The following is a 57,671-nucleotide window of genomic DNA, read 5'->3' as shown; positions in this document are numbered from 1 at the left end:
GATCGGAGTCGGGGCGGCATTCGCCTTTTTGATCATGATGTTTAACGTGCCGGTGCCTGGCGGGACGACTGCCCATGCCGTCGGGGCGGTGTTGCTGGCGATATTGCTGGGGCCGTGGGCGGCGACGCTGTCGATATCGATAGCGCTACTGCTACAGGCGTTCATCTTCGGTGACGGTGGTATCTTGGCTTATGGCGCCAACGTGTTCAACATGGGCTTCATCATGCCGTTTGTCGGCTATTCGGTCTTCATGCTGGGCAAGAAATTCCACCATCCCCAAATCGGCGCCTTCTTCGGGGGCTGGGCTGGCATCACGATGGCAAGCCTTGGTGCCGGCATCGAGCTGGGCATCCAGCCGCTGATCGCCCACACCGCCAGCGGCGCGCCGCTGTATTCACCGTACCCGCTGAGCGTCAGCGTGCCGGCGATGGTTGGCACGCACGCGCTGGTGATCGGCTGGATTGAGGCGGTCGTCACGGTGCTGGTTTACCGTTTCGTCGCCAGCCACGCGCCGGAAGAACTCTACGACGTGCCGGCAGAGCCGACCCGTATTGGTAAAATGTGGCTGCCATTACTCGGCGTGTTGGCGTTCTTGTCACCGCTGGGGCTCTTGGCTTCTGGTACAGCCTGGGGTGAGTGGAACAACGCCGGCGTGGTCGCGCAGATGAAAGCCCAGCATCTCGGCAGCAAACTGCCAAGCGGGATGGCACACGGCGTCAACTTCCACGCTTTGTTGGCCGATTATGGCTTGAACGGGATTCCGGCACCGGTGGGTTATATCCTTTCTGCGGTGACGGCGCTGATCGTCATCGCGCTGGTCGTTAAGATTTTGGAGGCGCGTCGTGCCTAAATATCCAGATTGGTTGGCGACAACCACCACGCCCCAACCGCCGCGGCGTGCCAGCCGCTTTTTGACCCGCAATCTGGCCAATCTGGCACACCTGCTGGCACATTTTAACCATTCTCACCATATCGCCGAAACCCACGGCAGTGCCTGGGTGGAACTGCTTAGCCTGTTAGTCACAGTCATGTTGACCGTCACCTGTCGCAACGCCGTGTTGTTGTGGGTGTTGGTGCTGGTGCAGCTGGTCGTGTTGTTGCGGCTGCCGGGTGAAATGCTTGGGGGCTTGTTGCTGGCGACGTTGCGCGGGTGCATCTTTTCTGCCATCGTCGTGCTGCCCAGCCTCTTGTTTACCACTTGGCTGGCGGCGGGCTGGTGGCTGGCTAAGCTGGCCTTGGTCATGCTTGAAGTCCAACTTTTCCGCCACCGGGTTTCTTGGCGGGCGCTGTTGCTGGCGCTGCGCCAGCTTCACGTGCCTAGCTTGTTCATCTTGACGCTGGACATCACGGTCAAGTACAGCCACGTCTTGGGCAACAGCCTGCAAAGCTCACTGGAAGCCGTGTGGTTGCGCAGTTGTGGCCAACTCGACCATCCCTTACAATTAGCGACGAACCTGATCGGCCGGCTGTATCTGCAAAGCCGCCACAACGCCACGGAGCTATACCAGGCCATGTGGCTACGCGGCTACACCGCCACGCCGGAAGTCGGAACCTTGAGTCTCCGGCGCCAAGACTGGCCGGTGCTGGCAGCAGATTTGGTATTAGTAGGATTAGCCGTAGTTTTGTGATCAGAGTGAAATTAGGCGGTACAAGAGACCTAGAAGCCAATTGTCAATCAACGCGAACAAGGGGAAATCATGTTTACTTTCGATCAGATCACTTATCGCTACGCGGATACCGTCGGCCTCGATGACATCAACTTCACCATCAAACCCGGTGAAGCCGTGGCGTTGATGGGTCCCAACGGCTCCGGCAAGTCGACGATGTTCAAGCTGTTGTGCGGGCTGTTGCAGCCGACCGGCGGTACCTATACTTATGATGGCGCCAAGCCCGACTTCGAGCAGTTGCGGCAGGTGTTGGGATTCGTTTTCCAAAACAGCGACGTGCAATTGTTCAACGATACCGTCGAAGCGGAGCTGGCGTTCGGGCCCACGCAGCTGGGCTTGCCGCAGGCCGTCGTCAAAGAGCGCGTCGCAGACATCATGGGGTTACTTGGCATCGAACGCCTGGCCGACCGTGTGCCTTACCAGTTGTCAGGCGGGGAGAAAAAGTTGGTCGCGCTGGGTAGCGTGTTAACGATGAATCCACAAACGATCATCTTAGACGAGCCGTTCAACGGGCTGGCGATCAGCTATCAAGACCAGTTGATGGCGCTACTTCAGCAGCTACATGACCACGGCAAGACCTTGATCGTCTCCAGCCATGACTACAACAAGACCAAGCCGCTTATCCAGCGGGTCATCACGCTCAACGAAGACCATCAGATCGCTTTTGATGAAGCCATCACCGAGCTTTCGGCCGAGCAGGTGGCCTTGTTGCAACGACTGTAGGTGGCAGGACTTGTCTACAAGGTGTAGACTGTTCAGCATCAATATTTTTAGGAAGTGGATTGCATGTATCAATTTTGTCCGACCTGCGGCACTAAGCTGGTGCCCAAGGCCGCCGGCGATGACGGAAAAGTTCCGTATTGCCCCAGCTGCGAGCGGTTTTGGTTTCCAACGTTTCCCGATTGTGTGATCGTGTTGGTCGCCAACGCTGACCAAGAGATCGTTTTGGCCAAGATGCCTTACCTCTCGGAGAAATACGAGTCGCTGATCTCAGGGTACATCAAGCCTGGCGAAAATGCGGAACAAGCCGCCAAGCGTGAGGTCCAAGAAGAACTGGGCTTGCGCCTGTCGCGCATCGATTACGCCGGGACTTACTGGCTGCCCAAGCACAAGATGATGATGCATGGCTTCATCACCTTCACTGACCAGCGCGCCTTTGAGCTTTCTCAAGAGCTCGGTACGGCCGAGTGGGTGCCGGTAGCAGATGCCCCAGCGCGGATGTGGCCGGCCAGCCCCGAGAACTCGGCGCTGAATATCATTCAACAATATGTGGATCAACAAAAAGCGGTCTAGCGTAAGCTAGATCGTTTTTTATTGTGGGAAAAAATTAGTTTGTGGTAATAGATTTTTGCTAGCGGATGATTGAAAAGCTATTGCCCTGTTGGTGCATTATGCCTTTTCCGAGTAATAACAAGTAATATGGATATCTTGGGCATAATTACCAAAAGTCTTTCCAAAAATGGTCAGTCCGCCTTGCACTCGAGAATCTGGATCGACGCCAATGCGGAATCGTAAATTGTCGGTTTGGTCTAGCGCAAGATCAAAAACTGTATGATTTGAAATTGTAATACCGTCCATGGCCGTATCAGAAGTTAAAATCCGCAGATGCTTCAACAAGCCATATTGACTACAGTTGGATGCCCACCAAGTTGGTGTGAGTCGACCACGTACGTCAGAATAATTTCCAGGAACTGTCCAGGTGCCAACCTTAATATCGTTCATCCAAAAGGCAATATCACTTGGCCAGTTATTATTCGATGCCGGAAATTCTGATGATATTTCCATCGATACCTCGATTAGTTCGGGTCTCCGTCCCTCCTTGAAAGGGTTAGGAATGATATATTCGACTTCACCCCGAGAAAACCACATGAGGTCTGCGGTTGAGCGCTCTGCGGATAAAAATACATCTGGATTGTCCATATCACCAATAACTTTCTCTTCATTTGCAAGGCCACATGTTGGTGTGATGCCGGTGTATGAAAAGTAATTTCCAAGTGGAATATCATAATCTGTGTGATGGTAATTAGGATAGATCTTTTCGGGAAGATTTATCAGGATGTTATCAGAGTGTACGGAGAACTTCTTTCGGCGACGGTCTTCCGTGTCTTCAGCATCTTCAAAAACAAGTTTTGCCATTTTCAGAAGCTGAATATGTTTAGAAATAATCGCTTTGCTGTAGTGGAGTTCATTCGCAAGTTCGGTAACGGTCATACTGTTGTGAGCGAGGAGATTGATGATATCAATTCGAGTCGAAGAATCTAAAGCGTGAATGACTGGCAACGTGTCACGTATGAGTTCGATTTCCATAAGGCACCTCGTTTCTGTTAATTGTTAACCATACGGGTAACGGTCAACGGAGATTTTTTTAGAAATTACTAGATTGTTCGAAAAACAAGGAATGCGCTTCCTTTTGGTTGACTACGGCAATTATAGCATTTATAGTGATGAATGAAAGCGCTTGATATTTAATTTTTTTGTTTCTTGGGGGCACAATTGGTAAACCAAAATGTTTATCGAATGGAGGAAATATTATGAAGCTACACAAGGTGCTAATAGCAGCTACGGCCGCAACCTCGTTTTTAATGCTAGCTGCTTGTGGTAAGTCATCATCGTCTTCATCTTCAGGGGCAGACTCTAAGACCATCACGTTTTGGAACCCGATGACCGGCGGGGACTTAAAGAATGTTCAAGCAATGGTCAATGAATATAATAAAACCAAACCGGCATATAAAGTCAAGAATGTCTCCATGCAAGAAGCTGATATGTATACCAAAATTCCAACTGTCGTCAATTCGGGTAAGAATATTCCCGATTTAACCATTGTCCACGCCGAACGAATTCAGTTGTATAAAGACGACGGTATGTTGACCTCGTATGATAAGCAATTGAAGACTTATCCTGAAATTAAGGGATCAAATTATGTTTCTGAAGCTTGGAACATGGGACAAGTCGACGGTAAAACGTATGGGGTGCCATTGGATATCCATACGGCTGTCATGTATTACAACAAAGATTTGGTTAAAAAATATGCACCACATGCCTTGGATGATAATGTTGTAACTTATGACGAAGTTAAGGCTGCTGGTGCAGCTGCTAAAAAGGATGGTATCCAAGCAATTGGGGTTACCTGGCAGAAACCGTTGTTCATGGCCTTGATGTCACAATATGGTGGCTCAATCAGTAAGGACGGTAAGAACCCATCTGTTAATTCTGATGCTGCTAAGAAGGCCCTGTCAACTTGGAGCAACATGCGCAAAGACGGGATTACGACTAAAGATGGTCAAGACCCGTTACAGCAATTCACCCGTGGCAAGCTGATTTTCTATCCAGAAGGTATCTGGGTTCAAAACCAAGTCAAGAAGGCTAACTTTGAATGGGGAATGACTAACGAACCTCAGCTCTCGCCGGACATTAACAAAGCGGTCAACTGGTCGTCTTCTCACCAATTCGTTATGTTTAAGAGCAAAGACCGGAACGCTGCTAAGGAAAAGGCAACGGTTAAATTCGTCAACTGGGTACGGACACATTCTCAAGAATGGGCAAAGTCGGGCCAAAACCCAGCCAGCTTAGCAATCAAGAGCGACAAGGCTTATCAGAAGATGCCACAATCAATGTTCTTGACCAATCCTCAAGAGTTAAAGACATTGAAGATCTTCAAGTATAAGTATAATGGCTTCGTCTCCGACGCGATTGATAAGTACATTTTAGATGGGGTCTTCGGAAAGACTTCGGTCAACGATACTGTCAATAAGATTCAAGACGAGGCTCAAGCGAAGGTTGATCAAGATCGTGCCAACGCGAAACAATAATTGAAGTTGGTAAGGCGCCCATTGGCTCAATGTATGGGCGCCTTATTTATTCACTGGCGTAATCTATTGTGTCGGCGCACGGTTAAATATGATTGCTAGGAGGGATTTTTATGCAAACATCTGCCGGAACAGCAACGGTCAGCAAGCCGAAGAAAAAGCGGCGTAATCACGCCTTGCCTTGGTTGTTTGTTGCCCCACATTTAGTGATTTTCACCATATTCTTTTTAATTCCAATTTTCTTTGGACTATATATTTCATTTACTAGTTGGAATTTAGTCGGCGATCCGCACTGGGTAGGATTAGCAAACTATAAAGAAATCTTGTTTAACAGTAAGTCTGTCTTTTATACCCAATTGCATAATGGGTTAAAGAATACGTTGATCTTTGTCGTACTATCTGTTCCTTTCTGTATTGCGGTGCCGCTGTTGCTAGCGATGGCTTTGAATGCGAAGCCAAAGTTTATGAAATTCTTCCAAGCGTTGTTTTACATGCCATCGTTGTTTGCTATTTCGGCGGTCGTGATTGTTTGGAATCTAATTTTCAACGTCACCTATGGCCCGTTAAACCACTATTTAAATCTTCACACTGTGTGGACCGGTTCGCAGCCGTATGCCTGGATTGTTATTGTTGTCGTCACGGTCTGGTGGACCATCGGGGGTAATATGATTATCTACCAAGCGGCGCTGAATGGCATTCCCAAAGATTACTATGAAGTTGCATCATTGGATGGCGCGTCATCATTCCAACAGTTCATCCACATTACGTTACCTGGAATCAGAGGCCAGATTCTCTATACAGTTGTCATCACGACGATTGCTCAGTTTAATATTTACGGGCAACCATTAATGCTGACCAAAGGGGGACCAAACAGTTCAACTTCAGTTTTACTGATGTATATCCAGCAAAATGCGTTTGGCTCTGGTCAATCGATTGCTGGGATTGCTAGTGCGATGGCGATCGTCTTGGGCTTCTGCATTATGATCGTCAGTGCAATTCAGTTCTTCTTCCTGCGGGACAAATAAGATGGAGGTGACATCAGATGAAACAAGTTAGTCGTACCAGCAGATGGATTGCCTTTATCTTCCTGCTCTTGATGGCCGCAATTTGGATTGTTCCATTACTGTGGGGCGTGTTTACTTCCTTTAAGAGTGAAGCTGAGCTACAAATGGGCGGTTTTGGTATGTTGCCCGCCCACTGGGTGTTGGATAACTATAAAGATCTGTTGTTGAACGATGCCAGCACGCCTATCTTTACATGGTTTATCAACTCATTAGTGATTGCTATTGGTAATACAGTATTAGTGCTAGTGGTAGATTCTCTGGCGGCATTCGCCTACGATCGCTTGCAGTTTACAGGTAAGAACGTTCTGTTTGCTTTCTTGTTGGCGACCATGATGTTTCCTGCAGTTGTGAACATTATTCCACTGTACAAAATCGTTGACATGTTTGGTTGGGTCAACACTAAGTGGGCGATGATTGTTCCCGGAGCGGCTGGCGTGTTCAACATTTTCTTGATTCGTCAGTTTATGCACAACATTCCTACATCTTTCGATGAAGCAGCACGGATGGATGGGGCCAGTGATTTAACCATCTTTTGGAGAGTAATTCTCCCATTGTCCAAACCGGTCCTATACGTAGTTGCATTGTTTACCTTTACGGGTTCATGGAATGATTTCCTGTGGCCTTCAATTGTCTTTAACGATGTTTCTTCGATGCCAATCACCCCAGGGCTGCAACTACTACAAGGGATGCATGCTGGGTCGCCAACGTTACTGATTGCTGGGGCATTGGTTGCCATTGTACCAACATTCATTTTGTATCTATTTGCCCAGAAGTACTTCCTGCAGTCTATGTCGTTGTCTGCTGGGGTCAAAGGCTAGTTAGGAGTGTGTGCAATGTCGAGAAAATTAGAGCGGCGTCTCGTATGGGCGCTGGGAATTTGGCAGTTGATTGACGGCATGATTACGATCATTGGGTTTGGCACATATATTAAATTAACCGGAGCCAAGGGTGGTCATGTGTTGAATTATCAGAGTGCTAAAGCACTGAACTCCCTTTTTGGTAGCTTGTATATGTTCCTTGTGATTTTCGGCGTTGCGCTCATTGGATTGGGCTTGCTAAGCATTTATTTTGCTAAGTGTTGTATGCAAGATGATAAGGTGCTTAAAGGCGTAGTCTGGTATCTATTTGCGGTTGCAATTGCTGCCTATCTCTGCATGGATGTCTTAAGCGTAGGCTTAGCTATCATCAGTGCAGTCGTTGCGCTGGCAAAAAACAAAGCAATTAAGACACAGCAACGGGAACATACCTGTTATGAAGTTCGATTGGAGGAGAATAAATGACGATGACGCATCCTTTACCACAATTTCGACGTGATCAGTGGGTGGATCTGAACGGAACTTGGAAATTCTGCTTTGATGACGATGCCGCGGGAGTTGCAAATGACTGGATCAACGGTCTGCCAGACGCGAAGCGCATCAATGTGCCATTCACTTATGAAACTAAAGCCAGCGGGATTAACGATCAGACCCAACACCAGTGTATCTGGTACGAGAAAACACTTAGTCTAACGGCTGAACAATTATCCCAACATGTATATCTTAACTTTGGCGGCGTTGATTATCACTGTGCTGTATATCTTAATGGTGTTTTAGTTGGCACTCATTCCGGTGGATACACGCACTTTAACTTTGATATCACGGATGCTGTTACAGTTGGCGATAATCAACTTGTCGTGCGAGTGACTGACTCCAAGTCGGTCAGTCAGCCGCGGGGAAAGCAGCGCTGGCGTGATGAAAATTTTGAGTGCTGGTACGAACAAACTACTGGTATCTGGAAGCCAGTTTGGTTAGAATTCACCAACCAAGTCCACATCACGCATCTGAAGTTAACGCCGACACCGTCCACAGAGTCGCTTACGGTGGTCGCAACGACGAATTTGGTAGACGAAGTCGGAGATGCCTATACGTTGCAAGCAACTATCACACGAGATGGACAGCCTTTACGTCAAGCCACCACAACGCTTACTGGAAGTACCGCAACATTAACGATGAATGCAGAAACCGCCAACGAGCCGGCTCCTTGGAGTTTACAACGCTGGTCTCCGGAAACACCGACGCTTTATGACCTTGATATCACGCTGAGTCATGATGGTGTGGTTTGTGACCTTGTGCATAGTTATTTTGGGATGCGCGACATTCGTATCCAAGGACACCAGGTATTACTCAACGGGCACCAATTGTATCAGCGGCTGGTTCTGGATCAGAATTACTGGCCGGACAGTGGCTTGACGCCGAAAACAACAGATGAGATGGCTAAGGACATCGAATTGATTAAAGGGTTCGGATACAACGGTGTCCGTATGCATATGACTGTCGCAGATCCGCGTTTTCTCGCTTTATGTGATCAAATGGGACTGTTGGTTTGGTCTGAAATGCCCGCAACGTTCACTTTTAACGACCAAGCCGTGACGACGTTCACCGAAGAATGGCTGACGGTGGTTCAGCAGAATTACAACCATCCTGCTATCATCACCTGGGTCCCGTTCAACGAGTCTTGGGGGGTCGCGGATATTGCCACCGACGCCAAGCAACAGGCCTTCACGGAAGGGATCTACTACCTGACCAAGGCTTATGACCCGATGCGGCCTGTCGTGACCAACGATGGCTGGGAGCACACCTGCTCGGATATCATCACCTTGCACGATTATGAAGCCGACGGCGAAAAACTTTATGCCCGCTATCACGATCAAGCGGCATTGATGTCTGGTGAGTATCAACACAACGGCGATAAGTATCCGATGGCGTCGGGCTTCGCCTATCATGGCCAGCCGGTGATTATTTCCGAGTTTGGCGGCATCGCCTTCAACGACGGCCGTGGCTGGGGATACGGCGAGCAGGTCGCTTCTGACGAAGATTTCTTGACGCGGTTTGATAAGTTGCATCAAGCCATCCAAGATATCCCGTTTATCAGCGGCTATTGCTACACGCAGTTGACCGATGTGTCACAAGAGGTCAACGGGTTGTTAACGATGGATCGCAAGCCTAAGCTACCTGTCGAACGAATCAAGGCGGTTAATGAGCGGCGGCGCTGATCAGCGTTAACAGACGTTTCAAGTCGTGACGGCAAGCACCGTCACGACTTTTTGTTAGGCACAGGCATAAGGAGGAAACAATGGTCAGAGAAGAGTATCCCCGCCCGCAGTTTGAACGGCACGGGAATTGGCAGAGCCTCAATGGCGACTGGGCGTTTGCTTTCGATGATGCGCAAAGCGGTGTGGCGGCTGGCTGGCCTAAACAACTACCGGCTGCGCGCACGATCACGGTGCCGTTTGTCTACCAAGCCACCGCCAGCGGCATCGGCGAAACGGCCGTGCACGACACGGTGTGGTATCAGCGCACGGTGTCGTTATCACAACTCGCCGAGTCGCAACGGGCGTGGCTGCATTTTGGCGCGGTGGATTACTTCGCCGATATTTATGTGAACGGGCAGTTCGTCGGCCATCATGAAGGCGGGGATGCCAGCTTCGGCTTCGACATCACGCAAGCGCTGGTGGCCGGAGACAAGCAGGTCATCACGGTGCGGGCACAAGACCGTACCTATGACGAGACGCTGCCGCGCGGCAAACAGTCTTGGACAGGCAAGTCGGAAGGCATTTGGTACACCAACTCGACCGGCATCTGGCAGCCGGTGTGGTTAGAAGTCGTGGATGTCATGCGGCTGATAGACGTGCAGATGACGCCAGATCTGGATGCTACCGCCGTTGATCTCGGATTCGACCTCAGCGACGCGGCGGTTGGGGAAAGTTTGCAATACGAGATCAGTTTTGGCGATACCTTGGTGGCAGAAGATCGCCTGCGGATCACTGCCAATCACGTGCAACGGCGGGTCGAGCTGCTGCAACGGCACATTTTCCGGACGGCGTTTCACAGCGACGGCTGGACGTGGACGCCAGAACATCCGAACTTGTTTGATATCACGATCCGCGTTTTGGCTGACACGGAGGTGCGCGACGAGGTGCAATCTTACTTTGGCTTGCGCAAGGTCAGTACCGAAGACGGCATGATCATGCTCAACAACAAGCCGTATTATCAACGGTTGGTGCTTGATCAAGGATACTGGCCAGAGGGATTGTTGACGGCGCCAAGCGATGATGCTTTCAAGCGCGACATCGCGCTGGCCAAGCAGATGGGTTTCAACGGCTGCCGCAAGCACCAAAAAATTGAAGATCCCCGCTTCTTATATTGGGCAGACCATCTGGGCTATCTCGTGTGGGAAGAAATTGCTTCGGTGCCGTATTACACCAGCACCGCCGCAACGCGGGTGGTCGATGCCTGGCAGGCGGCGGTCAAGCGCGACTACAACCATCCATCGATCATCATGTGGGTGCCGCTCAATGAGTCGTGGGGCGTCGATCAGATCCACCACAACGCTAAGCAGCAACATTTTGCCACCAGTCTGTATCACTTGCTCCACGCGCTAGACGACACCCGGTTGGTGCAGTCTAATGATGGCTGGGATGTCACCGTTGGGGATGTGGTGGCGATTCATAACTATAGCCACGGAACGAGTGCGACCGATCCGCTTTACGCGCGGTATCAAGAGACACTGGCTACCGCAGACAAGCTGGTCAGCCAAGCGCCGGGCAACTGGGCGATTTTTGCGCAAGGCTACCACTATGCTGGCCAGCCGCTGGTGCTCAGCGAGTACGGTGGCATCAGCTACGCCGCAGAGCGAGCAGATGGTTGGGGCTACACCACGGCGTCGTCGCAAGACGAGTTTTTGGCTGAGTTGCAACGACTCAACCAGGCGATCGCCCACTCACAAGCGCTATGGGGCTATTGCTACACGCAACTGACAGATGTCGAGCAAGAAGAAAACGGCCTGTTGACGACAGCTCGCAAACCCAAGGCACCGCTAGCTGCATTGCATGACTGTTTTGCATTTCCAGTCAGCGGCCGGCTGCAACGCCGACCGCAGGGTAAGGAGGATTAAAATGACGACGTTAACGATCGATCCTGGTGCGACGATTGGTGAAGTTGATCCGCGAATCTACAGCGGCTTCTTGGAGCACATGGGGCGAGCTGTTTATACCGGTGTGTACGAACCCACCCATCCGCAAGCAGACGCCGCAGGATTGCGGCAAGACGTGCTCGACTTGGTGCGGCCGTTACGCATGCCGCTGGTGCGCTATCCAGGCGGGAATTTTGTCTCTGGGTTCAACTGGGAAGACAGTGTGGGACCAAAAACGCAGCGGCCGACAAGATTAGAGCTGGCCTGGCAGGCAATCGAGTCGAACCAGTTTGGCCTGCACGAGTTCATGGATTGGTGTGCCAAAGCCGACACGGCGCCGCTGATGGCGGTCAACCTGGGTACCCGCGGCGTCGACGCCGCGCGCAACCTGGTCGAATATTGCAACTATCCAAGCGGCACCCAATACAGTGACTGGCGGCGGGCGAACGGGGCAGAGGCGCCTTTTGCCATCAAGACTTGGTGCCTGGGCAACGAGATGGACGGGCCGTGGCAGATCGGCCACAAGTCAGCGGCTGAGTATGGGCACCTGGCGGCAGAAGCCAGCAAGGCGATGAAGCTGGTCGACCCGACGATCGAAACCGTCGCCTGTGGCAGCTCTGGGTTAACGATGCCGACATTTGGTAGCTGGGAAGACACGGTGCTCGACTTGGCGTATGACACAGCAGATTACGTTTCGCTGCACCGCTACTACACCCGCGCTGACTTTGATCTAGAAGATTATCTCGCCCAGTCACTGGACTTTGATGCCTTCATCGACGGGGTCGTAGCCACTTGTGACGCGGTCAAGGCGCGCAAGCACAGCCACAAGACGATCAACTTGTCTTTTGATGAGTGGAACGTCATTCACATGCCGGCTAACGAGCCCGACACTGATGGGTTCAACACTGAAAAACCGCTGGCGGAATCGGCTTATGATCAACAAGACGCCGTATTGTTTGGCGCGTTATTGATCAGTTTGCTCAAGCACGCCGATCGCGTCAAGATCGCTTGTTTTGCTCAGCTGGTCAACGTGTTGGCGCCGATTATGACCGAGGCCAACGGCAAGGCATGGGTGCAGACGATCTATTGGCCATTGCTGCAGGCCAGCCAAAACGGCCGCGGTACGGTTTTCACCCCGCAACTGAGCGGTGAAACATATGCCAGCAAACATTTTGACGCGGTTCCTTATGTCGATGCCATCGCGGTGCAAAACGGTCAGCAGGTGACGGTGTTTGCAATCAACCGCGATCTCAAAGGGACCCGGCCGTTGACCCTGAAGCTGCTGCAAACCGTCAGTGCCGCCACGGCGACAACGATGACCAACGGTGAAGCGCCGGTGGGCAACGCTGATGTGACGAACACAACTTCTGGCGTGACGGTCGATCTGCCAGCTAGCTCATGGAACATGGTGCAGTTAACCCTTGAAGTGTAAGGAGGCATTGGATGAATACAGTCGAAAATTTTGGAGGCTATCGCGGCCAGCCAGTGTATCGCTACACAGTCACGAATGACCATGGGGCGACCATTAGTTGCCTGTCGTTGGGCGCAGTGTGGCAACAATGGGCGGTGCCGGTCGCCGGACGTATGCGCGATTTGATCTTGCGCTCGCCGGAGGCTGATGATTATGTCGATGACTTCAGCCATCACGGCCAAGCGATTGGGCGCATGGCTGGCCGCATTCCGACGACCTTTAGCTTAGGCGGCCAGTTGGTGTCTGTGGCAGCCAACGATGGACCAATCAACCTCCATGGCGGCGCCAATGGCTTTTATGCGCTGAACTGGGAAGGTCGTATCGACGGCGATAGCATTTTATTCACGCGTCTGGTGACCCCGGAAGATGATGATTTTCCGGGTAACATGCAGGTGACGATCCGCTACACGCTGACCGAAGCAGACGACGTCGTGATCGACTATTCTGCCACCAGTGACGCCGTGTCGTTGTTCAACCCGATGAACCACGCCTACTTCAACCTCAACGCCACCGATGCGCCGGTGCGCAACCACACGCTGTGGCTAAACAGCAACGCGCGCTTTGCCTTGGAAGCTTCTAAGCTGCCGCGTGCAGAGCTGGTGCCGACGGCCGGGACGCCGTATGATTTTAGTCAGCCCAAGCCGATCGGTACGGCCATTGACGGTTTGCAAAATATCCCAGAACACGGCATCGACGACGTTTATTATGCGCCAGAGGCCACCCTGCAAAAACCGGTGGCGACGCTTTGCGTCTCAGATCTGGCCGTCGATTTCTACAGCGATCGCAACGCCGTCGTGGTCTATTCCGCCAACAACTGGGGCACTTTGCCACGTCTAAGCGACCGCACCACCCAAGACCAAGCGGGAATTGCCATCGAGTTGCAAACTGCACCCAGTGCGCTGCGAGATGACCGTTTTGGCGACCTGACCATCAAGCCTGATCAGCCGCGACATTACCAAAGCCAGTATCGGCTGCGGCGATAAAAAATAAAGCCACAAGTCAATGACGCGATTGTGCGCAGGGACTTGTGGCTTTATTTGTCGATGTCCGCCGCTGCCACCCATTTGGAACACAGGCTGGGACTGGAGATATTGTATTTGATGGAAAGCTTGCGCAAGGAAGTGCCTCCCCGCCGGTATTCTGCCACGACTTGGGCTTTGAGCGCCGGCGAATAGCGGCGAGTGTGCCGGTAGTTGTGAAGTGCCGTTTCACCGCCGTGTTCATAGGCGGTGCGCCAGCTTGCCACCAGGTGGTGATCGATGCCGGTTTCGCGCTCGATGGCGCGGGCGGATGTGCCAGCGGCCAAAGCCGCCAGGACGGCTTGCTTATCTGCGATCGTATAGTGCGACCATTGCCTCATCACGACCACTCCTTTCTATTTTCTAAGTTACTTCGATTTTCACATCTGTAACGCGTTACAGGTCAAGCCTAAATTTCGGCTGGCCTTGTGACTTGACTGGGCTGCGTGCGTTTGGTTATGCTTGAATTAAGTTAAGACATCGGTTGGGCGCAAGCTTCAAGAATTGGTTTTCCCGGGGAGGAAGACATTCTTGAGGCTTGCGCTTTTTTGTCAGAGTGGGACGGGTGCGGCGTAAGCCGTGCGTGACTGAGACAACTTCCACGCCATGTCGGTGTCGCCGCTTTGTAGCCCAGCCAAGACCCCGTCCTGATTTCAAGAAGGAGGCCAAGATCATGCAAGACCCACACCTACTACCTAAACAAGTCGTCCTCGAGGAACTGGAAACAGATCGCCGCGTCGGCCTGACGACACAAACCGCGCAGCAGCGATTGCTGAAAATCGGCCCCAACGCCTTGGCCCAGCCGCCGCGGCTGTCGCTTTGGCAACAGTTGGCGGCCAGCTTCAAGGAGCCGCTGGTCATCATCTTGCTAATCGCGGTGGTGCTCGCCTGGGGAAGCGCAGGGTATGATTTTTTCGTCCGCCACGACCCGCAACACGGGATGGCGGCGATCTATGAATCCGTCGCGATCATGTTCTTGATCGGGATCAACGTTGCCTTGGCGTTGTGGCAGACGCGGGCGGCAGAGAAGTCGATGGCGGCCCTGCAGCAAAAAGCCGCACGCCACGCCACCGTTTTGCGGGATAGTGATTGGCAACAGGTACCGGCCGCGCAGCTGGTGCCTGGGGACATCATCAAGGTGCAGACTGGGGACTTCATCGAGGCCGACGTGCGCTGGCTCCATGTCGCGGAGCTGCAGACCAATGAAGCCCATCTCACCGGCGAAGCGGAGCCCGTCAGCAAGCAGACGCACACGATCGCAGAAGCCGAACTGGGTGATCGCACCAACCTGGGCTTTTCCGGCGCGACCGTCACTCATGGCAACGGGATCGGGGTGGTGGTGGCAACAGGGATGAACAGCCAGCTGGGCGAGATCGCGACGATGCTGAATCAAACCCCGACGAGCAAAACACCGATCGAGCGCACCATCAACCAGTTGTCTAAGCGCCTGATGATGGTAGCACTGGTCGTGGTGGCGGCGACACTTGCGCTGGAGCTGTTCAAGGCGTATCAGGCCACCCAGACGCTATCGGTAGCGGCGGTGGCAGAATCGCTGTCTACCGCGATCGCCTTGGCAGTGGCCGCGATTCCCGATGCCTTGCCGGCGGTGCTGGCAATCGTGTTGACGATCGGGGCGACACAGCTGTACCGCCACCGCGGGTTGATCCGTTCGCTGAACGCCGTTGAGACGCTGGGGGCGACCAGCTTCATCGCGTCGGACAAAACCGGTACGCTGACGCAAAATCAGATGACCGTGACTCGTTTTTGGGCCAACGGCGCGTTTTTCAGCGTGGAAGGCACCGGCTTCGACCCTGCCGGTGAAATTTTGGCAGACGGTGAGGCTACAGATTACAGCGAATTCATCGACGCGGCGATCTTGAATAACGAAGCGGAAGTGCGTGAAGACGAAGACGGCCGTTTCGTGCCGTTCGGGAATCCGACCGACGTGGCGTTGGTGGTCATGGGGCACAAAGCCGGGCGTGACCGCGATGCGCTTTTGGCCGGTGGCATCGAGATCGTGCGGGTGCTGCCGTTTGATTCCACCCGCAAAATGATGTCGGTGGTGGTCAAACACAACGGGCAATACCGCGTGTTGACCAAAGGCGCGCCAGATGTCGTCATGCAACGCGTCGACGCTGAGGTTGCCGCGCAAGTCGAGAAGGTGGTGCTGACGTTTGCGAGCGAGGCTTTGCGGACGCTGGCGGTGGCCGCGCGGGATATCGAAGAAGACTTGGCGTTGCACGGCGATGTTCTCGCCCTCGAGCAACATCTGACGTTGCTGGGAGTGGCCGGGATCATCGACCCGCCGCGGCCGGAAGTCCGGCAGTCGGTGGCGACGCTCCATCAAGCTGGCATCGCGGTGGTGATGATTACCGGCGACCACGCCGCCACCGCCAAGGCGATCGCGTTGCGGTTGGGCATCATCGATTCCGCCGCGGCCCGGGTGGTCGAAGGCCGCGAGCTTGAGACGTTAGATGACGAAGCGCTGTTTACGCTGGTGCCCGATGTCCGGGTGTATGCCCGGGTGTCGCCTGCGCACAAGCAACGGATCGTGGCCGCCTTGCAACGGCACCAAGAAGTCGTCGCGATGACCGGCGACGGCATCAACGACGCGCCGGCGTTGCAGGCGGCAGATATTGGTGTCGCCATGGGGATCAATGGCACCGAGGTGACCAAGGAAGCGGCAGACTTGATCTTGTTGGACGACAAGTTCACGACGATCGAAGCGTCGGTGGCGGCGGGGCGGACGATTTTTGCCAACATCAAAAACTTCATGCGCCACGAGCTGACCACCAACGTCGCCGAAGTCCTCGCCTTGTTGCTGGGAGTCGTGTTGATGACGCGCCCGATCGGCCAAGTCACCGCCACGACGCCGGTGCTGACGGCGCTGATGGTGTTGTGGGTGAACATGGTGTCTGACGCGCTACCGAGTTTTGCCTTGGGCTACGATGTGCCGGAAGCAGATCTGATGAAGCAGCCACCGCGCGACGTTCACCAATCGGTGCTCAAGGGGATGCTCGGCCGGATTTTCCTGCGCGGGATCGTGATGGGCACGCTGGTTTATCTCGCCTTCATCTGGGCGGCCAGCGCGGGGATGGCACCGGAAAAAGCCCAGACGGTCGCTTTCTTGACGCTGGTTTTCGGGCAGCTGTGGCATGTGTTTGACGCGCGCAGCACCCGGACGCTGTTTCATCGCAATCCGTTTGCCAACGGGAAGTTGTTGATCGCCGTGGCGTTTGCGGCGGTGGCGTCGCTTCTGGTGACCCTGATGCCGTTTTTCAACACCGTCATGGGCACCACGCCGCTTTCCGCGCCGTTGTATCTGGCCGTGATCTTCTTGCCCGCACTGCCGACGCTGATCTTGTCGGGCATCGTCGCGCTTATCAAGCGGGGATAGACGTTATCGCTGTCCGGCAGCGTAAGCATTTTGCGTTGGGTAGACCAGTAAACTGTCGGGCGCGGGCAAAAGCGACTCCAGCAGGTTTCAATCTGTCGTGGAGAGGGTGCTCGGCGGAGCTAACTTCGTCTGCGACGAAGTGGATCTCCACCTGCGCCTTGCTGTAAGCGACAAGTCGCTAACAGCAATCTCACCACGTCAGATTGACCTGCTTCCGTCACTTTCGCCCACACCCTGGATTCTGCGTATCAGGATAGTTTGATGTATCGGACAAGGGCGATTCATTCAATCGTGAATAGACCACTCGCAACTAATACGCTGGTCGCTATTCAATTTCTCCAGTCTTGAAAACGACCACTTTGAATTTTTAGGACGCAAATGTAAGGACGGGGTGCGCGGAAGACAGATATGGCTCAGGCGCGACATTGTTGTTGGCGGTTTACCGCCTACAACAACGGCGTCGAGGGAGATCCACTCGTAGCGTAGCGGAGAGTTAGCTCCCGAGCGCCGCGCACCGTTCCAGCCATATCTGTCTGGAGTGCACCCCGTCCGGACCCATACCACCATCCAAACCACATACCAAAGAAGACTTACGCTACCGGACGGTGTCAGTGCAAGACACGGGTTTCAGAATTAAAATCGTTCGGTCATTGTTCGTGTTTTGAAGATCGTTCAAATAAACTTTACCATGATTATTTATTATTGTATGATTATAGCCGTTGTTTCAGAAACAAAGTTCGTTTTTTGGAGGCTATATTTTGACAAAGAAGTTACTGGCCTATTTTGAGCTTGAACAGTTACACACCACGGTGCGCCGCGAAATTCTGGCGGGCTTTACCAGGTTCATCTCAATGGCCTATATATTGTTCGTTAATCCGTCCGTACTGGGGGCTTCTGGGATGGATAAAGGCGCGGTGTTCACCGCCACCGCGTTGGCATCGGCTTTAGGATGTCTGTTAATGGGTTTGCTCGCCAAGTATCCGATCGCGACGGCACCGGCGTTGGGCATCAACGCCTTCTTCGCTTACTCGGTTTGCATCGGCATGAAGATCCCGTGGCAGACGGCTTTGGCTGGTGTGTTCGTTGCCTCTTTGATTTTCATTTTGATCACGATTTTCAAGTTGCGTGAGATGATTATCGACGCGATCCCTGCAGATCTGAAGTATGCGATCTCAGGCGGGATCGGGCTGTTCATCGCATTTTTGGGCTTGTCTGATGGCGGCCTGATCGTCGCCAACAAGTCGACGCTGGTTGGACTCGGGGACTTGAGCGTTGGCACGACCTGGCTGACGATCTTCGGGCTCGTCGTTACCGCAGTGCTGATGGTGCGGCGGGTTCCCGGTGGCATTTTCATCGGGATGGTTTTGACGACGCTGCTTGGCCTGGGCACCGGTTTGATCCACATGCCTAGCGCGATCATCTCGCCGGCACCGTCTCTGGCACCGACGTTTGGCGTAGCGATCAAGCACATTGGCGACATCAATTCCTTGCAACTGGTGGTCGTGGTGCTGACGTTCTTGCTAGTCACGTTCTTTGATACCGCCGGCACCTTGGTGGGCTTGGCGAACCAAGCCGGGTTCATGAAGGACAACAAAATGCCGCGTGTCGGCAAGGCGTTGGCTTCTGATTCCACCGCGATGCTGGTCGGCTCTGTACTGGGTACCAGCCCGGTTGGCGCGTATGTCGAATCTAGCGCCGGGATCGCGGTTGGTGGCCGTTCAGGGTTGACTGCCGTTACGACAGGCGTGTTCTTCTTGTTCGGGCTGTTCTTCTCACCGCTGTTGGCAGTGGTGACGACCCAAGTCACCGCACCGGCTTTGATCATCGTCGGGGTCTTGATGGCGCAGTCGTTGCGCGAGATCAAGTGGGACGACATGGCGATTGCGATTCCGAGTTTCCTGATTTTGCTGGGGATGCCGCTGACTTACAGCATTTCTGATGGGATCGCCTTGGGTTTCATCATGTACCCGATCACCATGATTGCGGCCAAGCGTGGCAAGCAAGTCAGCCCGATCATGTACGGCTTATTCTTTGTTTTCATCGGCTTTATGTGGATATTGAACGTCGATTGATGATGGCGCCTGTTACCTCTGGAAAAGAGGTGGCAGGCGTTTTTTGGTTGCGAATCGCACAAAAAAACCGCCCACAAGTGGACGGCTTCGTTGGCTTTAGTGGCAAACAGAATAGTGTAAAGCGGTCAGTTGATCGAGTTTCTCAACTTTGGTCAGGCTCAAGTTCACGTCGTTGACGCCGCTTGCGACCAGCGAGATCCCTTCGCCTAGCAAAACCGGTGCGATCGTGATGATCAGCTCATCGACCAGCCCTGCGCGCAATAGTTCGGTGAAAATATCGGCACCACCGACCAGCCAGATGTCCTTGCCTTTTTGTTCCTTGAGCTGGCGGACGAAACCAGGCACGTTACCGGCGACGACGGTTGTTGGATCATCAGTGTCGTGCAACGTCGTCGAGAAAACATAGCTTTCCTTGTCGCTGTATGGATAACTGCCAGCAAGCCGCAACGCCCGCTGATAGGTTTTACGTCCCATCAGCACGGTGTCGATGCCAGCATAGAAACGCTGATAGGCATCGTCGGCAGCGCTGGAACCCAACGCTGACAGCCATGTCGTACTGCCGTCAGGTTCCGCAATAAAACCATCGAGACTCTCTGCTAAGTACAAAATCACATTTCGTGCCATACTGCCCACCTCGTCTTTCATTTATGAGTTCATTATATCACAAAGTGAAAACGGTATCATAGCTCGGAAGGGATTCATTGTACTTAGTTTGTTGATACTGTCCGGTAGCGTCAGTGTGGTTAAGCTGGTATTGGGGATGGCGGTATAGGTCGGGTTTGGTGTGTTCCGGCCCTTGAGATGGCTGGAACGGTGCGAGGCGCTCAGGAGCTAACTCTCCGCTTCGCTACGAGTGGATCTCCTTCGACGCCTTTGTTGTAAGCGGCAAAGCCGCTAACAACAATGCCGCGCCTGAGCCATCTCGGGCCTCCACACACCAAACCCTGACGTTAGCGTCCAACGTCTCAGAAGTGGCAATTTCCACGAAAGTAGAAGTGGACTAGTGACTGATAACACGTCCAATTGAGAATGGACTAGCTATCATTAACGGATAATCCAGTTGTCCGTAACACCAAACAATCCTGATACGCAGAACCTAGGGTGCGGGCGAAAGCGACGGAAGCAGGTCAATCTGACGTGGTGGCATCATTCTTGGCGACTTGTCGCCATAGAATGAGCGCAGGTGAAGATCCACTCGTAGCGTAGCGGAGAGTTAGCTTCACCGAGCACCGCCACTACGACTGATTGAAACCTGCTGGAGTCGCTTTTGCCCGTGCCCGACAGTTTACTGGTCTACCCAACGCTAAATGCTTACGCTGCCGGACAACGATAGCCCTTAACGATTACTTGCGTGACCACAGATCGATGCTGGTTTCTGTTAGGATGTGGCCGGCCATGGCGTGGCGGGCTTCGTTCAGCCAAAAGCCTGGTTGAAGATCAAGCGTGGTGTCTAGCGCAAACACGGTCAGGGTGTAGGCGTGATCAGCGTTAGGCGGCTGCGGGCCCACGTAGCCTTGGCTGATACGAGTGTCGCTTTGGTGGATGAGACCGCCGGCGTTGGCGTTTTTGCCTTGCACCATGGCCAAGGCTTCGGTGCGGCTGGCGTCTTCGGGGATCTGCGTCGTGTCGCCGGGAACGTTGGCGATGTTCCAGTGGATCCATGGAAATCCGGAAACCGGCACGGCGTCATAGTCGATCAGCCACACCGCAAAACTTTTGGTGGTTTGCGGCGCGTCGCTGATCGTGATGGGAAAACTGCGCTTGGGATAGCCTTGATAGCGATCTGATTGCTCAGCGTACTTACCGAAACGGTCAGCCAAGTAGCCATTTTCTAAGGGAACGGAAATTTGCATATCGATACACCTGCTTTCATAAGGATTAACGTGACAATTAAAGGTTAACACATAAATGGATTGAACTAGTATCTGGATTCAGCAGTGTCGATCCCGTCATGTCGCGCATCAGCAGGAAGATATTTTCGCACAGTCAAGTAGCGGTGAGGAGATTACAGAGACTTATGTGTCCTAACAACTGGTAAAATGGTAATCTAAGATTAGCACAGTCCCACCATAGGAGGTCACGCGCATGCCATATTATGATCAACATGTTCATACGTATTTCTCGTTTGATTCCGATGCCCAATTTGAAGACTATCTCGCTCAGACCAAGCAGCCGTTTGTGACAACGGAGCACCTGGAGATGGCTAATCCAGACGATCACGGCGATGACAACAAGCCGGATTATGCCGCCTATGTCGCCAAGCTCGACGCGTTGCACGCCAAGTATCCCAACCAGTTTTTGCGTGGTATCGAGGTCGGCTATTATGAACCGAAGCTTGAAGACATCTATCAGTATCTCGATGCTAACCGCTATGATTTGGTGTTGTTGAGCTTCCATCATAACGGTGACTACGATTTTCAGGACGACCACTTTAAGTCTGTCGATAAAAAGGCGCTGGTGCAGGATTATTACGCCCGGATGCTGGCCGGGGTGCGGCGGTTTGACGGCGCCGACGTCTTGGCCCATTTTGAATACGGGTTGCGCGTCGTTGAGGTGACGCCGGCAGAGCTGGCCGCCTGGGCGCGGCCGACGATCCAGGCAATCTTCAAGGAGATCATCGCCAAACACATGGCCTTCGAGCTCAACACCAAGTCGATGTATATGTGGCACGATGCCGCTTTGTACGACTTGGTGATCCCGTGGTACCAGGCGCTTGGCGGCGAGCTGTTCACGTTAGGCAGCGACGCGCATGACGCTGACAAATTCCAGATGGATTTTGATCAGGCAAAAGCGTTCTTGCATCAGCATCGGATCACCCAACTGGCGGTGTATCAAGACCATCAGCCGACGTTGGTGACATTTTAATAGAAGAATAGGGAGGAAACGATGACAGAATTAACCAATCCCGAATTAAAAACGTTGTTCGAACAGGTGCAAGAAGGCTACACGATGCCGGTGCGGATCGAAGTCTCCGGCGAGGCCAGCGGCCAGCTGTTGCACAGCCAATCGCAAGAGCGACTACAGCCTAATGGCGAGTTGTTGGTGCAGGTGTCTGACACCACCGATGTTGACTACACGCTGAGCCACGAACTGTTGCACATGTATTACGCGGCCAACGGGTTCCCGCAGCTGCAGTATCACTTATTGACAGGAACGCCAGAGCTGGATCGCCAGCACTACGCAACCGCCACGGCGCTGTCTTCGGCGGCGTTGCACATCGTGATCGCGACCTGGCAACGCGAGCATGGATTACTAGGCGACGCCCAAGAGGCCCAATTGGCCGCCGGGTTTGCGGCCGTACTGACACCGGAGCCGTCAGCTGGGGATCAGCTGTTGATCTATCGCAGTTTGTCGCTTTTCGATCACATGACGCTGTTTGTTGACGGCGGCAGTGATGCCCAGCGCGCTGAATGGCAAAAGCGCTACCCGCAGGCACTGGCGATCGCGTCGGCGTTGTACGAGACGCTGACGGCGAAAAAGATCGACTCGCCGTTTGCGTACCGGCGGGCGCTGGTCAACTTGTTTGGCCGGTTCAACGCCTTGATTCAGGCAGCAGGGTTTCAGCCGATCGATAATCCTGAGTTTGCGACGCTGCCACCGGTGTTGTCGCCGCGGCAGTTGCGCCTGAGTCTGAACCAGGTGTTCGAGCTCAAGCACTCGACGTATCGCGACCGCGACACCAAGCAACAAGCATACGTTGCGATGGGCAAAGGCGACGGCCAAAACGCCTTCGTTTTGCCGCTGAAAGACACAACGCCTGCCGCGTTTCAGAGCTTGTATCAACAGCCGATCGGCGAGTTGCTCGACGCCTACCATCTCGATTACACCATCCGCTAGCTTGCCAAAGGAAGTGGGAAGATGTTTGATCTACAACATGCGATCGATCAAGCCGACCGCGTTGCGTTTCTGACCGGTGCCGGGGTATCGACGGCGTCAGGGATCCCGGATTACCGCAGCAAAGGTGGCTTGTACGCCGATGCCAACCAAAAGCCGGAATACGCGTTATCAGACGACAACCTGGCGCGGCATCACGCCGATTTTCATCGCTGGGTGTTGGCCAACATGTTTCACCCGGAAGCCAAACCCAATGTCATCCACGAGACGATGGCGGCCATCACCAACGCCAAAGGCACGATCGTCACCCAAAATGTCGACGGTCTCGATCGCCAAGCCGGCGCCAAGCACGTCGTTGAGTTTCATGGTAACTTGTATCGCCTGTATTGCCAGAAGTGTCACCAGACGTTCACGTTTGAGCAGTATCGCGAGTCTGATGTTCACGCGGAAGACGGCGGCGTGATCCGGCCAGACATCGTGTTGTACGGTGAACCGATCGCACCAGACGTCGTCGAAGCGGCGGTGGCGGCAATCTCTTCGGCAGATTTACTGGTGGTTGTCGGCACCAGCCTGGTGGTTTATCCGTTTGCCGGACTGTTGCGCTATGCGCAACCGCAAGCAACGCTGGTCGCGGTCAACCGCGAAGCGTTGCAGCTGCCTGTGGGGGCACATATGGTGGTGGCTGATGCTCAGGAAGTCTTTGCCACACTGCATCGTTAAACTGTTGGGGGAACTCTGGGAGACTGGAGGATAACATGTCAAAAAATCGAGTCGAGGCGTTCACTGATGGCGTGATCGCGATCATTATCACGGTCATGGTGTTGGAGCTGCGGCCGCCAGCCGGTGGTGGCTTCGCTGATTTATGGGACCTGCGTTTTGAGTTTCTGATTTACCTGGTCAGCTTCTTGACCCTGGCGGTGTATTGGAGCAACCATCATCACCTGTTCCAAATCGTCAAACGCGTCGACGGCGCCGTTTTGTGGAGCAACATCGCGTTTTTATTTGCGACGTCACTGTTTCCTTTTGCCACGGCTTGGGTGGGGCAACATCATGTTGGCGCCCACGCGCCAGAGCTGTTTTATGGCTTCGTCGTGCTGCTATCGGATGTGGCTTATTACGTCTTGGTGCAATGTCTCATGCGCGTGAATACGAAGTCCAACGCGGTGACTGAACTGTTGGGGCGCGGGTATTACAAGCCGCTGATCTCCATCGCAGTGAACATCGTGGCTTTGGGTTTGGGGGCGCTGTGGGCGCCACTGACGATCATCGTCGACACATTGTTGTTGCTGATGTGGGTCATTCCAGAGCGGCGGATCGAACATCACTTAAACGACCAAGGCTGAGCGTTAAAAATGACAGACGCCGGCCCAGACGCTACAATTAAATCAGGGAATAACTAAGCTCTTGGCAAATGCCGAGGGCTTTTTGGATGTCGCGGAATGGGAAAAAGGAGTGATGACGGTGCCGACGTTTAAGGCCAGTTGGGACAGTGGGAACTATCAGTTCATGGCGATGGTGCTGATCGCGCCAGGGGTGGCGCGGCAAGGAAACAATTGTAATCCGGCGACGTTTGAAACGACCGGTTTGGTGTGGCAAGGGCCGAAGCTGATCATGTATGAAGTCGATTGGACCGATGCCGCGCAGATCAGTCGTGTCCAGTTAGCGGCGGGCGAAGCGCGAAACCGGTTCATGCGGATGCCGGCTTCAGCGTATTTTCAAAGTCACGCTGATGTGGAAAGCGTGACCGGTGTCTGCGGCTTCGATGTCGATAGCGCGGCGCAAAGGTGGCTGCTGATCGAGGGCCTGCATCTCGCAGATCTGACAAAGCTTTCGACGCTGGCCTGGCAACAAGCCGCAGAAGCGGGCTACTGTCGCGACAAACTCAAGGTAGAAAGCGAAATCGTCGACCTGGAATGGCCAGATGACAACGATTCCTAAAAAAGTGGGCAGATTGCGAGCGTTAAAAATGACTTTTTTTGAATCAGGGCTTAAAATTAAATCAGGCGCATCGGCCGTAGTGGGTAGCGACCATATGTGCCGAATACACGAATGAACGTTCCCCCAGAACGTGGCATGGCAGACTTAGCCCCCGAATCGTTTCGGGGGCTTTTTTCGTTGTGGCGCATGTTGAAGAAGTGATTGCCAAAGTATATAACGAAGACATAACAGTTTTAAACAATCGATATTAGCCAGTGCATCGATATAAGGGGGACCCACATATGGCAACTAAAAGCAGTCAACTTACTCGGCGTTCAGCGCGTGATTTTAGTGATAAGCCCGTTGCTTTGGCGACGTTGAAAGACATCATCGCTGAAGCGCAACGTGCGCCTTCGTGGGAAAATGCCCAGCCGTGGAAAGTCTACTTAGCAGTCGGCGAAACCGCCAAACAACTTCGTAGGGGCAATGCCGAAGCGGTCGCTCAAAAGCAAAAGAGCCGTGCCGAAGTCACACCGCCACAAGCGTGGGCAGCCAAGCCGCAGAAAAACATCGATGAGTGGGTCAAAAATATGGCGACCTATATGGGCAATGACGTTCAAGCATTCAGTGAGGCCGGCAAGCATCTGTATCACGCACCTGCAATTGCCTATATCACGATTCCCAAAAATTCAACGCAATTTAGCGCATACGATACAGGGGCCTTTGGTTACGGCATTTTACTGGCTGCGGAAGAACGTGGCATTGGGGCTTTGCCAGCATATTCATTTGTGCGTTTTCCGGGGCTGGTTCGGCAAGCCTTTGATATTCCTGAAGATGAAGCCATTTTCATGGGGATTGGTCTAGGCTATCCGGTGGCTGCCAAGATCAACAACATGGCAACGACCCGTGAACCGTTAGATGACATGCTACAAGTTCGCGAGTAGAAAATTGTTGCCGTAAAAGTGAGCATTTTCGTCCGGTTGGTCGAAGATGCTCACTTTTTTGCTGACGACACAGAAAAGCGCCGTCTGGGCAGAGACGGCGCTTAAAGGGGTATGATGGAAAACACTTGCCGGATGCGGCATCATTCGGCAAGGCTTGAGTTTTTGGATAACAGTAAAATTTGCGTGGAGATTGCGGCGGGTGCACCTGGCTTAGCCTCCCAGCTAAAACCGGGTTGCTTCGCTCTGGTTTCGTCGAGCTGCGCAGGACAACGCGGTTGCGGATAAGTCATCTCGGTCACGCACTGGCGTTGCCAGCACGCGCCCAAGCTGCCTTATCCACACCGCTAAGCCCGTCCTGCTCCGCTCTGGTTTTAGGCCAGAGATTGTTCCTTGGTCATTGCTTCTTCGGCTTCTTTGGTGACGATCGCGTCGGTCGTTTCCTTGTCGAAGAAGTGGGCTTTGTTGACATCGAAGCCCATCTTGACCTTTTCACCAGGGTTGTGGAAATCACGGGCATCAACGGTGGCAACGAAGTCAGTACCGTCAACGGTAGCATACAATTGAGAGGTGGCCCCCATCAATTCAGAAACAGTAACGACAGCGTCGATGGTTTGATCTGGCCAAGTTTCGAGGAAGGCTTGCTCGGTGTGAATGTCTTCAGGACGGATCCCGAGGGTGATGTCTTTGTCGTTGTAGCCGCGATCGTTAAGGATGTTTGCGCGGCCTTCAGGAATCGCGATATCTAAGCCTTTGCCGTCGTTGATGCGGCCATTCTTGTAGTGAACGGCCATGAAGTTCATAGCCGGGCTACCCATGAACCCAGCGACGAATTGGTTCCGTGGGTTGTCGTAAACTTCCGCTGGGGTGCCGATCTGTTGCACCTTACCAACAGACATAACAACCACCCGATCGGCCATCGTCATCGCTTCGGTTTGGTCATGGGTAACGTAGATGGTGGTGGTGTTCAAGCGCCGGTGCAATTTGGCAATTTCAGCACGCATGGAAACACGCAACTTGGCATCCAAGTTGGACAGCGGTTCGTCCATCAAGAAGATCGGGGCATCACGCACGATCGCCCGCCCTAAAGCGACACGCTGGCGTTGACCACCAGACAAGTCGGCCGGTTTGCGAGACAGGAACTCGGTCAAACCAAGGATCTCGGCGGCTTCGTCGACCCGCTTTTTGATGTCATCTTTGGCATACTTACGCAACTTTAACCCGAACGCCATGTTGTCGAACACGGTCATATGTGGGTACAAGGCATAGTTCTGGAAAACCATCGCGATGTCGCGGTCTTTTGGGGCCACGTCGTTCATGACCTTGTCACCGATACGCAATTCGCCTTTGGTGATGTCTTCCAACCCGGCGATCATACGCAGGGTGGTCGACTTCCCACAACCGGAAGGCCCAACGAAAACAATGAACTCTTTGTCTTTAACGTGCAGGTTAAAGTCCATTACAGAATCGTGATCAGCATGCGGATACTTCTTATAGATGTGGTCGAGATCGATTTGAACCATATTGTTCACTCCTATCCTTATTTACAAGTTTAAGTATAAATGTAAGCGATTGATTGCACATGTGCTAAGTTGCACAAAAAAGCCGCGGATTTTTGCACGATTTGACCAAAAACGTATGTTACACTCGCTTTAAGCAATAGGAGGGATTCAGTATGGCAAAAGCATACACCGTGGTCTTGGTTGCCACCCCGTCAGGGTATCTCGTCATTAATCGCCGCAAACCGCCGTATGTCGGGTTGTGGAACGGACTAGGCGGAAAGGTCGAACCCGGCGAAACACCGGCGGCCGGCGCGATCCGCGAGGTGCAAGAAGAAAGCGGCATCCGGTTGACAGCAGTTCAAGATTGCGGACTGGTACACTGGTATGTCGACGGGCAGTTGCGCGGGGAGCTATATCTTTTCAGCGGGACGACCACCACAGAAGGTGACTGGCCACAAGCAACGCGCGAAGGCATCTTGGCGGCGATGCCAGACGCTTGGCTGATGGATCCGGCCAACCTCGGCTTAGTGCCGGATCTTGCCGCGATGTTGCCGCTGTTCAAAGCCCAAAAGCCGGGCGAGTACGCCTCACATTTTACCGGTGAGCAGTTCATCGATTTGGTGGCAGTCAATGATTGACGTCGGGGTGACGGCGGTCGCTGAGCACCCGACGCTGGCCGCCGACGGGAAAACTAGCACGCTGTTAGACCTTGCCCGGTATTTTCCAATCGTTGAGTTGGACACGACTTACTATGGGATTCCCAAGCCAGAAACGGTGATGAAGTGGCAACAACAGGTGCCTAAACAGATGCGCTTCATCGTCAAGGCGACGGCGTTCATGACGCTACACGAGCGCTCAGACGAAGTCGACGTTCCGCAACAGTTTGCAACGCTTGCCGACGTGTTGAAACCGCTGGTCGTCACTCACCAACTGGCAGCAATTTTGTTCCAGTTGCCACCTTATTGCGCGGTGACGCCAACTAACGTGCGCTACCTGCGCCGGGTACGCGAGCGCTATCCCGACTTGCCGGTGGCAGTCGAGTTCCGCCACGACAGCTGGTATCTGCCGCAGTATCGCGAATCGACGCTGGCGCTGTTGCGCGAGTTGCGAATGATCCACGTCGTCGTCGACGAGCCGCAGACGCCAAGCGGCAGTGTCCCGCTGGTGCCGGTGGCCACGAATGCTGAGTTGACGATCATGCGCCTACACGGCCGCAACTACGCCGGTTGGCAAAATGGAAACGGCCCCGGCTGGCGTTCCCGCCGGACCAACTACCGCTACCAACCAGCTGAGCTTGAACAACTGCTGACAACGGCGAGAAGCCTCAAGAGCCGCGACGTTGCCGTGATTTTCAACAACAACGGTGGCGGAGACGCCGCTGCCAATGCACAACAATTCATCGCCAAAGCCAGCCTCGACTACCCACACCTGGCGCCACGACAGCTCGACTTGTTTTAGAGACGATTACTGTCTGGTAGCGTAGGCATTTAGTTGGTTTTAGACCAATCGCGGTCGGGTGCGGGCAAAAGCGACTCCAGCAGGATCAATCTGTCGTGGAGAGGGTTCGGCTTCGCTAACTTCGTCTGCGACGAAGTGGATCTCCACCTGTGCCTTGCTGTAAGCGACAAGTCGCTAACAGCAATCTCACCACGTCAGATTGACCTGCTTCCGTCACTTTCGCCCACACCCTAGATTCTGCGTATCAGGATAGTATCGTGTAACGGACAGCGGGCTATCCCACGCTATAAATATGGTGTAACAACTGTATTGTCAGTCGCTATCCAATTTTTCTAACCTCGGAAATTGCCACTTAGGATATTTAGAACGCAAATGTGAGGACGGGGTGTGCGGAGACAGGAGATGGCTCAGGCGCGGCGTTGTTGTTAGCGGCTTGCCGCTTACAACAAAGGCGTCGAAGGAGATCCACTCGACGCGAAGCGGAGAGTTAGCTCCTGAACGCCGCGCACCGTTCCAGCCATCTCCTGTCGGAGCGCACCCCGTCCGGACCTATACTACTATCCAAAACGCATCCCAAGGAAGACTTACGCTGCCGGACAAGGCAAGTTGATTCAGATGGATTTAGCAAACTTTCTCATTCGTTATGCGTCCTATGCTATACTAAAAGGCATCTAGACACTTGTTTGCAAGTGCAATACTGAGATTGTTGCAGGAGGCACAATATTCATGGCAAAACCAACGTTCTACGTGACCACCCCGATCTATTACCCAAGTGGCAAGCTTCACATCGGTAACGCGTACTCGACCATTGCGGCCGACGTTATCGCGCGTTACAAGCGCCTGATGGGTTACGATGTTTTCTTCTTAACTGGGACTGACGAACACGGCTTGAAGATCGAACAAAAAGCCGACGCCTTGGGCATCACGCCACAAGCGTATGTCGATGGCATGGTCGCGCAGATCAAGTCGCTGTGGAAGATGCTTGAAATCACCAACGACAAGTTCATCCGGACGACCGATGAAGAACACGTCAAGGCGGTCCAAAAAATCGTCGAACGCCTGATCAAACAAGGCGACGTTTATTTGGGTGAATACACCGGTTGGTATTCTGTGGAAGACGAAGAATACTTCACTGAACCGCAACTGGCAGAAGTTTATCGCGATCAAAACGGTAAGGTCATCGGCGGGAAAGCACCTTCTGGCCATGAAGTGCAGCTGGTTAAGGAAGAGAGTTACTTCTTCCGCATGAGCAAATACGCCGATCGCCTGCTGAAGTATTACGATGAGCATCCCGATTTCATCCAGCCAGAGACTCGCAAGAAGGAAATGATCAACAACTTCATTAAGCCAGGGTTGGAAGACTTGGCGATGTCACGGACAAGCTTCAACTGGGGCGTGCCGGTGCCAGAAAATCCGAAGCACGTGGTTTACGTGTGGGTCGATGCGTTGCTCAACTACATCACCGCGCTGGGTTATGGTTCCGACAACCACGACTTGTTTGACAAGTACTGGCCGGCCAATGTCCAGCTGATCGGTAAAGAAATCGTCCGGTTCCACACGATTTACTGGCCGATTATGTTGATGGCGCTGGGATTGCCAATTCCGAAGAAGATCTATGGCCATGGCTGGTTAGTGATGAAAGACGGCAAGATGTCCAAGTCCAAGGGCAACGCCATCTATCCGGAAATGCTGGTCGAACGCTACGGGTTGGATGCGCTACGTTACTATTTGATGCGTGCCATTCCGTTTGGTAACGACGGCATTTTCACCCCGGAAGACTTCATCGATCGGATCAACTTCGATCTCGCCAACGACCTGGGCAACTTGTTGAACCGAACGATCGCGATGATCAACAAGTATGTCGGTGGCACCTTGCCACAGTTGCAACACGACGGCACGCCGTTTGATGCTGGTCTTGAAGCAACGGCCGCGGCAGTCATCAAAGAATACGGGGAGCACATGGACGCCATGCAGTTCTCCGACGCGATGGATGCGGCTTGGAAACTGGTTGCGCGCGCCAACAAGTACATCGACGAAACCGAACCTTGGAACCTGGCCAAAGACGACAGCAAAAAGCCTGCGCTGGATTCTGTCATGGCACATCTGGCCGAAAGCCTGCGCCTGATCGCGCTGTTGATCCAACCCGTGATGACCCACGCGCCAAAGCAGATCTTCGGTCAGCTCGGCTTCGACGACCAAGACGAAGGCCAAGAAACCCTCGAATGGGGTCACCTGCCGGCCGGCGCCCAAGTGGTTGCCAAAGGGACGCCGATCTTCCCACGGCTCGACGCTGAAGCTGAAGTGGCCTGGATCAAAGCCCAGATGACGCCACCAAAGGCCAAGGCCACTGTTAAGGATGAAGACCGCAAGAAGGAAATCGATTTTGAGACCTTCGATAAGTCCGAGATCCGTGTCGCCGAGATCCTCGACGTCGAAAAGGTCAAAGGCGCTGACAAGCTGTTGAAGTTCACGCTCGACGCCGGCGATGAAGGAACCCGCCAGATCCTCAGCGGGATCGCGAAGTACTATCCACACTACGATGAACTCAAAGGCAAGAAGGTCATGGCGGTTGTCAACCTGAAGCCACGCAAGCTTCGTGGTGAAATGTCAGAAGGCATGTTGCTTTCTTCTGAAGACAGCAAAGGCAAGATCGAGCTTGTGATCGTGCCATCTGAAATCGAAAATGGGAGTTTGATCGGTTAACCAACTGATCGAGATATTAACGGTGTGCGATTTTTCGCACACCGTTTTTTGAGTTCAATTATTTTGAATTAAGGGCATCACCGGGGCAGCTGCAAGTACCATGAGCAATTTTTTGTGTGAGCTTTGGCTTACTAAAGAATCCGTTTTCAGAAACAGATGGCGGGTTATGTTTGCGGAGACCGGATGTGGCTTCATCCGAGCGTTAGAAAATCTGACATAAAGTTGTGCTTGCGTGAGCTAAAGTGACATCTATCATACTGGCTAGCATGGCCGCTAACGTATTAATATCGGAAATATTGTGCGATTCACTCTAATTGGAAGATTTTTCATCAATGAGAACTTGCATTATAAGAATTCGATGAGTAAACTAGTCTCTAAACTCACTTGTTTTTAAATAATGTTAGAGGTGAACGGAATGCGGCACAATCAGGAAACGATGTACGACCCAGAATTCGAACATGCCGCCTGCGGGATGGGTTTCATTACCCAGATCGACGGTCACGCCTCGCATGCTTTAGTTGAGCGTGCGTTGGTGATGTTGGAGCGGATGAACCATCGTGGCGGTACTGGCGCAGAACCGGATACCGGCGATGGCGCTGGGATCTTGATGGCGATGCCGGATAGTTTCTTCCGCAACTATGCGGCAGAACAAGACTTCGACTTACCGAAGTTTGGCGACTACGCAGTCGGTAACTTTTTCTTACCTCAAGATGAAGAAGGTAAGGACGCGACGCAAAAGGCCGTGACAGCGCAGGTAGAAAATCATGGTTTTCGTGTCTTGGCATGGCGTGCTGTGCCATATGTTTATGAAGCTTGTGGCCCGACTGCCCAAAAGGTGATGCCGAGCTTCATGCAGTTGATCGTCGCGCGTCCTGACGCTGTGGCGGCGGGACGGCCTTTTGAAGATGCCTTGTACAAATTACGGCGTCAGCTTGAAGGCTTGTTTACGGCGGATGATTTTACGATCGTGACCTTCTCCAGCCGGACGATCGGCTACAAGGGGATGTTGCACGCTTATCAAGTGGGGCAATTCTATCCGGATCTGCATGACGAAACCATGCAGTCATCGATTTGCTTAACGCATTCGCGTTTTTCCACCAACACCTTCCCAAGCTGGGATCGTGCCCAACCGTTCCGTTTCTTGGCCCATAACGGGGAAATCAACACCCTCAAAGGCGCCGAGAACTGGATGGCGTCTAACAACATTCCGGTATACAACGAAGACGATTCCGACTCCGCTAAGCTGGAAAACTGCATGGAATACCTCTACCACCACGGCCGCGATATTCCACAAGCCCTTTTGATGATGATGCCTGAAGCCTGGGGTGAAGACACCGGGATCTCCAAGCAACAACGCGCATTCGACGAATACAACGCCAGCTTCATGGCGCCTTGGGACGGTCCTGCCGCCATCTGCTTCACCGATGGCGTCCAAGTCGGTGCCGCCCTCGACCGTAACGGCTTACGCCCGTCGCGCTATTTGGTCACCAAAGACAACATCATGGTGGTTGCATCAGAATCTGGGGTCTTCGACGTTGCGCCGGAAGACTTAGTCGAAAAAGGCATCCTCGGCCCTGCCGAGATGGTGTTGGTCGACACGTCAGAAGGCAAGATCTATCACACCCAAGACATCAAGGACAAGTATTCGTCTGCCCATCCTTATCAACAATGGTTGGATGACAACCAGTTGACCTTGGATCAGGTGCCAGAAGCTGACGTTCAAGAAACCTTGACGCCAGAAAGCCTGCAGACGCTATGGCGCCGGCATGGCTACACTGAAGACATCATTCAAGATGCGATCATTCCGATGGCGACCAAAGGCGAAGAACCGATCATCTCGATGGGCTTTGACTCACCGCTGGCGGTTTTGTCGTCCAAGCCGCAAAGCTTGTTCACCTACTTCAAGCAACAATTTGCCCAAGTCACCAACCCACCGATCGATGCGATCCGTGAGAAGCTGGTCATCGGGACAGAAGTCTTCGTCGGCCCAGACGCCAATGTTGCCGCTGACGACCCGGCCAACGCCAAGAAGGTGAAGCTCGCTTCGCCGATGTTGACGACTTCAGAATTTGAGAAGCTCCGCCGGCTTGATCAAGACGGTTTCCACACGCAAGAATTGTCGATCTGCTACGCCAAGTCTGACCGTCAGCACCGTTTGCAACAGGCACTGGATGATCTGTTCCGCGCGGCAGAAACTGCGGTCGATGCCGGCAAGAACCTGTTGATTTTGACCGATCGCGATGCCGGCAAGTCCAAACTCGTGATGCCGATCTTGTTGGCCGTCTCTGGCTTGAACAATTATTTGGTACGCAAAGGCAAGCGGGGCAAGGCGTCGATCTTGGTCGATACCGGCGAAGCTTGTGAAGTCCACCATTACGCCGCTTTGATGGGGTATGGCGCCAGTGCCATCTATCCGTATGGCGTCTACGCGACGTTGAAGGCCTACAACATGGGTGACAAGCTCGACACTTACCGTCGTGCCGCTGAAAAAGGCATCGTCAAGGTCATGAGCCGGATGGGGATCTCGACCATCACCGGCTACCAAGGCGCCCAATTGTTTGAAGCGGTTGGTCTGTCGACGGCCGTTGTCGATGAATACTTCACCGGTACCCAAAGCCGTCTCGGCGGGATCGGTCTGGATCAGATCGAAGCTGAATACATGGCACGCTACGAGCGCGCATTTGGCCCGAAGGCGAAGTACGACCTGCCAAGCGGTGGTTCCTTCAAGTACCGTGCAGAAGGCGAGCACCATCTTTACAACCCGAAGACGATTTACAAGTTCCAGCGGGCGGTCCGCCTTGGCGATTACAAGCTGTACAAAGATTACGCCAAAGAGATGCACGAAGAAGAGCTGGCCGATCCGACAACGTTGCGTTCACAATGGCACATCCATTCTGATCGTCCAGCCGTGCCGTTGGCAGAGGTGGAACCCGTTTCTGCCATTGTCCGCCGTTTCAAGTCCGGCGCGATGTCTTATGGGTCGATCTCTGAAGAAGCCCACACGACCATTGCCGAAGCGATGAATCGCCTCGGTGGTAAGTCGAACTCTGGTGAAGGTGGCGAACCGCGCTGGCGGTTCAAGACCCAAGGCCAAAAGCAAGATGTGAACTCCAAGATCAAGCAGGTCGCTTCTGCACGTTTCGGGGTCAACACCGAATATCTCATGCACGCCGAAGAAATCCAGATCAAGATCGCCCAAGGCGCAAAGCCTGGTGAAGGGGGCCAGCTTCCTGGCACCAAGAACTTCCCATGGGTCGCTGAGGTCCGTGGTTCTGTGCCTGGTGTGCGGTTGATCTCGCCTCCGCCGCATCATGATATCTACTCGATCGAAGACCTTAAGCAACTCATCTACGATTTGAAGCAAGTTAACCCAGATGCCGCTGTGACTGTTAAGCTGGTGTCTTCCACCGGCGTCGGCACCATCGCGACTGGGGTCGTTAAGGCCGGTGCGGACAAGGTCGTCATCTCAGGTTATGACGGCGGTACCGGGGCCGCACCACGGAACTCCGTGCGTGATGCCGGTTTGCCATGGGAAATGGGTTTGTCTGAAGCCCATCAGACCTTGGCGATGAACCGTCTGCGTCAACGGGCTGTCTTGGAAACCGATGGGAAGCTGATGGATGGCCGCGACGTTGCCGTTGCGATCATGTTAGGCGCTGAAGAGTTCTCCTTTGCTTCGTTGGTCTTGGTTTCTGTTGGTTGTATCATGATGCGGGTCTGCTCGTTGAACACCTGCCCAACAGGGATCGCGACACAAAACCCAGCCTTGCGCAAGTTCTTCATCGGCACGCCTGAAAACGTCATTAACTGCATGGAATTCATCGCCCAGGATCTGCGTGAAGAGATGGCCAAGTTAGGTTATCGCACGGTTGATGAAATGGTCGGGCATGTCGAACACTTGGTACCGCGCTTCAACGCGACAGGCAAGGCCAAGACGCTGGACTTCTCGCGAATGCTGTCGAAGACTTACGGCATCGAACGTAAGGTCTCTGATCCGTTCAAGCCGGATGATGAGCGCCCGGCGCTCAATGCCTTCGCCCAAGCGGCGGTGCAATCTGACGAAAAAACGGTCATCCAACGGCCGATCGACAACGTACAACGCGCTGCTGGTGCCCGGATCTCCGGCTGGCTGGCAAAGCGGTTCTCAGACGATCATCTGCCAGACGATCGCTTGACCTATGAATACACTGGGGTCGCTGGGCAGTCGTTCGGGGCATTTGCCGCGGAAGGTCTGACCCTGCGTCTGATCGGTGAAGCCAATGACTATGTTGGTAAGTCGCTGTCTGGTGGCCGCCTGATCGTTCAGGCGCCACAACAGGCCGCCCAGCTTTACGCCAACGCCCCGATCGTCGGGAACGTTGCGTGCTTTGGTGCGACTAGTGGTGAAGCCTACTTCAACGGCCGTGCCGGCGAACGTTTTGCCGTTCGTAATTCCGGTGCCAACGTTGTGGTCGAAGGGATCGGGGACCACGGTTGTGAATACATGACCGGTGGGACCGCTGTGATCTTGGGCTCGACAGGGCGTAACTTCGGTGCCGGGATGTCCGGTGGGGTGGCTTACGTCTACGATCCAGAACATAAGTTGGAAGCCAATGCCAACAAGAACATGATCGAGTTCTTCAAGATCGGTGAAACTGCCGGTGATGAGATCTTACACGAGCTGATCGTCCGCCATGCGCGTTACACGAACAGTGCCAAGGCCATCGAGCTGTTGGCTAGCTGGGATCAGGCAAAGCAGGACTTTGTCAAAGTCTACCCGAAGGAATTCCATCGCATGAACGATCTGATGGCGACACTCAAGGCTCAAGGCGTTGCGCAAAAAGACCTCGAACAAGCCGCATTTGATCAGGTGATGGGTCCTCAACCCACAGTTAAGTAATGCCTAGCGCGTACTAAGGAGGATTATTAATATGTCAGATCCCTTCGGATTTATGAAGTATACGCGCAAGGATAATCCTTGGCGCGATCCCAAGACCCGAGTCTTGGACTTCGAAGAAATGGAAATCCCGTTGCCTGAAAAAGAACGGCGGGAACAAGCCTTACGTTGCATGAACTGCGGGGTGCCGCATTGCCACGTGGGCTACGCCTACGCTGGCGGCAAGGCGGTATCAGGTTGCCCGAACGACAACTTGATCCCAGAATGGCAAGATTTTGTCGGCCGCAACGAAGACAAGCGGGCTTTCCAGCGCTTGACGCTGACCAACCCGTTACCGGATTTTACCGGTCATGTCTGCCCGGCACCTTGTGAAGTCTCATGTAACGAGGCGTTAAACAACAAAGGTATCACGATCCGCAACAATGAACGCTTCATCATCGATCAAGCCTTCAAGTATGGCTGGGTCGAAGAATCTGGCCGTCCCGTATCCCGCAATGGCATCAAAGTGGCCATTGTCGGTTCCGGTCCGGCTGGACTGACCGCAGCTTGGCGGTTGAACCAGCTCGGTTATGACGTCACGGTTTTTGAAGCCGATGATCGTCCCGGTGGCTTGGTGATGTACGGGATCCCGAACATGAAGCTGCCTAAAGAAGATGTTGCACGCCGGATCGCCGTGATGGAAAAAGTCGGCATCCACTTCCAGTGCAACACTCGCGTCGGAATCGATATCTCTGGTGCTGAATTGCAGGCACAATATGCACGGGTCCTGCTCGCCATCGGTGCGCGGATGCCGCGTGACCTCAAGGCGCCTGGCCGTGAATTGGCTGGGGTCGAACAGGCCTTAGACTTCTTGACTGACGCGACCAAGGCCGTGGAAAAAGAAGGTACTGCCGCTAACACCAAGCTTGCTGGCAAGAAGATCGTCGTCGTCGGCGGTGGCGACACCGGTAACGACTGCATCGCAACGTCTCTGCGTCTCGGTGCCCGCGATATCTTGCAACTGGAAATCGTGCCGTCAGCACCAAGCACACGCCCAGATGACAACCCATGGCCAGAATGGCCACGGACGCAACGCATTGGCTATGGCCAAAGCGAATACGCTGAGTTGTCTGACAAGCCGCTGACACGTTTTGCCCACACCATCACCGAATTCCACGGTGACAACGGCCACGTCCAATCCATCACGATCAACGAAGCCGATCACTTCCAGCCGGTTGCCGGCACCGAAGTCACCGAAGACGCTGATCTGGTGCTGTTGGCCATGGGCTTCACCGGCGCTGATTCGTCAGTGTTCGATGACTGTGGCGTCCACAAGGTCTACGATGATTACAAGACCGACAACGAACAAGTTTATGTTGCTGGTGATGCCCGGCGCGGTCCTTCTCTGGTTATCTGGGGAATCCGCGAAGGCCGGATGGCTGCTGAAGCCATTCACCAATCATTAAGCTCCGCCGCAGAACTGGCACCAGCCAGTGCGGTTAAGCATGCATAGCCATATACGAAGAGGACAAGTCAATCGACTTGCCCTCTTTGCTTATGTTGTCCGGCAACGTAAGCGCGTAGTTGGCTGTAGACCAATCGCGGTCGGGTGCGGGCGAAAGCGACTCCAGCAGGCTTCAATTTGTCGTGGAGAGGGTGCTCGGCGGAGCTAACTTCGTCTGCGACGAAGTGGATCTCCACCTGCGCCTTGCTGTAAGCGACAAGTCGCTAACAGCAATCTCACCACGTCAGATTGACCTGCTTCTGTCACTTTCGCCCACACCCTGGATTCTGCGTATCAGGATAGTTTGATGTATCGGACAAGCGGGTCAACTCGTTGGTCACCACTGATCCATTTCTACTCTCTTAGAAATTGCCACTTCTGGTGACGAGCGACGCTAACGTCAGGGTTTGGGGTGTGGAGGCCCGAGATGGCTCAGGCGCGGCATTGTTGTTAGTGGCTTGCCGCTTACAACAAAGGCGTCGAAGGAGATCCACTCGTAGCGAAGCGGAGAGTTAGCTTCTGAGCGCCTCGCACCGTTCCAGCCATCTCAAGGGCCGGAACACACCAAACCCGACCTATACCACCATCCAAAAGACATCCCAAAGAGGACTTACGCTACCGGACAGTGTGAGTTGGCTACCATGGTTTGCTGGAAGTTGACCCGATGCGTATAATGATTGAGACAAGTAAAAGGAGTCCAATATGGAAATTTTTGATTCACATACTCACCTCAACGACACGCCTTACGCGGGCAAAGAAGCCGACTATGTCCAGCAGGCTAAGGACCTTGGCGTTGTGGAAATGGCGATCGTCGGCTCGGATACGACTTTAAACGCTGGCGCTATGCGGCTGGCGGCACAGTTTCCGAATCTTTATGCGATCGTTGGCTGGCATCCGGAGTCCAGCAAGGATTACACCCAAGAAGCAGAAGACCTCATGATCTCGCAGTTGGCCGCGCCTAAAACGGTGGCGTTAGGGGAGATCGGGCTAGATTATCACTGGGATACCAGCCCGCGTGAGATCCAGCGGCGTGTGTTCCGCCGGCAACTGGCGATCGCGCGTGAGCAGCACATGCCGGTGTCGATCCATTCCCGTGATGCTTTTGAAGATACCTATGCGATCTTGCGCGAAGCACACCTGGAAGAGTTTGGCGGGATCATGCACTCGTTCACCGGTGACGCGGAGTGGGCCAAGAAGTTTTTGGACTTGGGGATGTATGTCTCGTATTCAGGCATTGTTTCGTTCAAAAACGCGCCTGAGGAACATCAAAGTGTCAAGGTGATCCCTGAAGATCGCTTGTTGGTGGAAACCGACGCGCCGTATCTGACCCCGACACCGTTTCGCGGCAAGCCCAATCAACCGGCCTACACGCATTATGTGGTCGATGCGGTGGCGAAGTTCAGAGAAGATACTGCAGAACACATTGCGGCGATCACGCGTGCCAACGCCCATCGCATTTTTGGCCTGGAGGAACTATGAGCAAATTCAAACAGATCATCGTCGTCGAAGGACGCGATGATACCAAGCGCTTGACCGAAGCGTTTGGCCCGATCGATACGATCGAAACGCGCGGCTCCGCGATTTCTAAAGAGACGCTGGCCTTGATTGCCCACGCCCAGGCGACCCGTGGCGTGATCGTGTTGACCGATCCCGATTTTCCTGGGGAAAAAATCCGCAAGACAATTTCTGCGGCGGTGCCTGGCGTCACGCACGCGTTTTTGCCACGGGCAGATGCGCGTCCTGATCGCGCCCATCAAAGCCTGGGGGTCGAACATGCGACGCCTGCCGCACTCAAAGAAGCCTTGGCGCACCTGATCGTCGAAACGCCAGACGCCCAAGCTCAGATCGCAACAAGCACCCTGTACGCTGCCGGCTTGATCGGTGGCCCCCGCGCTGCCAAGCGGCGCGCGCGGATCGGGGATGTGTTGCACATCGGCTACACGAACGGTAAGCAACTGCAAAAACGGCTCCGGCAGTTTGGCATCACGGAAGCCCAATTGCAGCAAGCTGTCGCCCAATTAGATGAGGAGGACGCCCATGCCTGAACATATCGCCAATCCGGCGCGCACCGCCGCGATTTTGAAACGTCACGGCTTCACCTTCAAGAAGAGCCTCGGGCAGAACTTCTTGACGAATCCTACGATTTTGCAAAACATCGTCGATGCCGCCGGCTTGAGTGCCGCTGACGATGTGATCGAAGTCGGCCCCGGCATCGGGTCGCTGACGCAGTTTATCGCCGAAAACAGCCATCACGTGCTGGCGCTAGAAGTCGACGGGCGGCTGTTGCCGGTGTTGGCCGAGACGCTTGACGGCTATTTGAATGTTGAGGTCGTCTTAGAAGACGTCTTGAAGGCGGACCTGCCCAAGCTGGTGGCGGAACACTTTGACGGCAAGCATCAGCTGAAGGTGGTCGCTAACCTGCCGTATTACATCACGACGCCGATCCTGACGCACCTGATGAAGTCGCAGCTGCCTTTTGCCAGCCTGACGGTCATGATGCAAAAAGAAGTGGCAGACCGGCTGACAGCGACGCCAAATTCCAAGGACTACGGGAGCCTGACGATTGGGATCCAGCAGTTCATGGATGTCGCCGTCGCCTTCGATGTGCGCCGGACGAACTTCGTGCCGGCACCCAATGTTGATTCCGCTATCGTGACGTTGACGCGTCGCCAGACGCCACGGGTGACAGTTAAAGATCAATCCGCGTTCGATCGGTTGGTGCGCGGGGCCTTCGCGGCGCGCCGCAAGACGCTGTGGAATAATCTGCAGAACCTTTATGGCAAGCAGAACAAACCGGCGCTACAGGCGGCTTGTGAGGCGGCACAAGTGGATGTCAGCAAGCGGGCAGAAGCGCTTTCAATCGAAGATTTTGGCCGTTTGGCAGATGCATTGGTTGCAAGCGGTTTTTAAGGATGGCTGTAACCTTAAAATTTTGGTGAAAAACGTTGATTTACTGGGTGTTTAATAGTTGCGGAATGCGACTTGTAATGGTATAATTGCAAATTCATAAAATTTGTGCTATGCTATTAACTAAGAGGTGAAGTGCATGCCAATGACTTTAGCAAGCATCAAGCAACAACTCGACGGTAAAATCGGCGAGAATCTCACAGTCGTCGCCCAAGCGGGCCGCAAGAAGGTTACCCGACGCAAGGGTACGTTGAAAGAAACCTATCCTGCAATTTTCGTGGTCGACCTCGATCAGGCAACCAACTCATTCGAACGCGTTTCTTATAGTTACGCAGATCTACTCACCAAATCGATCCAAATCACATTTGATGATGAAGCCCAAGTTTCCTAAAATCAGTCATGTTGCTAGTTGCACATGGCTTTTTTTGTACGCTAATTTACGATTGCTGTCCGGCGGCGTAAGTCTTCTTTGGGATAGTGGTATAGGTCGGGTTTGGTGTGTTCCGGCCCTTGAGATGGCTGGAACGGTGCGAGGCGCTCGGAAGCTAACTCGGCTCCGCCGAGTGGATCTTCCTCGACGCCTTTGTTGTAAGCGGCAAGCCGCTAACAACAATGCCGCGCCTGAGCCATCTCGGGCCTCCACACCCCAACCCCTGACGTTAGCGTCGCTCGTCACCAGAAGTGCAATTTCTAAGAGAGTAGAAATGGATTAGTTGTGACCAACGAGTTGACCCATTTGGCCATGACACCGAACTATCCTGGTACGCAGAATCCAGGGTGTGGGTGAAAGTGACGGAAGCAGGTCAATCTGACGTGGTGAGATTGCTGTTAGCGCCTTGTCGCTTACAGCAAGGCGCAGGTGGAGATCCACTTCGTCGCAGACGAAGTTAGCTCCGCCGAGCACCCTCTCCACGACAGATTGATCCTGCTGGAGTCACTTTTGCCCGCGCCCGACAGTTTACTGGTCTACCCAACGCAAAATGCTTACGTTGCCGGACAGTGACAGCACGGAATTGATCAAGGCGGATCGCAAGTCATCGGTCAAAGAGATGCTAAGTGTAGAAAAAACGGTTATACTAGAAAGAAATCCCTTACGAGACTGGTGGTCATTATGGAACTGATCCAAAAAGCCCCGGCCAAGATCAACCTGAGTCTAGATGCGCTGTACCGCCATCATGACGGTGAGCACGAATGGCGGATGGTGATGACTTCTGTCGACCTCGCCGATTATGTGCATATCCAGCCGAACAAGACGATCCGTGTCACCACGGACAGCGGGTTTCTGCCGGAAGATCCACGTAATCTTGCTTACAAAGCGGCGATGGTGTTGCAGCGTGCGGCCGGGACCCACCTGGGTGCACGCATTCATATCGAAAAACATATTCCCGTATCTGCCGGGTTAGGCGGCGGCTCTTCTGATGCCGCCGCGGTGTTGCGCGGGCTGAACGATTTGTGGCAGTTGGGGTATTCGCTCGAACAGTTGGCGACGATCGGCTTGCAGATCGATTCAGATGTGCCTTACTGCGTCTACTCGAAAACGGCGCTGGTCACAGGCCGCGGGGAGATCGTCCGGCCTTTAGGCGCGCTTCCGAGCTTTTGGGTGGTCTTGGCCAAGCCGCGCGCGTCGGTATCGACGCCCAGCATTTTGAACGCCTTGGACTATTCGCAACCGCTGCCGCGCCCGGACACAGACCGCGTGCTTTCTGGCATCGCCAGCCATGATTTTGCCGAAATGGCATCGGGCATGGCCAATTCGTTGGAAAAGTTGACGGCGAGCCGCTATCCGGATATTACCGCGCTGACAACGCGCTTTGTGAAATACGGTGCACAGATCGCACAGATGTCTGGCTCGGGCCCGACGGTGTTTGCGCTGTGTCAGAAACATAGCCGCGCGATTCGGGTCTATAACTCAATGAAGGGCTTTTGCCCCGAGGTTTATCTGGTCAGGCCACTTGGCTAAAGCAGTGCCGTCACGTTGACGCACTGCTATTTTTTATGAGGAGGCAATGATGGGACTTAGCGAATCGACGTTTTTATTGAGCCAACAGGCACAGCTGACTGTGCCGCAGCAGGCGTTGATCGCACGGCTGCGACAGTTTGTCGCAGACCACCGAGCCGATGCGCAAGCCGCCGTGTTTGTGCTTCATGGAGACGCCGGCTCCGGCAAAAGCGTTGTGCTTAACGCGGCGTTTACGGCGGTGCGCGAGCCGGGGATGCATCTGTTGGTCAACCATAACGAGATGCTGAAGGTTTACAAGGAAGTCGCCGGGCAGACGCCTGGGCTATACAAGAAGGATTTTGAGAAACCAACGCCGTTTATCAACCGCATGCAACGCCTGAAGCAAAAAGCGACTGCCGTGTTTGTCGACGAGGCGCACCTGCTGTTGAGCCAACCGGATCCGTTCAACGCGTACCGCGGCCACAATCAGCTCGCAGACTTGCTGGAACTGGCGCATGTGGTGGTGGTAGTCGAAGATTTTAACCAAGTTGTTAAGCTCAAGAGCCACTGGGATCAGGCGCTGTTGGCGCAGACGCTGGCCGGGCATGTGGTCGAAGAAGCGACGCTCGACCAACAGCTACGGCTGCAAGATCCGGCCGTCAGTGCATGGATCAACGCGTTCGTGCAAGACCGGCGGCTGTTGCCGCTACCGCGACCCAAGGACTATGATTTGCGGGTGTTTGCTGATGGCACGCCATTATATGACTGGATCCGTGCGCAAGATAAGCGCGTGGGGTTGGCGCGGATGATCGCCACGACGGACTTTCCGTTTCGGGTGTTTGGGGCGCAAACATGGTGGGTGGATGCCGGTTCGTTGCGTCTGCCATGGGATAAGATCAACTTTACGGATCGGCCATGGGCGAGTCGTCCGGAGACGCTGGCTGAAGTTGGTTCGATCTACACGATCCAAGGCTTTGATCTCAACTATGCGGGTATCATCTTGGGCCCCAGTATCGATTACGATCCCGTCACCCACCGCGTTGTCGTTGCCACAGAGCGCTTCGAAGACCAAGAGGCCTTCCGGCGCCGTGCTGGGTTGGGGGAGGCGGAAAAAGCCGCGATTATTTTGCACGTGGCGAATATCTTGATGAAACGCGGTCGCCTGGGTTTGGGATTGTATGCAGTGAATCCGCGGTTGGCAACCCAGTTACAATTATTATCGCAGTAATGTCGACAAGCCGAACGCTAGCGTACCAACGCTTACCGGTCTCATCGGAATGGTTACGATAATCCGTGCCCATTGACAAGGGCAATCCAGCACGCCAGAATGAGGCTAAGTAAGCGAACGGAGGCGTTATGATGACAAATCCAAAACCCGATGTGGCTTTCCGCTGGGGGATCTTGTTGAATATGGGTTATATTGTTGCCGAAGTCGGGTTTGGTGCGGCCGTCGGGTCAATGGCGTTAGTCGCTGATGCGTTGCATAACCTTAGTGATGTGTTGGGATTGGCGATTTCTTGGTTGGCGGCGTGGTTGTCTTGCCGGCGACCGACGAAGAAACGAACATACGGGTATAAGAGTTCGTCGATTTGGGCGGCGTTGATCAACGCCGTGTTCTTATTGGTCGCGATGGGGGCGATCATTGTCGAAGCAATCAACCGCTTTGGCCATCCCCAACCGATCCAAGGCGGTGTCGTGATGCTGGTTGCCGGTATCGGGATCATCATCAACGGGGTGACTGCGATGCTGTTTCATCATGGCAAAGACCATGATCTCAACATCCGCGGGGCGTTCATGCACATGGCCGCAGACGCCGGCGTGTCACTAGGTGTCGTCATCGCAGGGGGGATCTACCTGTTGACCGGCTGGGAATGGCTGGATCCGATGATCTCGATCGTCGTGGCCTTGGTGGTGTTGGCAGGCACTTGGGGATTGCTCAAAGACGCGGTCAACTTGGCGATGGCGGCGGTGCCTAAAGAAGTCGATTATGCGGCGGTGACAGCATGTATCGAAAATTTTGACACCGTGATTGCTTGCCACGACCTGCACATCTGGGCGCTGAGTACGACCGACGTCGCGCTGACGGTGCATGTGCTGCGCAGCACCAGTGAAAACAACGATTGGTTCCTGGAAAAACTCGGTGAAGAACTGCGTAAGCACTACGACATCGCCCATGTGACGATCCAAGTCGAATATGGGGATTATCAGCCATTACGGTTCCGCGACAATCCTTATTAGCGATTTCTTAAAGCTGAGACATACCTTGTTACACAAGCACCTCTGCACCACGATTGGTTTTTGAATCGCGGTGCAGAGGCGTTTTGCGTCTGATGCATAACTGCGCCGGCGATAATCGCCTTTTGGCTACTGAGGATTTACAACTTGACTTTTATCCGCATAAACGGCAGAATATTAAACTGTTTGTGTTTTGATTTATGGAATTATTAACGAACGTTCGTTAATATAATTAAGAAAGTTCTGGGAATTTGGCGCATTATCGCCTATAATTAAGCAGATTACAACTGTATATGTCGTGATAATCCAAATATTCGGAGTTAAGGAGAATTAATCTATGAAAGTTCGTCGTAGCGATCGGCTGATCGACGAGACCCGTTACCTGTTGGAACGTCCCCACACGTTGGTGCCGTTGACCTTTTTCTCAAAGCGGTACGACTCTGCGAAGTCTTCGATCTCTGAAGACCTCGCCATCGTTCGCCGCACCTTTGCGCAACGGCAGACCGGGATCCTCGAAACCGTGCCTGGCGCCGCTGGCGGGGTGCGCTATATCCCTGTGATGGGCAAGGCGGAAGCCAACGACTTTATCGGGGCCATGGCTAACCGCCTCAGCGAAACTGATCGGCTGTTGCCAGGGGGCTATGTTTACTTATCCGATCTGCTCGGGACACCAGAAGTATTGCGCCAGATCGGCCGCTTGATCGCCACCCAATACTTAGACCAGAAAGTCGACGCCGTGATGACGGTGGCGACCAAAGGAATTCCGATCGCGCAGTCGGTGTCGCAGTATCTGAACGTCCCGTTCGTGATCGTGCGCCGGGATTCGAAGATTACTGAAGGCTCGACCGTGTCAGTGAACTATGTGTCTGCCAGTTCCGCGCGGATCGAGAAAATGGAATTGTCCAAGCGCTCTCTTGAAGCCGGCAGTGGCGTTTTGATCGTCGACGACTTCATGAAAGGCGGCGGCACGGTCAACGGGATGCGGAGTCTGATCGCAGAATTTGATGCCAAGTTGGTCGGCATCAGCGTGTTTGCAGAAGGTAATTTCTCAGGTGACCGTATGGTGTCTGACTATACAAGCCTGATCCGCGTCGATGAAGTCGACACGAAGGCCAATACGCTACACGCCGTGGCGGGCAACTATCTGGATAAGAATGCAGAGCGCTTGGAGGCATTGATCAAGTGAGTGCGTACCTTTTTCCGGTTAAAATGGCAGTACTGACCTTTCCGTTTTTGGCGTTGGGGCTGGCGCTGCCTTTTTTGATCGTGCAATACCGTCGCTTTGGCAGCTTCCAGTTCTGGCGGGCCGTGGTGGTGTACAGTTTCGTCTTTTACATGTTGGCGGCGTATTTCATGGTGATCCTGCCGCTACCCAGCCGTAGCGCGGTGGCGGCGTTGACGACGGCCAAGTTCAATCTGGTGCCGTTTATGGCGTTGCGTGAGTTCTTGCACACGACGGTTTTCAGTCCAATGCATCCGGGCACGTGGCTGGCAGCGATGAAACAGCCGGGCTTTATCCAACCGGCATTTAATATCGTTTTGACGCTGCCGTTTGGCGTGTATCTGCGGTATTATTTCAAGCGCCCGCTGTGGCAGGTGCTGATGCTGAGCTTCGGGTTGTCGTTGTTTTTTGAGCTCACGCAACTGTCTGGGCTGTATGGCTATTATCCGCGGCCGTATCGGTTGTTTGACGTGGATGACCTGATCTTGAACACCAGCGGTGGGGTGCTTGGGGGCTGACTGGCCCCAACGTTGCTGCGGGCGTTTCCGACGCGTGACGAGATGGATGCCAAGTCGCTGGCGCGAGGGCAACATGTCAGCTTGCTTCGTCGCTTCGTCGCATTTGTGATCGATAACGCTGTGGTGATGGGGATTATCTCCGGCTTGTTGAGCCTCTTGGCGCGGTTGTTAGGCGTAGAAAAGCTTTTGCCGGGCTTGTTGTTGCAGCTCGTCTTGCCAGTATTTTTCGTGCATGTGCTGGTGCCAACGTTCAATCGGGGGGCCACTTGGGGTAAGGCTTTGGTCAAGCTACAGGTGGTGGACGCAGAGGGGCGACCTGCAGGCTTTTGGCGGCTGTTGTTGCGGGCGCTGTTGCTCTATGGGCTTGCCTTGCAAAGCGGTCGCGGCTTCATGTTGATGTTCACCGAGATTTTCTCAAAGTTTCACCGTAGCGAGCTGAATTTCATTCTGCTGGGGTTGTTTGGGCTTATCATGGCTTTCTTGGTGGTTAACTTCTTGTGGGAGTTCGTCACGCGCGATAATCGTTATTTCTATGATGTCTGGGCGCACACCCACCAGGTCAGCACCGTGAAACAAGTTGATAATCAAAAATGAGCTAGGGAACCCGGTTCCCTGGCTTTTTAGATTCGGCAACCCAAAAGGGACGGTTCTTGTCAGCGATGGGACACTGGGCTATCATAAGGTAAATCGAATTCACAAAGGAGTTTATCATGTCTGCTAAATTCACGATCATTCTCGCTGCCGGCAAAGGCACGCGGATGAAGTCTTCGTTATATAAGGTGCTCCACCAGGTTTGTGGTAAGCCGATGGTCGATCACGTTTTAACTCAGGTCGAACAGACCGAACAAGACGCCGTGGTCACTGTCGTCGGTCACGGTGCAGAAGCGGTCGAAGAAGCGCTTGGCGACCGGACTCAGTTTGTTGTGCAGGCCCAACAGCTTGGCACCGGGCACGCCGTGTTACAGGCGGAACCACTGTTAGGCGACCGTGAAGGCGAGACCCTGATCGTCAGCGGCGACACGCCGCTGTTTACGGCCAAGACGTTTGAGAAGTTGTTTGCCTATCACGAAAAAGCAGGTGCCAAGGCCACGGTCCTCACCGCCGTGGCCCCGGATCCTTTTGGTTATGGTCGCGTGATTCGCAATGCGGATGGCTCCGTGCAAAAAATCGTGGAACAAAAAGACGCGACACCTGAAGAAGCGGCGGTGGCTGAAATCAACACCGGCGTCTATTGCTTCGACAACAAGAGCCTTTTTGCCGCGTTGCATCAAGTCGGCAACGACAACGCGCAAGGCGAATACTACTTGCCAGATGTGATCGAGATCCTCAAGGCGCAAGGCGAAGTCGTTGCCGCTTACCAGATGGCAGACTTCACCGAGTCGATGGGCGTCAACGATCGCGTGGCTTTGGCGGCCGCAACCAAGGTCATGCAACAGCGGATCAACGACGCACACATGCGCAACGGGGTGACGATGATCGATCCGGCGACGACTTATATCGACGCAGATGTGGTCATTGGCAACGATACGGTCATTGAACCCGGCGTTTACCTCAAAGGCAAAACTACGATCGGCTCCAATTGTGTGATCGGGACCCATTCTGAACTGCGCGACGCAACGATCGAAGACGACGTCCGAGTGACCAGCTCGACGATCGAAGAATCGATCATGCGCAAAGGTTCTAACATCGGGCCTAACTCGCATCTGCGGCCGCAATCAGACATTGGTGAAGGCGTCCACATCGGGAACTTCTGCGAAGTGAAGAAGGCCACACTCGGGCCGCGCACTAAGCTGGGGCACTTGTCTTATGTTGGGGATGCGACACTGGGGGCTGATATCAACATCGGTTGTGGGGTCGTCTTCGTCAACTACGATGGCGTGCACAAGTTCCACACCACCGTTGGCGACAAGTCTTTCATCGGCTCCAACGCCAACATCGTGGCACCTGTCGAATTAGCCGACCACAGTTTCGTGGCGGCGGGCTCGACCATCACTAAGGATGTGCCGTTCCACGCCATGGGGATCGCGCGTTCGCGGCAGACCAACAAGCCAGACTTCTGGGATCGCTTGCCGATCGCAGATGACCCTGACTGGAACTGATCAAGACAAAAGTACATGCAAGCGTCTCTGCCGCCCACGCCTGAAAATCAGGTGTGGGCGGCAGAGACGTTTGTCGTTTCTTCAGGCCAAATGTTCGCCAGCGTGCGGGATAATCAGCAGCTGAATGAGAATTGCATGGCTTTCAGATTAAGTTCTTTTGTTTTCATCCGCTTACATGTGGATTTGACTCCCCAGAGGGGATGCTTTTTTGCTATACTAGAGCGTGTGTGAGCACGAGGAAACCGGTGTATCGTTCGGGTTTATCACTCACTGCGCTGTAATTGCTAAACTAATTCAGGTGGAGGAAACCATGCCAGAGCATTATGCTGATCCAAAGTTGAAGATTTTTGCCTTGAACTCGAACAAGCCACTTGCTGAAAAAATCGCCAAAGAAGTCGGCGTCGAGTTGGGAAAGTCATCTGTTAAACGGTTCTCCGATGGGGAAATTCAAATCAATATTGAAGAGAGTATCCGTGGGGATGACATTTATCTTATCCAATCGACGTCTGCGCCGGTTAATGATAACTTGATGGAACTCTTGATCATGATCGATGCGCTGCGTCGGGCTTCTGCCCACACAATCTCCGTCGTTATCCCGTATTACGGCTATGCGCGTCAAGATCGTAAGGCCCGTTCACGCGAACCGATCACGGCTAAGTTAGTCGCCAACATGCTTGAACGCGCCGGTGCGACCCGCGTTTTGGCTCTTGATCTACACGCCGCCCAGATCCAAGGCTTCTTCGATATTCCTGTCGATCACTTGATGGGGGCCCCGCTTTTGGCCGACTACTTCTTGCGTAACCACTACAACGGCGAAGATACTGTTGTCGTTTCACCTGACCATGGTGGTGTTACCCGCGCGCGGAAGCTGGCCGAATTCTTGAAGGCACCGATCGCGATCATCGACAAGCGCCGTCCGCGTCCTAACGTTGCGGAAGTGATGAACATCGTCGGCAAGGTCGATGGCAAGCGTTGCATCATCATCGATGACATGATCGATACTGCCGGTACCATCACTTTGGCTGCGGCAGCGTTGAAGAACGCCGGTGCGACCGAAGTGCTGGTCGCCGCAACCCACGCGATCTTCTCCGGTCCGGCGGTTGAACGTCTGGAAAACTCTGTGATCGAACAAGTCGTCGTCACCGACTCCATCCAGTTGGCAGAAGATAAGAAGATCTCGAAGCTCGTGCAAGTTTCTGTTGGTCCGCTGATCGGCCGTGCCATCACCCGGATCCAGGAAAACAAGCCGGTTTCACCATTGTTCGAAAACCGCTTCAAAAAATAAAGTCAAGTCAGCGGCGTTCTCGATTCTTGAGGCGCCGCTTTTTTTGAATTCACCTAAAAAATCGCTTTCATTCAAGGCTAAATAGGCTTAAGGTAAAACCGGTAAGGTAACGCTGACGACAATAGGAGGACAAGATGTTCCAATTTTTGACGTATCCGATGTTCGTGGCCGAGAATCCTGATGATGCTAAGCATCGCTTCACCTTCACGAGTCCAGACTTCACCGATCTGTGTGTGCAAGGCGCGACGATCGTCGACACCGCCCACAAAAGTGGCGCTCAGATCGCGCACATGATCGATGCAGGCGTGCCGGCACCGCAACCCGGTACTGTCCCAACAGACGGAAGGCGCGTGGCTTACGTATCCGTCGACCGGCGGGGCTGACAAAAGAAGGCTGACAACACCGAGATCTGGGGCTGTCAGCCTTCTTTGTTTGGGGTTTTATTCCATGATCTTGCTCTTCTTGGTGATCGCGTGCATCTTGTCGATCAGCGGGCGAATCGGTTCTTTGAGCAACAGGCCGCCGAAGAAAAAGACGATCCCGAACAACGCGAGGTGCCAGAGGTCTGAGATCAGGTTAGGCCAGTAGATCCCGCCGACGGTTTCGCGCAAAGCGTTGACCGCGTATGTGAACGGCAGCCAAGGATTGATCATCTGGAAGAATTTCCCGGATAACACGACCGGGAAGTTGCCACCGGCACCAGAGATGGAAAGCACCAAGATGATGATCCCGATGCCTTTGCCAATGTTGCCAAACAAGGCGATCAGGCTGTACAAGATAGAAACGAACACTGCCGCCAGGCCCATGGCAAACAAGAGGTATAGCGGCTTGTTGACGACGTAGGTCCCGATCAAAAACAGATTGCCTAACGCGGCGATCAGCCCCTGGCACATGCCCAGCCCGACAAAGGTCAGCCAGCGGGCGATGTATTGTTGTTTGACGGTGGCGGCCTGCAACGCCTCTGGCAGGTGGTACTCGGTGATCAAGATCGCGCCCAGAAGCAAGGCACCCACCCAGATACATAACGCGAGGTAAAACGGTGCGGATTGTGAGCCGTAGGTGGGGATGGGATAGAGGTCTTTTTCGTGGAGCGTCACCGGATTGGCGAGAAAATTAGCTTCTTTGCCTGCGTCGCGGCGCAATAGCTTCAGCAAAGCGCTGAGGTCCACATTTTGCTCGCCGGCTTTGATTGCGGCGGCACTTTTTTGGATGGCGGTTTTCAGTGTCGGCCAGTCGTCTCGGATCAGTTGGTGGGCGTCGTCTAATCCGGAAGCCAGCACCGGCATCTTGGTATTGGCCAGGTCAAGCGATGTGGTGAGTTCCTTTTCGATCCCCGGCAGGTCGTTGTTGACGAAGGCGGTGGCGGCCTTGAGCTTGGCTTTCAGCGTCGGGAAGTCGTTTTGGTAAAGTTCAGCCACGGTGTTGATGCCACCGGTGATCTGCTGCATGTGGCCGTTAAGTAGTGTGTTGGCATCTGCCAGCTCTTGTTTTAACGCCGGCAGTTCTTGCTGGGCTTTGGTCAACACCGTTTGGGCCTGTTGCAAGAGCGCCTTGGTGTTTTTCAAAAGGCTTGGCATCTGCGGTAAGACTTTGGTGTTGATGTCGTTGAGCGTCGTGTCTGCGGCGTTTAGCGCCTGCTTAAACTGTGCGATCAGGTGTTGCACGCTGGCGTCTAGGCCGATGTTTTGTAAGGCGGTGGCGTCTTGGGCAAAACCGTCTGCAGTTTGTTGCAGACTAGCCAGCCGGCTACGCAGCTGGGTGGTCGACAAGCTGGGGGCCGCCGCGGCCAAGGCGCTGGCCTGGCTGGCGAGTTGCGTCGCGACGGTGCTGGTGGCTTGCAGTTGCTGAATCGCAGGGTTCAGGCTGGTATTGTTGTCGTCGGGGTGCAACGCATGATAGCTTGCCTGCAGTTGCTGCAGCGTCTTGGCAAGATTGGTGGCGGTCGTCGCGGTGTTGTTTTGACGTTCAGCCATCTGATTCAGCAGCGTGGTGATAGCTTGTTTGGTGGTTGCCGTGTCTGTGCTGTCGTCGAGATCGGCAAGCTGGGTATTGATCGTCGCCAGGTCTTGGCTGAGGCGGGTGTTCGCCGTTTGAATCAAGGTGAGGCCCGCGGTTGTCGCGTTTTGCACGATCGTTAAGCTGGATTCAACCTGAGGCAGCACCTGTGATTTTGTCGTTTTCACGGCGGCTTGGGCCTGTTTGCCAAAATTGGTTAGGTCTGGCAAGGTACCGTCGACGCTGTCGATGGCTTTGAGACCTTGGTGCGTGACGACAAGCGCCTTTTGCACACCCGATTCCAGCTGGGAGAAGTTGGCGTTGACAAGTTGCAGCTGGCGCCCGGCGTTGGTCACCTCAGGCAGCTTGCCGCGCACTTGCACCGCGAGTTGGCCGGCTTCGTCGGCCAACGGCAGATAGTCGTTGGCTTTGGTGAGCTTGGTCGCCATTTGGTTGACCTCTGGCAGATAACTCGCCATCGCGTTGGCATCGTCGAGCTTTTTTTGGATGCCCGGCAGTTGGCTGCGGACAGTTTCGACTTCGTTGAGGTAGGATTCGATTGTTGGGAGCTGATCGTTTGTTTTCGTGACCAGACTGGCAAACCGGCGGATCAAGGGCAGGTTATCGTCGAGTTGGATGCCAGCTTTGTTGAACTCGGTCATCAAGGTCTTGGCGACGGTGTCGACAAACTGCGTCGAGATCGTGGACTGTAGCGTCGTGGCGCCGCTGGCAGTGATCTTAGGCGCGATCGCGTTGACCTTTTCGTTGACGTAATAGTCCAATTCCGGTTTCTTGACCTTGCCGTCAACAATGGTCAGCAGGTCTTTGGAAAAAGACTGCGGCACCACGATGCCGGCATAGTATTTGCCTGAGCGGACGCCTTCGACCACCGCTTGTTTGGAGTGGACGAAGCGCCAGCCTAATTTTTTGTTGTGGTGTAATTCGGTCATCAATTGTGACCCGATCGCAACCTTTTGATGGTTAAAGGTCGCGGCCTGATCGTCGGAATACACCGCTACGGTCAGGTCTTGGGTGTTGCTGTAAGGATCCCACAGCGCCCAAACGTTGAACCAACAATACAGCGAGGGAATGACGACCAAGGCTAAGACGAGTAAGAAGGCAGGAGGACTCTTGATTAGCCGCCGCCAGTCGAGCAGAAACAGTTTGCCGATAGTACGCATGATCATCCTCCAATATTTTTATTAATAATATCATTAATTCACATGCGACTAAAGGCACATTTAAACAGCCACCAACTCGTTTTGAGTAGATGGCTGTTGTGATGTATAGCGCTTGCAGGGATTGACGCTGTCCGGTAGCGCAAGCGTGTAGTTGGCTGTAGACCAATCGCGGTCGGGTGCGGGCGAAAGCGACTCCAGCAGGTTTCAATCTGTCGTGGAGAGGGTGCTCGGCGGAGCTAACTCAGCTTTGCTGAGTGGATCTCCACCTGCGCCTTGCTGTAAGCGACAAGTCGCTAACAGCAATCTCACCACGTCAGATTGACCTGATTCCATCACTTTCGCCCGCACCCTAGAATCTACGTATCAGAATAATTTAGCATGCTGGTAAAACAAGTTTCCGTTAATCAGAATTCTGTCCATGGAATCCACAATACATATCCCGTGCAGACAATTATCTTTGAAAATTTGCACCATGTTTAGCACGTTGAGTGGATGTTTATATTCACCCGGATGTGAGTCCGGAAGGAGGAAGTGGGCTAGTGGCGCGGAGGCGGAAATGGCAGTATGCAGTGACAACGCCAACGCCTGTGAGACAGCTCTGCTGGCTTACCGGTGTTGGCGTCGGCAATTTTGGAGACGCGAAGCGGCTTCGAAATTAGTCGTAAGACTGCGAAGCAGGCTGCAGACGGCCGCACAGCATACTGCCATTTCTGCCGTAGCAGAGCTAGACCGTTTCCTCCTGGAGGACGGCCGACACACTTACGCTGCCGGACAGCGCTGGTTAATGCTTCAAGAGGCGAACGCGGTAAACGGCATCGATGTTGCGTAAGTGGGTGAGTAGGGTGTCATTTTCGAAGGCGTTGTTCGTGTCGATGATCGAATACGCGACTTCACCGCGGGCGGCGTTGCTCATCGATTCGATGTTGACGTTGGCCTTGGCGAGCAGCGTCGCGATTTGGCCGACCATGTTGGGAATGTTTTTGTGCATGAGCGTCAAGCGGTACTTGGAAGTGAACGGCACCTCGAGGGTAGGGAGGTTTACCGAGTGGACGACGTTGCCGGTTTCCAAGAAATTCATGATCTGATCTGCGCCTTGCACCGCACCGTTGGCCTCGGCCTGCAAGGTCGACCCGCCAATGTGTGGCGTGACCAAAACGTCGGGGCGGTTCAAGATCTCGTCGTCGCCAAAATCGGTCATGTATCGCTTGATGTGGCCGCTGTCCAAGGCCTCGCAAACCGCGTGATTGTCGACGATCCCGCCGCGGGCAAAGTTCAACACGACCGTTCCTTTAGGCATCAATGCCAGCTCTTTGGTACTGATCAGGTTGATAGTATCGGGATTTTTTGGCACGTGGACAGACACATAATCTGCGTGGGCGATCGCGTCTTCCAGGGTGGCGGCACGCACCGTGGATGTCGGGATATGCCAAGCGTCGTTGGCGGAAAGGTAAGGGTCGTAGCCGATCACTTTCATGCCTAAGTCACCGGCGGCGGTGGCAACGCGTGCGCCGACGTGGCCGACGCCGATCACAGCCAACGTTTTGCCGGTGAGCTCGGTACCGTTGAATTGCGTTTTTTCCGCCTCAGTGCGGGTCGAGATATCGGCACCGGAGTTGTGGGCGGCATAGCGAGCGGCGGAGAAAAGGTTCCGGCTGGCGGTGATCAGCATTGCGATCACCAATTCTTTGACCGCGTTCGCGTTGGAGCCTGGGGTGTTAAAAACCGCGGTGCCGTTGGCGGTAGCAACATCGAGCGGGATATTGTTGAAGCCGGCACCACAACGAACGATGGCCTTGAGATTCTTGGAGAAATCATAGTGGTGCAGATCGACCGACCGGATCAAAAAGGCGTCGGCATCGTCGGTTTGGTTAAGCTGGTAGTTGGCACTGAACTCTTGGAGCCCGGCGTCAGCGATGGCATTGAAGGTTTTGATTTGATACATAAGTTACTCCTTTGTTGTGGGTGAAAGGGACGGTGTTACACGTGAAACTACGCGTGTTGTTCAAAGTCGTTCAGGAAGTCGATCAGCGCGTCGACGCCAGCCAGTGGCATCGCGTTGTAGAGGCTGGCGCGGAGGCCGCCGACGCTACGATGGCCTTTGAGGTTCATCAGGCCGCGGGCACTGGCGGCATCAACGACGGCTTGATCGATAGCGGCGTCGCCGGTGTTGAACACGACATTGGTCAAAGACCGGTCGGCTGGCGCGACATAATTGTGGAAGCGTTTGGACTGATCGAGGAACGCGTAGAGCTTGCCGGATTTTTCGCGGTTGCGGCGTTCCATCTCGTCGACGCCACCGAGCGTTTCCACCCAACCGAGAGTCAGGTTTAGCGCATAGATGGCAAATACCGGCGGGGTGTTGTAAAGCGAATGTTTACGGTCAAAAAGGCTGTAATCTAGCGCGCTAGGAACGGCATCGACATTGGTTAGCAGGTTGCGGCGGACGATCACCACGGTGACGCCTGCCGGGCCGAGATTTTTCTGCGCGCCGGCGAAGATCAAACCGAAATCTTGAACGTTATAGCGTTGTGCCAAGATATTGGAAGACATGTCACCGACCAACGGGGTGTCACCGACTGCCGGAAGCGTGGTGTAGGCGGTGCCTTCAACGGTGTTGTTCACGCAGATATGTAAATAATCATAGACGCCTTGGGCCAAGGGCTGAGGGAGTTGGGGCAGGTGGCGGTAATGGTCCGCTTTAGTCGTCGCCAGTACGTCTGCGGGGATCCCGAGGCGTAAAGCCTCGCTGGTTGCTCGGCTCGACCACTGGCCGCTGTCGAGCACGGCGATGTGCTGATGGGTGGTCGCCAGGTTCAAGGGTGCTGCCGCAAATTGTCCGGTGCCGCCGCCTTGCATGAACAAGACCGCGTAGTCGTCGGGGATCGCCATCAGGTGGCGTAGGCGGGATTCCGCTTGTTGAATGATGGCATCGAAGGCCGCAGAGCGGTGCGAGATCTCCATCACACTCATTCCTGAACCGTTGAGCGAAGGCAGTTCTTCTTGAATCTGGTGGATGACAGGCTTGGGCATGACGGCGGGCCCAGCGGCAAAGTTATAGACGACCATAATATTCCTCCTAGAGTTTAGATATAAAAAACGCGCCTTCACAATGACTGTGAAGGCGCGTGATTAAGTCGTTATTCACGGTCTCACAGTAATTGACTGCGAGACCACTTGGCGGAAGCACAAAGTTGGTCTACACAGCTAAGGTGATAGACCATGATGATGACATGAGGTTGTTAAGGCTGATTTTTGGCATTGCATTGACCTCCGCTTCGTTGTTAACTAAGATAGCACGGAATTCAAATGGCGTCAATATTAAAAGACGATTAAGACAAGATGATAGGAGAGCTTATGACCACATTCTACTTCATTCGCCACGGCCAAACCACCGCTAACGCGCTTGGCCTCAAGCAAGGCACTATCAATGATGAGCGCACCCACCTCACGCAAAAAGGCCAGGACCAGGCGCGACACCTCGCCCAGCAGTTCCCACTCACAAATATCGCGGCGTTATTTGTCAGTCCCCTAGATCGAACCCAAGAAACTGCCGCCTTGTTGGATCCCCAAGGGCGCCTGCAACATCAGCTTGACCAGCGGTTGCTGGAGATTTCTTATGGAAGCTGGGATGGCCAGGCTAATGCGGATTTGCGTGCCGCTTATCCAGCGGTTTTTGATCCGGTGTTAAACGATGTGTTGCCCAGTTATGTGGATGTTGCCGTCGACGGTGAGACGTTTGCCCAGGTGCAACAGCGCGTGGCAGATTTCATGCGTACGACTGCGGCGAGCTATCCCGATGACAATGTCGTCTGTGTGACCCATGGCTTCACGGTCAAAGCCGCCGCGCTGGTTGCTTTGCAACCCAAAGACCCGATGACGTTGCCTGAGCCAGACAACACCAGCGTCACAAAGTTGAGTTTAAAAAACGACAAGTATTATCTCTGGTATTACAACCGCTTTGACGCGCAAACCTATTAGTTAACGTAAGCGTTCGTTCTCCGGTAGCGTAAGTGTTTTGGCCGTCCTCCAGGAGTAAGCGGTCTAGCTATGCTACGGCGGAAATGGCAGTATGCTGTGCGGCCGTCTTCAGCCTGCTTCGCAGTCTTACAACTAATTTTGAAGCCGCTTCG

45 protein-coding genes and 1 pseudogene (1 of these 46 running past the window's edge) are annotated in these 57,671 nt (G+C 53.8%); 38 read left to right on the top strand and 8 right to left on the bottom strand.

Going from position 1 to position 57,671, the window contains the following annotated elements; all coding sequences use genetic code 11:
• The 4 genes from cbiM to ACYVRB_RS07545 all read left to right on the top strand — a co-directional run.
• Positions 1-850, top strand: partial view of a cobalt transporter CbiM gene (gene cbiM / locus ACYVRB_RS07560; protein WP_461214546.1) — the 3' portion only. It extends 131 nt beyond the left edge of the window; 850 of the gene's 981 nt are visible here — the last part of the coding sequence; the start codon falls outside the window, past its left edge; it ends in the stop codon at positions 848-850.
• Positions 843-1,628, top strand: coding sequence for a CbiQ family ECF transporter T component (locus ACYVRB_RS07555; RefSeq protein WP_461214544.1), 786 nt, complete (start codon positions 843-845; stop codon positions 1,626-1,628). Before cbiM ends, ACYVRB_RS07555 begins: the two co-directional genes overlap by 8 nt.
• Positions 1,629-1,697: 69 nt before the next feature.
• A complete protein-coding gene (locus ACYVRB_RS07550; RefSeq protein ID WP_461214543.1) occupies positions 1,698-2,390 on the top strand; it encodes an energy-coupling factor ABC transporter ATP-binding protein in 693 nt (230 codons plus the stop codon).
• Positions 2,391-2,453: 63 nt separating this feature from the next.
• Positions 2,454-2,960, top strand: coding sequence for an NUDIX domain-containing protein (locus ACYVRB_RS07545; protein ID WP_461214542.1), 507 nt, complete (start codon positions 2,454-2,456; stop codon positions 2,958-2,960).
• Positions 2,961-3,056: 96 nt separating this feature from the next.
• Here the strand turns inward: ACYVRB_RS07545 and ACYVRB_RS07540 are convergent, their stop codons facing one another.
• The gene (locus tag ACYVRB_RS07540; RefSeq protein ID WP_461214541.1) at positions 3,057-3,974 is read right to left on the bottom strand and encodes an ArsR/SmtB family transcription factor; all 918 of its coding nucleotides are present in this window, start codon (positions 3,972-3,974) and stop codon (positions 3,057-3,059) included.
• A 224-nt stretch (positions 3,975-4,198) separates the two neighbouring features.
• Here ACYVRB_RS07540 and ACYVRB_RS07535 point away from each other — a divergent pair, with 224 nt between their 5' ends.
• From ACYVRB_RS07535 to ACYVRB_RS07500, 8 genes are all read left to right on the top strand, one after another.
• A complete protein-coding gene (locus ACYVRB_RS07535) occupies positions 4,199-5,476 on the top strand; it encodes an extracellular solute-binding protein (RefSeq protein ID WP_461214540.1) in 1,278 nt (425 codons plus the stop codon).
• Between the two features lie 110 nt (positions 5,477-5,586).
• Positions 5,587-6,498, top strand: coding sequence for a carbohydrate ABC transporter permease (locus tag ACYVRB_RS07530; RefSeq protein ID WP_461214539.1), 912 nt, complete (start codon positions 5,587-5,589; stop codon positions 6,496-6,498).
• 17 nt (positions 6,499-6,515) lie between these two features.
• On the top strand, positions 6,516-7,355 hold the full coding sequence (locus tag ACYVRB_RS07525) for a carbohydrate ABC transporter permease (RefSeq protein ID WP_461214537.1): 840 nt from the start codon (positions 6,516-6,518) through the stop codon (positions 7,353-7,355).
• Between the two features lie 15 nt (positions 7,356-7,370).
• Positions 7,371-7,817, top strand: a complete 447-nt coding sequence (locus tag ACYVRB_RS07520; RefSeq protein ID WP_461214536.1) for a hypothetical protein — start codon at positions 7,371-7,373, stop codon at positions 7,815-7,817.
• Positions 7,814-9,568, top strand: coding sequence for a glycoside hydrolase family 2 protein (locus ACYVRB_RS07515; protein WP_461214535.1), 1,755 nt, complete (start codon positions 7,814-7,816; stop codon positions 9,566-9,568). The genes ACYVRB_RS07520 and ACYVRB_RS07515 overlap by 4 nt, the downstream gene beginning before the upstream one ends.
• Positions 9,569-9,648: 80 nt before the next feature.
• Positions 9,649-11,469: a glycoside hydrolase family 2 protein gene (locus tag ACYVRB_RS07510; protein ID WP_461214533.1), complete on the top strand. Its 1,821-nt coding sequence runs from the start codon at positions 9,649-9,651 to the stop codon at positions 11,467-11,469.
• Position 11,470: 1 nt separating this feature from the next.
• Complete coding sequence (gene arfA / locus ACYVRB_RS07505) at positions 11,471-12,919, top strand: arabinosylfuranosidase ArfA (RefSeq protein ID WP_461214531.1); 1,449 nt, start codon at positions 11,471-11,473, stop codon at positions 12,917-12,919.
• 11 nt (positions 12,920-12,930) lie between these two features.
• The gene (locus ACYVRB_RS07500) at positions 12,931-13,941 is read left to right on the top strand and encodes an aldose epimerase family protein (RefSeq protein WP_461214530.1); all 1,011 of its coding nucleotides are present in this window, start codon (positions 12,931-12,933) and stop codon (positions 13,939-13,941) included.
• A gap of 50 nt (positions 13,942-13,991) precedes the next feature.
• Here ACYVRB_RS07500 and ACYVRB_RS07495 read toward each other — a convergent pair whose 3' ends face one another.
• Entirely contained in the window at positions 13,992-14,318 is a 327-nt protein-coding gene (locus ACYVRB_RS07495) for a transposase (protein ID WP_461214529.1), read from the bottom strand.
• 332 nt (positions 14,319-14,650) lie between these two features.
• On the opposite strand from ACYVRB_RS07495, the gene ACYVRB_RS07490 reads away from it, so the two are divergent.
• Together ACYVRB_RS07490 and ACYVRB_RS07485 are read left to right on the top strand one after the other, a co-directional pair.
• Positions 14,651-17,374 carry a cation-translocating P-type ATPase gene (locus ACYVRB_RS07490; protein WP_461214528.1) on the top strand — a complete coding sequence of 908 codons (2,724 nt, stop codon included), beginning with the start codon at positions 14,651-14,653 and terminating at the stop codon, positions 17,372-17,374.
• A 758-nt stretch (positions 17,375-18,132) separates the two neighbouring features.
• Positions 18,133-19,446, top strand: coding sequence for an NCS2 family permease (locus tag ACYVRB_RS07485; RefSeq protein ID WP_461214527.1), 1,314 nt, complete (start codon positions 18,133-18,135; stop codon positions 19,444-19,446).
• A 96-nt stretch (positions 19,447-19,542) separates the two neighbouring features.
• On the opposite strand, the gene ACYVRB_RS07480 is transcribed toward ACYVRB_RS07485, so the two are convergent.
• A complete protein-coding gene (locus tag ACYVRB_RS07480; RefSeq protein ID WP_461214526.1) occupies positions 19,543-20,070 on the bottom strand; it encodes a dihydrofolate reductase family protein in 528 nt (175 codons plus the stop codon).
• A 719-nt stretch (positions 20,071-20,789) separates the two neighbouring features.
• Positions 20,790-21,299 (bottom strand): YbhB/YbcL family Raf kinase inhibitor-like protein, encoded by a 510-nt coding sequence (locus ACYVRB_RS07475; RefSeq protein WP_461214525.1) that lies wholly within the window; start codon positions 21,297-21,299, stop codon positions 20,790-20,792.
• A gap of 232 nt (positions 21,300-21,531) precedes the next feature.
• Between ACYVRB_RS07475 and ACYVRB_RS07470 the strand changes: the two genes are divergently transcribed.
• From ACYVRB_RS07470 to ACYVRB_RS07445, 6 genes are all read left to right on the top strand, one after another.
• Positions 21,532-22,311, top strand: a complete 780-nt coding sequence (locus ACYVRB_RS07470) for a PHP domain-containing protein (protein WP_461214523.1) — start codon at positions 21,532-21,534, stop codon at positions 22,309-22,311.
• Between the two features lie 21 nt (positions 22,312-22,332).
• On the top strand, positions 22,333-23,283 hold the full coding sequence (locus ACYVRB_RS07465; protein ID WP_461214521.1) for a hypothetical protein: 951 nt from the start codon (positions 22,333-22,335) through the stop codon (positions 23,281-23,283).
• A gap of 21 nt (positions 23,284-23,304) precedes the next feature.
• The gene (locus ACYVRB_RS07460; protein WP_461214520.1) at positions 23,305-24,000 is read left to right on the top strand and encodes an NAD-dependent protein deacylase; all 696 of its coding nucleotides are present in this window, start codon (positions 23,305-23,307) and stop codon (positions 23,998-24,000) included.
• 35 nt (positions 24,001-24,035) lie between these two features.
• Complete coding sequence (locus ACYVRB_RS07455; protein ID WP_461214519.1) at positions 24,036-24,623, top strand: TMEM175 family protein; 588 nt, start codon at positions 24,036-24,038, stop codon at positions 24,621-24,623.
• 61 nt (positions 24,624-24,684) lie between these two features.
• Complete coding sequence (locus tag ACYVRB_RS07450; RefSeq protein WP_461214517.1) at positions 24,685-25,218, top strand: hypothetical protein; 534 nt, start codon at positions 24,685-24,687, stop codon at positions 25,216-25,218.
• Positions 25,219-25,499: 281 nt separating this feature from the next.
• Positions 25,500-26,141, top strand: a complete 642-nt coding sequence (locus ACYVRB_RS07445) for a nitroreductase (RefSeq protein ID WP_461214516.1) — start codon at positions 25,500-25,502, stop codon at positions 26,139-26,141.
• Positions 26,142-26,512: 371 nt separating this feature from the next.
• Here ACYVRB_RS07445 and ACYVRB_RS07440 read toward each other — a convergent pair whose 3' ends face one another.
• On the bottom strand, positions 26,513-27,661 hold the full coding sequence (locus ACYVRB_RS07440) for an ABC transporter ATP-binding protein (protein ID WP_461214515.1): 1,149 nt from the start codon (positions 27,659-27,661) through the stop codon (positions 26,513-26,515).
• A gap of 152 nt (positions 27,662-27,813) precedes the next feature.
• Here ACYVRB_RS07440 and ACYVRB_RS07435 point away from each other — a divergent pair, with 152 nt between their 5' ends.
• From ACYVRB_RS07435 to ACYVRB_RS07355, 17 genes and pseudogenes are all read left to right on the top strand, one after another.
• A complete protein-coding gene (locus ACYVRB_RS07435; RefSeq protein ID WP_461214514.1) occupies positions 27,814-28,278 on the top strand; it encodes an NUDIX hydrolase in 465 nt (154 codons plus the stop codon).
• Complete coding sequence (locus ACYVRB_RS07430; RefSeq protein WP_461214513.1) at positions 28,271-29,098, top strand: DUF72 domain-containing protein; 828 nt, start codon at positions 28,271-28,273, stop codon at positions 29,096-29,098. Before ACYVRB_RS07435 ends, ACYVRB_RS07430 begins: the two co-directional genes overlap by 8 nt.
• A gap of 726 nt (positions 29,099-29,824) precedes the next feature.
• Entirely contained in the window at positions 29,825-31,801 is a 1,977-nt protein-coding gene (gene metG, locus ACYVRB_RS07425; protein WP_461214512.1) for a methionine--tRNA ligase, read from the top strand.
• Between the two features lie 415 nt (positions 31,802-32,216).
• Positions 32,217-36,680 carry a glutamate synthase large subunit gene (gene gltB, locus ACYVRB_RS07420; RefSeq protein WP_461214510.1) on the top strand — a complete coding sequence of 1,488 codons (4,464 nt, stop codon included), beginning with the start codon at positions 32,217-32,219 and terminating at the stop codon, positions 36,678-36,680.
• A gap of 31 nt (positions 36,681-36,711) precedes the next feature.
• Positions 36,712-38,169 (top strand): glutamate synthase subunit beta, encoded by a 1,458-nt coding sequence (locus ACYVRB_RS07415; protein WP_461214509.1) that lies wholly within the window; start codon positions 36,712-36,714, stop codon positions 38,167-38,169.
• A gap of 693 nt (positions 38,170-38,862) precedes the next feature.
• A complete protein-coding gene (locus ACYVRB_RS07410; protein ID WP_461214508.1) occupies positions 38,863-39,639 on the top strand; it encodes a TatD family hydrolase in 777 nt (258 codons plus the stop codon).
• Positions 39,636-40,205 carry a ribonuclease M5 gene (gene rnmV / locus ACYVRB_RS07405; protein WP_461214507.1) on the top strand — a complete coding sequence of 190 codons (570 nt, stop codon included), beginning with the start codon at positions 39,636-39,638 and terminating at the stop codon, positions 40,203-40,205. Before ACYVRB_RS07410 ends, rnmV begins: the two co-directional genes overlap by 4 nt.
• Positions 40,198-41,070, top strand: coding sequence for a 16S rRNA (adenine(1518)-N(6)/adenine(1519)-N(6))-dimethyltransferase RsmA (rsmA, locus tag ACYVRB_RS07400; RefSeq protein ID WP_461214505.1), 873 nt, complete (start codon positions 40,198-40,200; stop codon positions 41,068-41,070). The genes rnmV and rsmA overlap by 8 nt, the downstream gene beginning before the upstream one ends.
• A 136-nt stretch (positions 41,071-41,206) precedes the next feature.
• Positions 41,207-41,458, top strand: a complete 252-nt coding sequence (locus ACYVRB_RS07395; RefSeq protein WP_461214504.1) for a Veg family protein — start codon at positions 41,207-41,209, stop codon at positions 41,456-41,458.
• A 720-nt stretch (positions 41,459-42,178) separates the two neighbouring features.
• Positions 42,179-43,027: a 4-(cytidine 5'-diphospho)-2-C-methyl-D-erythritol kinase gene (ispE, locus tag ACYVRB_RS07390; RefSeq protein ID WP_461214503.1), complete on the top strand. Its 849-nt coding sequence runs from the start codon at positions 42,179-42,181 to the stop codon at positions 43,025-43,027.
• A 46-nt stretch (positions 43,028-43,073) separates the two neighbouring features.
• The gene (locus ACYVRB_RS07385; RefSeq protein WP_461214502.1) at positions 43,074-44,234 is read left to right on the top strand and encodes a DUF2075 domain-containing protein; all 1,161 of its coding nucleotides are present in this window, start codon (positions 43,074-43,076) and stop codon (positions 44,232-44,234) included.
• 131 nt (positions 44,235-44,365) lie between these two features.
• Complete coding sequence (locus tag ACYVRB_RS07380) at positions 44,366-45,244, top strand: cation diffusion facilitator family transporter (protein WP_461214555.1); 879 nt, start codon at positions 44,366-44,368, stop codon at positions 45,242-45,244.
• A gap of 334 nt (positions 45,245-45,578) precedes the next feature.
• Entirely contained in the window at positions 45,579-46,427 is an 849-nt protein-coding gene (gene purR, locus ACYVRB_RS07375; RefSeq protein ID WP_461214500.1) for a pur operon repressor, read from the top strand.
• Positions 46,424-47,575 (top strand): annotated as a pseudogene (locus tag ACYVRB_RS07370) (VanZ family protein). Before purR ends, ACYVRB_RS07370 begins: the two are co-directional and overlap by 4 nt.
• Before the next feature lie 116 nt (positions 47,576-47,691).
• Entirely contained in the window at positions 47,692-49,080 is a 1,389-nt protein-coding gene (gene glmU / locus ACYVRB_RS07365; protein ID WP_461214498.1) for a bifunctional UDP-N-acetylglucosamine diphosphorylase/glucosamine-1-phosphate N-acetyltransferase GlmU, read from the top strand.
• 310 nt (positions 49,081-49,390) lie between these two features.
• Positions 49,391-50,365, top strand: coding sequence for a ribose-phosphate diphosphokinase (locus tag ACYVRB_RS07360; RefSeq protein WP_461214497.1), 975 nt, complete (start codon positions 49,391-49,393; stop codon positions 50,363-50,365).
• 134 nt (positions 50,366-50,499) lie between these two features.
• Positions 50,500-50,748, top strand: a complete 249-nt coding sequence (locus tag ACYVRB_RS07355) for a hypothetical protein (protein WP_461214496.1) — start codon at positions 50,500-50,502, stop codon at positions 50,746-50,748.
• A gap of 57 nt (positions 50,749-50,805) precedes the next feature.
• Here ACYVRB_RS07355 and ACYVRB_RS07350 read toward each other — a convergent pair whose 3' ends face one another.
• The 3 genes from ACYVRB_RS07350 to serC all read right to left on the bottom strand — a co-directional run bounded on the left by ACYVRB_RS07350 (position 50,806) and on the right by serC (position 56,607).
• Positions 50,806-53,541, bottom strand: coding sequence for a YhgE/Pip domain-containing protein (locus ACYVRB_RS07350; protein ID WP_461214495.1), 2,736 nt, complete (start codon positions 53,539-53,541; stop codon positions 50,806-50,808).
• A gap of 781 nt (positions 53,542-54,322) precedes the next feature.
• Positions 54,323-55,483 (bottom strand): phosphoglycerate dehydrogenase, encoded by a 1,161-nt coding sequence (locus ACYVRB_RS07345; protein ID WP_461214493.1) that lies wholly within the window; start codon positions 55,481-55,483, stop codon positions 54,323-54,325.
• 47 nt (positions 55,484-55,530) lie between these two features.
• A complete protein-coding gene (gene serC, locus ACYVRB_RS07340) occupies positions 55,531-56,607 on the bottom strand; it encodes a 3-phosphoserine/phosphohydroxythreonine transaminase (RefSeq protein WP_461214491.1) in 1,077 nt (358 codons plus the stop codon).
• A gap of 288 nt (positions 56,608-56,895) precedes the next feature.
• On the opposite strand from serC, the gene ACYVRB_RS07335 reads away from it, so the two are divergent.
• Complete coding sequence (locus ACYVRB_RS07335; protein WP_461214490.1) at positions 56,896-57,519, top strand: histidine phosphatase family protein; 624 nt, start codon at positions 56,896-56,898, stop codon at positions 57,517-57,519.
• Positions 57,520-57,671: the final 152 nt, after the last annotated feature.

This window comes from Lacticaseibacillus boliensis, from assembly GCF_054784775.1.
The sequence above is the reverse complement of the archived record's forward strand: the minus strand, read 5'-3'. Positions and strand labels throughout refer to the sequence as shown.

Bases quoted from the DNA above. Each gene is read 5' to 3' on its own strand.
- ACYVRB_RS07550 (WP_461214543.1), top strand. From the start codon at position 1,698: ATGTTTACTTTCGATCAGATCACTTATCGCTACGCGGATACCGTCGGC.
- ACYVRB_RS07545 (WP_461214542.1), top strand. From the start codon at position 2,454: ATGTATCAATTTTGTCCGACCTGCGGCACTAAGCTGGTGCCCAAGGCC.
- ACYVRB_RS07540 (WP_461214541.1), bottom strand. From the start codon at position 3,974: ATGGAAATCGAACTCATACGTGACACGTTGCCAGTCATTCACGCTTTA.
- ACYVRB_RS07535 (WP_461214540.1), top strand. From the start codon at position 4,199: ATGAAGCTACACAAGGTGCTAATAGCAGCTACGGCCGCAACCTCGTTT.
- ACYVRB_RS07530 (WP_461214539.1), top strand. From the start codon at position 5,587: ATGCAAACATCTGCCGGAACAGCAACGGTCAGCAAGCCGAAGAAAAAG.
- ACYVRB_RS07525 (WP_461214537.1), top strand. From the start codon at position 6,516: ATGAAACAAGTTAGTCGTACCAGCAGATGGATTGCCTTTATCTTCCTG.
- ACYVRB_RS07520 (WP_461214536.1), top strand. From the start codon at position 7,371: ATGTCGAGAAAATTAGAGCGGCGTCTCGTATGGGCGCTGGGAATTTGG.
- ACYVRB_RS07515 (WP_461214535.1), top strand. From the start codon at position 7,814: ATGACGATGACGCATCCTTTACCACAATTTCGACGTGATCAGTGGGTG.
- ACYVRB_RS07510 (WP_461214533.1), top strand. From the start codon at position 9,649: ATGGTCAGAGAAGAGTATCCCCGCCCGCAGTTTGAACGGCACGGGAAT.
- arfA (WP_461214531.1), top strand. From the start codon at position 11,471: ATGACGACGTTAACGATCGATCCTGGTGCGACGATTGGTGAAGTTGAT.
- ACYVRB_RS07500 (WP_461214530.1), top strand. From the start codon at position 12,931: ATGAATACAGTCGAAAATTTTGGAGGCTATCGCGGCCAGCCAGTGTAT.
- ACYVRB_RS07495 (WP_461214529.1), bottom strand. From the start codon at position 14,318: ATGAGGCAATGGTCGCACTATACGATCGCAGATAAGCAAGCCGTCCTG.
- ACYVRB_RS07490 (WP_461214528.1), top strand. From the start codon at position 14,651: ATGCAAGACCCACACCTACTACCTAAACAAGTCGTCCTCGAGGAACTG.
- ACYVRB_RS07480 (WP_461214526.1), bottom strand. From the start codon at position 20,070: ATGGCACGAAATGTGATTTTGTACTTAGCAGAGAGTCTCGATGGTTTT.
- ACYVRB_RS07475 (WP_461214525.1), bottom strand. From the start codon at position 21,299: ATGCAAATTTCCGTTCCCTTAGAAAATGGCTACTTGGCTGACCGTTTC.
- ACYVRB_RS07470 (WP_461214523.1), top strand. From the start codon at position 21,532: ATGCCATATTATGATCAACATGTTCATACGTATTTCTCGTTTGATTCC.
- ACYVRB_RS07465 (WP_461214521.1), top strand. From the start codon at position 22,333: ATGACAGAATTAACCAATCCCGAATTAAAAACGTTGTTCGAACAGGTG.
- ACYVRB_RS07460 (WP_461214520.1), top strand. From the start codon at position 23,305: ATGTTTGATCTACAACATGCGATCGATCAAGCCGACCGCGTTGCGTTT.
- ACYVRB_RS07455 (WP_461214519.1), top strand. From the start codon at position 24,036: ATGTCAAAAAATCGAGTCGAGGCGTTCACTGATGGCGTGATCGCGATC.
- ACYVRB_RS07445 (WP_461214516.1), top strand. From the start codon at position 25,500: ATGGCAACTAAAAGCAGTCAACTTACTCGGCGTTCAGCGCGTGATTTT.
- ACYVRB_RS07440 (WP_461214515.1), bottom strand. From the start codon at position 27,661: ATGGTTCAAATCGATCTCGACCACATCTATAAGAAGTATCCGCATGCT.
- ACYVRB_RS07435 (WP_461214514.1), top strand. From the start codon at position 27,814: ATGGCAAAAGCATACACCGTGGTCTTGGTTGCCACCCCGTCAGGGTAT.
- ACYVRB_RS07430 (WP_461214513.1), top strand. From the start codon at position 28,271: ATGATTGACGTCGGGGTGACGGCGGTCGCTGAGCACCCGACGCTGGCC.
- metG (WP_461214512.1), top strand. From the start codon at position 29,825: ATGGCAAAACCAACGTTCTACGTGACCACCCCGATCTATTACCCAAGT.
- gltB (WP_461214510.1), top strand. From the start codon at position 32,217: ATGCGGCACAATCAGGAAACGATGTACGACCCAGAATTCGAACATGCC.
- ACYVRB_RS07415 (WP_461214509.1), top strand. From the start codon at position 36,712: ATGTCAGATCCCTTCGGATTTATGAAGTATACGCGCAAGGATAATCCT.
- ACYVRB_RS07410 (WP_461214508.1), top strand. From the start codon at position 38,863: ATGGAAATTTTTGATTCACATACTCACCTCAACGACACGCCTTACGCG.
- rnmV (WP_461214507.1), top strand. From the start codon at position 39,636: ATGAGCAAATTCAAACAGATCATCGTCGTCGAAGGACGCGATGATACC.
- rsmA (WP_461214505.1), top strand. From the start codon at position 40,198: ATGCCTGAACATATCGCCAATCCGGCGCGCACCGCCGCGATTTTGAAA.
- ACYVRB_RS07395 (WP_461214504.1), top strand. From the start codon at position 41,207: ATGCCAATGACTTTAGCAAGCATCAAGCAACAACTCGACGGTAAAATC.
- ispE (WP_461214503.1), top strand. From the start codon at position 42,179: ATGGAACTGATCCAAAAAGCCCCGGCCAAGATCAACCTGAGTCTAGAT.
- ACYVRB_RS07385 (WP_461214502.1), top strand. From the start codon at position 43,074: ATGATGGGACTTAGCGAATCGACGTTTTTATTGAGCCAACAGGCACAG.
- ACYVRB_RS07380 (WP_461214555.1), top strand. From the start codon at position 44,366: ATGACAAATCCAAAACCCGATGTGGCTTTCCGCTGGGGGATCTTGTTG.
- purR (WP_461214500.1), top strand. From the start codon at position 45,579: ATGAAAGTTCGTCGTAGCGATCGGCTGATCGACGAGACCCGTTACCTG.
- glmU (WP_461214498.1), top strand. From the start codon at position 47,692: ATGTCTGCTAAATTCACGATCATTCTCGCTGCCGGCAAAGGCACGCGG.
- ACYVRB_RS07360 (WP_461214497.1), top strand. From the start codon at position 49,391: ATGCCAGAGCATTATGCTGATCCAAAGTTGAAGATTTTTGCCTTGAAC.
- ACYVRB_RS07355 (WP_461214496.1), top strand. From the start codon at position 50,500: ATGTTCCAATTTTTGACGTATCCGATGTTCGTGGCCGAGAATCCTGAT.
- ACYVRB_RS07350 (WP_461214495.1), bottom strand. From the start codon at position 53,541: ATGCGTACTATCGGCAAACTGTTTCTGCTCGACTGGCGGCGGCTAATC.
- ACYVRB_RS07345 (WP_461214493.1), bottom strand. From the start codon at position 55,483: ATGTATCAAATCAAAACCTTCAATGCCATCGCTGACGCCGGGCTCCAA.
- serC (WP_461214491.1), bottom strand. From the start codon at position 56,607: ATGGTCGTCTATAACTTTGCCGCTGGGCCCGCCGTCATGCCCAAGCCT.
- ACYVRB_RS07335 (WP_461214490.1), top strand. From the start codon at position 56,896: ATGACCACATTCTACTTCATTCGCCACGGCCAAACCACCGCTAACGCG.